This window comes from Streptomyces sp. NPDC050658 (assembly GCF_044457025.1).
Lineage (GTDB): Bacteria > Actinomycetota > Actinomycetes > Streptomycetales > Streptomycetaceae > Streptomyces.
This window is the reverse complement of the sequence record NZ_JBITGM010000003.1, coordinates 447479-502485: the sequence shown is the minus strand read 5'-3', so window position 1 is coordinate 502485 and position 55007 is coordinate 447479. Positions and strand designations below refer to the sequence as shown.

Here is a 55007-nt window from a genome sequence, read left to right as displayed (position 1 = left end):
CACGGACCTGGCCGAGCTTGAGGCCTGGCTGGAGGGACATCACGACGGCTCTTTGGGGGTCTGGGTGAAGCTCGCCAAAAAGGGCTCGGGCGTGCCCTCGGCGACGGCCGCGGAGGTCAACGACGCGGCACTGTGCTTCGGCTGGATCACCGGCCACCGCAAGTCGTACGACGACGTCTACTACCTGCAGAAGATCACGCCCCGCCGGCGCGGGAGCCTGTGGTCGAAGGTGAACGTCGACCGGGTGGCGGAGCTGTCCGACGCGGGCCGGATGCGTGAACCGGGCCTGGCCGAGGTGTCCTTGGCGAAGGCCGACGGGCGCTGGGAGGCGGCGTACGAGTCGCAGGCGACGGCGACGGTGCCGGATGATCTGGCGGCGGCGTTGGATGCGAGCCGGGTGGCCCGCGAGACCTTCGACGGCCTCACCAAGTCCGAGCGCTATGTGGTCCTGCACCGCCTGATGACGGCGAAGACGTCGGCGACGAGGGCTGCGCGGCTTGAACGGATGGTGGCGAAGCTGGGGTTGGGCGAGAAGGTCCGTTGAGGCAGGGGTCTCGTCAGCGCCTGCGGGTGCGTCGTGGCTAGTCGCGCAGTTCCCCGCACCCCTTTGGGGGCCCGAGGCGAGCGCCCCTTTAGGGGCGCGGGGAACCGCGCGAGAAACCACGGCGCACCCGCAGGAGAAGACGCACCCCACGATCCGCCAAAGCTGCGTACGCAAAAGAGCGCCGGGTAGGGGACCGTCCCTACCCGGCGCTCTGCCTATGGAGTTGTAGCCGTCCGACCGCGCGCGACTGGCGGAACATGCATACGCGCTGCCGGACGGAGTCATTGGTCCGCGGTGGCCGCGAATGGACCGGCGGGTCTCCTTCCCTCAGGTCGAGAAGGGAGCCGCCTGACCTTTACCACCGCACTGGCTCGCAGAGCCACCGCGGACTGCCCGCTTACCACGGGACCACCCCTCATCCGGGTCCGTGACGGTGCGGGCGTCGCACCAGGGAACTGACCTCCCGTCAATTCCCCGGTGCAGCTCGGGAGTTACTAGTCCTCGCGGAGCGCGCGGACCGCCTCCTCCACGCGCTTGCCGTAGTCGGCGTCGGCGGCGTGGAAGTGGGCCAGGTTCTTCTCGATGACGTCGTCGCGGGAGACCTGCGAGAGGCCACCGGCGATGTTCGCCACGAGACGGGACTTCTCCTCCTCCGACATCAGGCGGTACAGCTCGCCCGCCTGGAAGAAGTCGTCGTCCTTGGTGTGGGCCGGGGCGGCGTGCGTGCCCGTGTAGCCGTTGACGGCGAGCGGGGCGGACAGCGCCTGGCCCGTCTCGGCGGGACCGTCGTACGAGTTGGGCTCGTAGTTCTTGCGGTCACGGCCGTACGCGTTGGACGCCATCAGACCGTCGCGGCCGTAGTTGTCGGCCTTCGTCGCCTTCGGCGCGTTCACCGCGAGCTGGGTGTGGTTGACGCCCAGGCGGTAGCGGTGCGCGTCCGCGTAGGCGAACAGGCGGCCCTGGAGCATCTTGTCGGGGGAGGGGCCGATACCCGGAACGAAGTTGTTCGGGGAGAAGGCGGCCTGCTCGACCTCGGCGAAGACGTTGTCGGGGTTGCGGTCCAGGACCAGACGGCCCACGCGCTGCAGCGGGTAGTCCTTGTGCGGCCACACCTTGGTGAGGTCGAACGGGTTGAAGCGGTACTCGGCCGCCTCGGCCGCCGGCATGATCTGCACGTGCAGCGTCCAGGACGGGTTCACACCGCGCTCGATGGCCTGGAGGAGGTCCGTCTGGTGCGAGTTCGGGTCCTTGCCCGCGAGCTCGGCGCCCTGCTCGGCGGAGAGGCTGCGGATGCCCTGGTTCGTCTTGAAGTGGTACTTGACGAAGAAGGCCTCGCCCTGGGCGTTCGTCCACTGGTAGGTGTGCGAGCCGTAGCCGTTCATGTGGCGGTACGAGGCGGGGATGCCGCGGTCGCCCATGAGCCAGGTGATCTGGTGCGTCGCCTCGGGGGCGTGCGCCCAGAAGTCCCAGACGTTGTCCGCCTCCTGCTTGCCCGTGAAGGGGTCGCGCTTCTGGGAGTGGATGAAGTCGGGGAACTTGATCGGGTCCTTGATGAAGAACACCGGGGTGTTGTTGCCGACGAGGTCGTAGTTGCCCTCTTCGGTGTAGAACTTCAGCGCGAAGCCGCGCGGGTCACGGACCGCGTCCGCGCCACCGAGGTTGTCGGCCACGGTGGAGAAGCGCAGGAACGTCTCGGTGCGCTTGCCGACGGTGTTCAGGAAGTCGGCCGAGGTGTACGCGGTGACGTCGTCGGTCACCTCGAAGTAGCCGTACGCGCCGGAACCGCGGGCGTGCACCACGCGCTCCGGGATGCGCTCCCGGTTGAAGCGGGCGAGCTTCTCGAGCAGGTGCTGGTCCTGCAGGAGAATCGGGCCACCGACGCCGGCGGTGGCGGAGTTCTGGTTGTCGGCGACAGGAGCGCCGGACTCGGTCGTAAGCACGCGCTTCGACATGTGTCGGGAGGGCCTTCCGTACGGGAACTGCTGAGGTGACAACTGCTGAGGTGACGCGAGCGTAAGTACGCCTGAACAGCTACGTCAACAGTTTGTTGAAGTTGAGGTTATGGTTCCGGGCCGCGGCGACGCCTGGGCGCGACAGGACAGGTGTCAGCGCCGCCACGGCCCGGAAGCTTTGTGGGAGCCCCGGATCTCCGGAGAGGTGGGGCTTCTTAGAGCTGCGCGCCCGAGAGGCGCTCGACGGCACGCAGCAGGGCGGAGTGGTCGAGGCCGCCGTCGCCCTGGGCGCGCAGGGACGCGACCAGCTGGGCCACCACGGCGCCGACGGGCAGCGCGGCACCGACATTGCGGGCGGCGTCGGTGACGATGCCCATGTCCTTGTGGTGCAGGTCGATCCGGAAGCCGGGCTTGAAGTCCCGGTTCAGGAAGTTGTCCTTCTTGCGGGTCAGGACGGTCGAGCCCGCAAGCCCCCCGTTCAGGACGTCGAGCGCGGCGGTCAGGTCCACGCCCGACTTCTCCAGGAAGACCACGGCCTCGGCGCACGCCTGGATGTTCACGGCGACGATCAGCTGGTTGGCGGCCTTCACGGTCTGGCCCGAGCCGTGCGGACCGCACAGCACGATGGTCTTGCCGAGGGCGTCGAGAAGCGGCTTGGCCTCGTCGAAGTCGGCCTGCTCACCGCCGACCATGATCGACAGTACGGCCTCGATGGCACCGGCCTCGCCACCGGAGACCGGGGCGTCCAGGACGCGGATGCCCTTGTCCTTGGCGGCCTTGGCCAGGTCCACGGAGGTCTGCGGGGTGATCGACGACATGTCGACGATCAGCGCACCGGACTTGGCGTTCTCCAGGATGCCGTCAGGACCATACGCGATGGCCTCGACCTGCGGCGACGCGGGCACCATCGTGACCACGACGTCGGCGTCCTTGACGGCCTCGGCGATGGACGCGGCGGCGGTGCCGCCGGCCGCGGCGAGGCGGTCCAGCTTGTCCTGCTCAAGGGTGAAGCCGGTGACCGAGTAACCAGCCTTGATCAGGTTCTCGGACATGGGGGAGCCCATGATGCCGAGGCCGATCCACGCGATCTTGGGAAGGTTGCTCATGGTGTGAGCCTTTCTAAAAGCTTTACTGACGAATCGGGGTGCTGGGTACCGGGTGACTAGCCCGCGGCGGGCAGCCAGCCGAAGGCCTCGGAGCTGGGACGGTCGCCGGCCTTGTACTCCAGCCCGACATAGCCGTCGTAACCGGCCTTGCGAAGCTGGTCGAGCAGCTCCTCCAGCGGGAGCGAACCCGTACCCGGGGCGCCGCGGCCGGGGTTGTCCGCGATCTGCACGTGCCCCGTCTGGGCGACGTACTGCTCGATCACGGCGGGCAGGTCCTCGCCGTTCATGGACAGGTGGTACAGGTCCATCAGGAACTTCGCGTTCCCCAGCCCCGTCAGGGCGTTCACCTTGTCCACCACGGCGATGGCCGCCGGCGCGCTGACGATCGGGCACAGCGGCGACTCGGGCTTGTTCAGCGCCTCGATCAGCAGGATCGCACCGACGCGGTCGGCCTCACGCGCGGCCAGCGCCAGGTTCTCCAGGGCGAGTTCGTCCTGGACGGCGGGGTCCACGCCTTCCACCCGGTTGCCGTACAGCGCGTTCAGCGCCTTGCAGCCGAGCGACTCGGCGAAGTCCGCGGCCACCGAGAGGTTCGCACGGAACTTCTCGCTCTCCTCGCCCGGGATCGACAGCGCGCCCCGGTCGGGGCCGGGCAGCTGCCCGGCGTAGAAGTTCAGGCCCACCAGCTGGACACCGGCGTCGTTGATCGCCGCCCGCAGGGCGTCGAGCTCGGACTGCTCGGGGGTGGGGGCGTCGACCCAGGGCCACCACAGCTCGACCGCCGTGAAGCCCGCCGCGGCGGCGGCCGCGGGGCGCTCCAGGAGCGGGAGTTCCGTGAAGAGGATCGACAGGTTCACATTGAAGCGCTGGTCGGAGTATCCCATGGGGCTTCCGCGCTCCTTCCGTATTGCGGAAGTTAATTTCTGTCTGATGGAAGATTGCCGTCGGGGATCCGCCCTTGTCAAGAGGGGGCTCCCGGAAAATCCCTGCCCGGCAGTAGGTTGGCCGGGTGCGATTGCGAGTGGAGTTCACGACCGAACCGTTCGACCTGGACGAGGCCCCGCCCCACGCGGTGGTGGCCCGCGAGGTCATCCAGGGCGCCGATCTGGAGGCCGTGGACGTCGGCCCCTTCGGCAATACCGCCGAGGGAGGCGCCGATCAGGTCCTGACGGCCGTCGACGCGCTGCTGCGCAAGGCCCTGGCGGCGGGCGCCACCCGCGTCTCGCTCCAGGTGAACGTGCTCGGAGAGTCGGGGGAGGCCGTCGAATGACCGGACCCACGGACGACCACGACCCCTTCGTGGCCGCGGTCAAGCCGCTCGTGGACGCCATGGGCGGCGAGATGATGCCGCCCGAGCAGGCGGGCACCGATGACGTCGTCCTCGCCTGGGAGGGCCAGGACGTGATCGCCGTACGCCTTCCGCAGCTCGCGGACTCGCTGGACCACATCCTGCTCGCCCTGGAGCGCAAGCGCGGCATGCCGCTGTCGGAGCTGGACCGCAAGGCCAAGCAGGAGGTCGTGCGGATACTCGAGGCGCGTGGCGCCTTCGCCGTACGACACGGGGTGGAGACGGTCGCCGGCGCACTCGGCGTAAGTCGCTTCACCGTCTACAACTACTTGAACCGCTCGACCTGAGCCCCAGAGGTTCCAGGAACCCCAGGTCACCGCGCCGTCGGAGCCACTGACGAGGCCGCCGTCCGATATCCGGACGGCGGTTTTCTGTAACGCGAAGTTTTCAACAAAGTGTTGACGTGGTGTTTCAGCTGGCGTTAGCTATCCGCAGCCCGTCCAGCACAAGGCCACGGAGGCTCCCCGTGACTTCGAGTACGACACCGGGTCTCACCCGGTTCAACGCCTTGACGGAGAGCGCGGCCACCGCCGCCCTCCATGAGGTCTGTGCCTCTTCGGCCTGGGGAAGCACCCTGCTCTCCCAGCGCCCCTTCGCCACCGTCGAAGCCCTCTTCGCCGCCAGCGACGCCGCCATGGCGGAGCTGACGGAGAAGGACCTGGCCGAGGCGATGGCGGGGCACCCGCCGATCGGCCGCCCGAAGCCCGGCGACCCCACCTCGTCCCGCGAGCAGCGGGGCATGGCGGGAGCGTCCGAGGAGCTCAAGGCCGAGATGCTCGAACTGAACCTGGCCTACCAGGAGAAGTTCGGACATGTCTTTCTGATCTGCGCCACCGGGGCGACCGGTGAGCAGATGCGGGATGCGGTCAAGACCCGGATCGGCAACAGCGCCGAGCAGGAGCGCGAGATCGTGCGCACCGAACTCGGCAAGATCAACCGCATCCGGCTGACCCGCCTCGTCGAGGATTAGAGGAAGAGAACGCATGAGCACGGAAACCACCGCCTCGGTGTCCACGCACATCCTGGACACCAGCGTCGGACGCCCCGCAGAGGGCGTAGCCATCACGCTCACGGCCCGCAGCGGCCGCAACGCGGAATGGGTGACGCTCGGCGGCTCCGCGACCGACGCGGACGGGCGCTGCAAGGACCTGCCGGCCCTGCCGGAAGGCACGACACACGTACGACTCGACTTCGAGGTCGAGCAGTACTTCGACAAGAAGCAAGCCGAGGCGCAGCAGGACGCCCCCCGCGTAAGGGACAGCGGTGCGTTCTTCCCGGAGGTGGCGATCACGTTCGCCGTCACGCCGGGCGAGCACTACCACGTACCGCTGCTGCTCAACCCGTTCGGCTACTCCGTTTACCGAGGGAGCTAGCAGACATGCCCACGATTCTCGGCCAGAACCAGTACGGCAAAGCAGAGAACCGCGTCGTCAAGATCACGCGGGACGGCGACACCCACCACATCAAGGACCTGAACGTCTCCGTCGCCCTCTCCGGCGACCTGGACGACGTCCACTACAACGGCTCGAACGCCAACTGCCTTCCGACGGACACGACGAAGAACACCTGCTTCGCGTTCGCCAAGGAATACGGCATCGAGTCCGCCGAGCAGTACGGCATCCACCTCGCCCGGCACTTCGTGGACAGCCAGCCCTCGATCCACCGTGCGCGGATCCGGATCGAGGAGTACAGCTGGGAGCGCATCGGCGGCTCCGACAGCAACGCCAAGTTCATCGGCGCCGACGAGGTCAACCACTCCTTCGTCCGCAAGGGCCAGGAGACGCGGCTCGCCCAGATCACGTACGACGGCGAGAACTTCGAGGTCCTCTCGGGTCTGAAGGACCTGACCGTGATGAACTCCACGAACTCCGAGTTCTGGGGCTTCATCAAGGACAAGTACACGACGCTCCAGGAGGACTACGACCGCATCCTGGCCACGTCCCTCTCGACGTGGTGGCGGCACAACTGGACCAACGACGAGCAGCGCATGCCGAGTTGGGAGCGGTCCTACGAGCAGGCGAAGAAGCACATCCTGCACGCCTTCGTGGAGACCTACTCGCTCTCGCTCCAGCAGACGCTGTACCAGATGGGTTCGCGGGTCATCAACAACCGCAGCGAGATCGACGAGATCCGCTTCTCCGCGCCCAACAAGCACCACTTCCGTCAGGACCTCTCGTCCTTCGGCCTCGACAACGAGGCAAAGGACGGAGCGGTCTACTGGGCCGCCGACCGTCCCTACGGCCTGATCGAGGCCACGATCCTGCGGGACGGCGTCGAGCCGAAGATCCCGGTCGACATGACCAACCTCTGACGCGGGACGCGCGCCCCCACCTCACCGCAGTGGGCGGGGGCGCGCCACACCGGAGGGAACAGCAGCAATGGCACAGCCTGCAAAAGGGCCGGCAGACGGTCCATGTTCCACCCCATCGGACATAGCCGACGGCGAGTCAACCGCCGCCTGCCATCCGGTGGACGAGAAGCTCCACCCCTCGCGGCTCGTCCCCGCCGCGCTCCAGCACATCGCCGCCATGTACGCGGGCGTCGTCACTCCCCCGCTCATCATCGGTCAGGCCTGTGGTCTGGACACCGTGGCCCAGACGCGGCTCATCGCGGCAGGCCTGCTGATCGCCGGTCTCGCCACCATCCTGCAGACGCTAGGCGTCAAGGGATTCGTCGGCAACCGGCTCCCCTTCGTCAACGCCGCGTCCTCGGCGGGCATCGCGCCCATCCTCGCGATCGCCGAGACCAACGCCAAAGGCGACCAACTCCCGGCCATCTACGGCGCGGTGATGGTCGCGGGCGTCTTCTGCCTGGTCATCGGACCGTTCTTCGGAAAGCTGCTCCGCTTCTTCCCGCCACTGGTCACCGGCGTCGTCATCACACTCATCGGCGTCACGCTGATGCCCGTGCCCGTGAAGTGGGCGCAGGGCGGCGACGACACCGACCCGACGTTCGGCGACATGAAGTACCTGGCGCTCGCCGCCTTCACGCTCGTCGTGATCCTGCTCTTCCAGCGTTTCGGCCGCGGATTCCTCAAGCAAGTCGCCCTGCTGGCAGGCATGTTCATCGGAACGCTCGCCGCGATCCCGTTCGGGATGGCCGACTTCAGCTCCGTGCAGTCCGCGCCGCTCGCCGCGCTGCCCACCCCGTTCGCCGCGGGCGCGCCCACCTTCCAGCCCGCCGCGATCCTCTCGCTCTGCATCGTGATGCTGGTCCTGATGACCGAGTCGGCGGCCGGCATGCTCGCCCTCGGTGAGATCTGCGACCGCAAGACCGACGGAAAGACCATCACCCGCGGCCTGCGCACCGACGGCATCGCGACCCTGGTCGGCCCCGTCTTCGGCGGCTTCCCCACCTCGGCCTTCGCGCAGAACGTCGGCGTGGTCTCGCTGACCCGCGTCCGCAGCCGCTATGTCGTGGCCGTCGCCGGTGGCGCGCTCATCGTGCTCGGCGCCTTCCCGGTGCTCGGCGCGGTCGTCAACGTGGTCCCCATGCCGGTACTCGGCGGCGCCGGCATCGTCCTCTTCGGCTCCATCGCCGTCAGCGGCATCCGCACGCTCTCCGAGGCGGGCCTGGACGACAGCTCCAACATCATCCTGGTGGCCGTGTCGCTCGGAGCGGGCATCATCCCGCTCGCCGCGCCCACCTTCTACGCCGAATTCCCCGCCTGGGCGCAGACCGTGCTCGGCTCCGGCATCAGCGCGGGCGCGCTCGTCGCGGTCTCGCTCAATCTGTTCTTCCACCATCTCGGCACCCGTGGCTCCGACGCCGCGGCACTCAAATCTTCCTAGGGTCATGCCGTGCCCACCTCGCCACACACCCACAAAGGAAGCACCATGGCAGCATCGGCAACCCCCGACGGCGCCGTAGAGCGCATCGTCATCGAGAACGCCGCGATCGCGACGGTCGACGCCAGTGACACCGAGTACGCCTCGGGGTACGTCGTCGTCGCGGGCAACAAGATCGAGTCGATCGGCGCCGGGAAGGCCCCCGAGGGCCTGGAGAACGTCGTACGCCGTGTCGACGCGACCGGTCACCTGGTGACCCCCGGTCTGGTCAACACGCACCACCACTTCTACCAGTGGATCACCCGTGGTCTGGCCACCGACCACAACCTCTTCAACTGGCTGGTGGCGCTCTACCCGACCTGGGCGCGCATCGACGAGCAGATGACGTACGCCGCAGCCCAGGGCTCCCTCGGGATGATGGCCCGCGGTGGTGTCACCACCGCGATGGACCACCACTACGTCTTCCCGAAGGGCTCCGGCGACCTGTCGGGCTCGATCATCCGCGCCGCCTCCGAGATGGGCGTCCGCTTCACCCTCGCCCGCGGCTCCATGGACCGCAGCGTCAAGGACGGCGGCCTGCCGCCGGACTTCGCCGTCGAGACCCTCGAGGGCGCGCTCGCCGCCACCGAGGAGACCGTCAAGAAGCACCACGACGCCTCCTTCGACGCGATGACGCAGGTGGCCGTGGCCCCCTGCTCGCCGTTCTCCGTGTCGACCGAACTCATGAAGCAGGGCGCAGAGTTGGCGCGCCGCCTCGGGGTACGTCTGCACACCCACGGCAGCGAGACGGTCGAGGAGGAGAAGTTCTGCCACGAGCTCTTCGGCATGGGCCCCACCGACTACTTCGAGTCGACGGGCTGGCTCGGCGAGGACGTGTGGATGGCGCACTGCGTCCACATGAACGACTCCGACATCGCCGCGTTCGCCCGCACGGGCACGGGTGTGGCGCACTGCCCGTCGTCCAACGCCCGCCTGGCGGCCGGCATCGCCCGCGTACCCGACATGCTGAAGGCGGGCGTCCCAGTCGGCCTCGGCGTCGACGGCACCGCCTCCAACGAGTCCGGCGAGCTGCACACCGAACTGCGCAACGCGCTCCTGATCAACCGCCTCGGCGCGCACCGCGAGGCCGCCCTGAACGCGCGTCAGGCGCTGCGTCTTGGCACCTACGGCGGCGCCCAGGTCCTGGGCCGCGCCACGCAGATCGGCTCCCTGGAGGCGGGCAAGCTCGCCGACCTGGTCCTCTGGAAGATCGACGGCATCGGGCACTCCTCGATCGCCGACCCGGTGACCGCCATCGTCTTCGGCGCGGCGGCCCCGGTCACGCTCTCCCTCGTCAACGGCAAGCCGGTCGTCGAGAACGGCCGTCTGCTGCACGTCGACGAGGACGCCATCGCCCGCTCCACGCGGGACGAGGCGCAGCGCCTCGCGCGGATCTCCGCCGGGAGCTGACACCTGGAACTCCGGTCCGGGGGGACGGCCCCTGACCGGACTTGAGCAGCCGAGCGGGCTGCTCAAGTGCCGCCCCGGAACGCGGCCCAAAGCTTCGCGTTCCCGGGGCGGTCAGTACTACCTGGGCGCACTACCACCGGCCACGCCGGTACCTCTCAGCACCACCCACAACTTCATACCGAGCAAGTCCTTGCACCACGCACCACCTCCCTGAAGCGAAAAGTGCCGGCAGCCCCGCCGGCACCGGAAAACAACCGGAGGAGCCACAGTGGCCACTCAGCCCAGGTTCACCAAGCAAGGCACGACCCCAGAACCATCCGAAACCGACGGTGAGAGCCACATAGCGGCCGTTCATCCCGTCGACGAGAAGCTCCCCCCGCTCAAGATGGCGACCACCGGCCTTCAGCACGTGGCCGCCATGTACGCGGGTGTCGTCGCCCCGCCGCTGATCGTCGGCGCGGCGATCGGCCTCTCCGCGAAGGAACTCACCTTCCTGACCGGTGCCTGTCTCTTCACGGCGGGCCTCGCCACCTTCCTGCAGACGCTCGGCATCTGGAAGATCGGCGCCCGGCTGCCGTTCGTCAACGGCGTCACGTTCGCCGGTGTCGCGCCCATGCTCGCGGTCGTCGACTCGACCAAGGACAAGGACGACGCGCTGCCGATCATCTTCGGCGCGGTGATCGTCGCGGGTCTCCTCGGCTTCATCGCCGCCCCGTTCTTCTCGAAGATGGTCCGCTTCTTCCCGCCGGTCGTCACCGGCACCGTCATCACCCTCATCGGCATCTCGCTGATGCCGGTCGCCTTCGGCTGGGCGCAGGGTCCGGTGCCTGGCGCCGACGACTACGGCTCGATGAAGAACCTCGGCCTGGCGGGCATCACCCTGGTGATCGTGCTGCTGCTGCGCCGCTTCACGACCGGTTTCGTCAAGCAGATCGCGGTCCTGCTCGGTCTGGTCGTCGGCACGCTCGTCGCGATCCCGTTCGGCGTCACGGACTTCAGCCCGGTCGGTGAGGCGGACATCGTCGGCTTCCCGACGCCGTTCCACTTCGGTGCCCCGCAGTTCGCGGCGGCGGCGATCGTCTCCCTGTGTGTCGTGATGGTCGTCTCGATGACGGAGTCGACCGCCGACATGCTGGCGCTCGGCGAGATCGTGGACCGTCCGGCGGACGAGAAGACCATCGCGGCGGGTCTGCGCGCCGACACCCTCGGCTCGGCGATCAGCCCGCTCTTCAACGGCTTCATGTGCAGCGCGTTCGCGCAGAACATCGGCCTGGTCGCGATGACCAAGATCCGCAGCCGGTACGTCGTCGCCGCGGGCGGCGGCTTCCTGGTCCTGATGGGCCTGTGCCCGATGGCCGCCTCGCTCATCGCCGTCGTACCGCGCCCGGTGCTCGGCGGCGCCGGCGTCGTGCTCTTCGGCTCGGTCGCGGCGAGCGGCATCCAGACGCTGGTCAAGGCGAACCTGGAGCGCGACAACAACGTCCTGATCGTGGCCGTCTCGCTGGCCGTCGGCCTGATTCCGATCGCGGCGCCGGAGTTCTACCACGCCTTCCCGGAGACCGCGAAGATCATCCTCGACTCGGGCATCTCCACGGGCTGTGTCGCCGCCGTGCTCCTCAACCTGGTCTTCAACCACATCGGGGGCCGCAAGGAGGACGACGACGTGACGGCTCCGATGGAGGCCGGGGGAGAAATAGCTGAACAGCGGGTGCACGAAGGGTCTTCCGCAGCAGGGGGCCACTGACGTAACGTGCGTGACGCCGCCCGCATCGCGGAAGTTACTTTCCAGTCGGAGTTAAGGGTCGGCTCCGTCTCGTGCCTCGTGAACTCCCACGAGACGGGGCCGACTTCCGGCGTCACGCACACGGAAGAAGCGCCACCCATGAGTTCTCACCTTCCCCCCGCCGACAAGGCGGCCGCGGCCGACACCGTGGCCGACCCCGCGGCCGGGGTCCATCCCGTCGACGAGATCCTGCCGCCCGGCCGGATGCTCGTCGCGAGCCTCCAGCACGTCGCCTCCATGTACGCCGGCGCGGTCTCGGTCCCGCTCGTCGTGGCCGTCGCCGCGAAGATGTCGCCGGGGGACACGGCCGTACTCATGGGCGGAAGCCTGCTGATGGCGGGCATCGCGACGCTGCTCCAGACGCTCGGCATCGGCAACTTCATCGGCTCGAAGCTCCCCTTCGTCAACGGCGTCTCGTTCGCCGGCGTCGGCGTCATGCTGACGATCATCGCGACGCAGGGCGGCGTCGAGGCGGGCATGCCGGTCGTCTTCGGCGCGATCATCGTGTCGAGCGTCTTCGGCTTCCTGGTCAGCTCGTACTTCTCACGCCTGGTCCGATTCTTCCCGCCGGTCGTCACGGGCTCGGTCATCACCCTGATCGGCGTCTCCCTCATCCCCGTCGCCTACGACTGGATCGTCGACGACTCGCCGACGGGCACCCCCGAGCCGCGCAGCATCGGCCTCGCGGGCGCGACGATCCTCGTCATGCTGCTGCTCCAGCGCTTCACGCGCGGCTTCCTCAAGCAGATCAGCATGCTCTTCGCGATGATCTTCGGTACGTTGCTCGCGATCCCCCTGGGCCTCGCCGACTTCTCCAAGCTGGACGACGCGGCACTGGTCGGCATCCCCTCCCCAATGCACTTCGGCGCCCCGGAGTTCAACCTCCCCGCGATCATCTCCATGTGCGTCGTGATGCTGGTCATCCTCACCGAGTCGACCGCCGACATGATCGCCCTCGGCAAGATCGTCGACAAGGAAGTCGACGAGAAGACCATCGCCCGCGGCCTGCGCGCCGACGCGCTCGGCTCCGCCCTCAGCCCGCTCTTCAACGCCTTCCACGCCAGCGCGTTCGCACAGAACATCGGCCTCGTCGTCATCTCCAAGGTGCGCAGCCGCTTCGTCGTGGCACTCAGCGGCGCGATCCTGGTCCTGATCGGCCTCAGCCCCGCTGCCGCCGCCCTGATCTCGGTCGTCCCCATGCCGGTCCTCGCCGCCGTCAGCCTCTTCCTCTTCGGCTCGATCGCCGTGAGCGGCATCCAGACCCTCCTCCAGGCCGACCTGCACCGGGGCGACAACGCACTGATCGTCGTGGTCACCCTGGGCGCGGGCCTCGCCCCCGCCCTCTCCGACGGCTTCTACGCCGCGTTCCCCGACTGGGCCCAGATCGTCCTCGGCTCGGGCATCTCCACGGGCTGCCTGCTCGCGGTGGCGCTGAACCTGGTCTTCAACCACCTGGGGGCCAAGGACGCTCCGGCCGCCGCGGAACCCGAGGCCGCCGTGACGCACTGAGCCGTGCACGCCGACGACGAGGGGGCCTCTCCGGCCGGGGAGGCCCCCTCGTCGTCGACCGCGGCCGTCCGGGTCAGCCCACCTGCCAGCAGGTGGAACCCTCGTCGTGCACCACGACACTGCCGGCCTCGACATGCGTCTTGTTGTCCACGCAGCCGTGTACGTCGCTGCCGTGGGCGGCCGCCGGGGAGGCGGCGAGGAAACCGACCGCCATCAGACCGGCCAGAGCGATCGAGATGCGCCGAAGCATGCTGTTCTCCTTCGAGTGGGGTGGACGGGGTTCTCGCCTCGACTCTTCATCAGCGGCCGTCGCGCCGCACGTCGAGACGCGCGGCCGGGTGGCGCGGGCCCCCGGCCCGCACCACGACGTGGACGTCGCATTCGTGCCAGACCGGAGGAGGGGTGCCCTGCTGGACTCGGAGCATGCCCGCACCCCTTGATTCCTTGCAGCTCCCTGCCCGCACGGCGAACCGCGGCGGCTGGCCGGCCGTCCTCGCCGTCACGGCGGGGATCTTCTCCATCGTCACCACCGAGATCCTGCCCATCGGCCTGCTCACCCCCATCGGCGACACCTTCGCCGCGTCGGACGGGACGGCCGGGCTGATGATGACCCTTCCGGGGCTGCTCGCCGCCGTCGCCGCGCCGGTCGTCACGGTCGGCGCGCGGGGCGTCGACCGGCGGCGCATGCTCTGCCTGCTCATGGTCGTGCTCGCCCTCGCGGACTTCCTCGCCGCATGGGCACCCGCGTACTGGCTGATGATGGTCTCCCGTGTCCTCGTCGGCCTCGTCATCGGCGCCTTCTGGTCCATCGGCTCGGGACTCGCCGACCGGCTCGTGCCCCAGGCGCAGGCGGGCCGGGCGACCGCCGTCATCTTCTCCGCCGTCCCGCTCGGCTCGGTGCTCGGCGTCCCCGCCGGTACATTCCTCGGCCAACTCGCGGGCTGGCGTGCCGCGTTCACCGCCATGGGCGTGCTGACACTCCTCGTCCTCGCCGCCCTCCTGCGGACCCTGCCGCCGCTGCCCCCGCAGCGCGCCACCCGGCTCACCGTCCTGCGCGAGCTGCTCGGGACGGCCCGCGTCCGCGTCGGCCTCGCCGCGACCTTCCTGATCGTCACGGCGCACTTCGGGACGTACACCTACGTCACACCGTTCCTCGCGGACGTGACCGACGCGGGCCCCGGACTGATCACCGCCTTCCTTCTCGCGTACGGCGTCGCGGGCATCGCCGGCAACTTCCTCGCCGGGGCGTGGGCGCGGCGCGAGCCCCGGCGGACCTTCGCGGCAGCGGCCACGCTGCTCGCCGGGGCGACACTGCTGCTTCCGGTCATCGGCGCGAACCAGTACGCCGCGCTCGCCCTGCTCCTGCTCTGGGGCCTCGCCTACGGAGCCGTGCCGGTCTGCTCCCAGACGTGGTTCGTCGGCGCCGCGCCACAGGCCCCCGAGGCAGCATCCGTGCTGTTCACGTCCTCGTTCCAGGCCACGATGTCGCTGGGCGCGCTGGCTGGCGGCATCGTCGTGGACTCGGCGTCCACCCGGCTGGTCATGGCGCTCGGCGGGATCGCCGCGCTCCTCGCGGCGGCGACGGTCTCGGCCTCGCGCCTCAGGCCGCCCCGGCCCTGAGGCGACGTACCGCCTCGGGACCCGTGAAGACCGTGCCGCCCTCGGCCGTCTGCTGCTCCAGATCCGTCACCGACCGCTCGAAGTAGTCGGCGCTCACGCCCGCGTCCCGCGCCGCCTGCGCCATGTTGCGGGCTCCGGTGAGGATGACGTCGAGCCCCTGCCGCAGCACCGGCACGGCCCCCGGCTCCCGGTCGGCGTCGATGTCGGCGGCGAACGCGGGCAGCACCCGCGCCATGTTCGTCAGCCACGGCACAAGCAGCTCGGTGAACCCGGCCGCGTCGCCCTCCTTGTGGGACGTCGCCATCGCCACCGAGTGGAAGAAGCCGCCGAACATCATGTCCATCGCGCTGAGCAGCGCCAGATCGTAGAGCGAGGCGATCCCCGCGTCGCCGCCCAGGTACTTGGCCGCGCCCATCGCCTCCAGCGTCGTGCGGTGCGCGGCGAAGTGCCGCTCCTGGCCGCTGTAGAGCAGGAAGGCCTCGGGGGTCGCGACGGTCGCGGGGATGGCCATGATCCCGCCGTCCAGATAGTCCGCGCCGACCCCGTTCGCCCAGGCCTCGGTCTGCCGCGCCTGCTCGGGGGTGCCGTTGCTGAGCTGTACGAGGGTCCGGCCGCGCAGGGCTGCCGCCACGGGTTCGAGGAGTGTCTGCGAGGACGCGTAGTCGAGGAGACAGACGAGGGTCAACGGGCTTGCCAGGACGGCCTCTTCCACCGAACCGGCCCGCACCGCCCCGCGCGCCACGAGGGCGTCGGCCTTGGCCGCGGTGCGGTTCCACACGGTGACGTGATGCCCGGCGTCGAGCAGGGCGCCGGCGAGGGCGGCGCCCATCTCGCCGAGGCCGATGACGGTGACGCGGGCGGGAGCGGGAGCGGGGGCTTGGGCGGAGGCGGGCTCGGGGGACGAGGGCGTGGCTGCGGTGGTCAAGACGGCTCCAGTACGAGGGGGCGGGCGGGCGAATCGGTGCGCGCCCACCCACCTTCGAACGGTTCGCGACCAGCTACAAGTACCTACTTTTTAGTGGGTGGTTACCGTCTGGTGCGTACGTCCGATGCCTCCTCGGGAGGTCGGTCCGATGCCTCTCCGGGAGGCCTAGCAGCGCGCGTCGCGCTCCGGCAGCTGCCCCGTCGCCAGATACCGGGTGACCACCTCGTCGCCGCACGCGTTGCCGTTCTTCAGGTACGCGTCGTGCCCCGTCGCGTCGACCGTCACCAGCGTCGCCCGCTCGCCGAGCGCCGCCCGCATCTTCAGGGCGCCGGCCAGCGGGGTTGCGGGGTCACGCTCGTTCTGGACGAGGAGGACATCGGACGGGCCGTCGTCCGTGATGCGCACCGGCGGCTCCTGCGCGCGGTACGGCCACGCGGCGCACAGCATCGCGTTGCGCGGCATGCCCTTCATCAGCGGGTACTTGACCCGGCTCTCGGCGACCCCCTTCGCGTACACGGCGGGAGACTTCGGCCACTCGATGTCGTTGCAGAGCGTCCCGGCGCCGACGGCCACGGCGTTCTGCAGCATCTCCGCCGGCGGAGCCTGCGGCGCGGGCGGCGCCTTGCCTTCCTGGGCGTCACGGATCAGCCGCGCCAGCCCGGCGAAGCGGTCGGTGTCGTACATGGCCGTGAGCACCGACTGCCGCAGGACGTCACCGCTCAGCTCCGCGGGATTCGCGCCGGGCCACGGGATCGGCTCGCGGTCCAACCGCGCGGCAAGCCGCAGCACGAGGGCACGTACCTCGCCCGGAGTCTTGGCGAGCCGCACCGAACTGCCGGGATCCGACGCCCACTTGGCGAACTCGGGGAATGTGTCGTCCACGCCCTGCTCGTGCGCGGCGAGCCAGCCGCGGCCGACCATCGCCGGGTCGGGGTTGTCGACGCTGTCGAGGACGACCCGGTCGGTGCGGTGCGGGAACAGCTCGCGGTAGACGGCGGTGGCGTACGTCCCGTACGAGACCGCCCACACGGACAGCTTCCGCTCGCCGAGCGCGGCCCGGACCCGGTCGAGGTCACGCGCGTTGTTCCGGGTGCTGATGTGCCGCAGCAGCTCGCCGCCGTTGCGGGCGCAGGCCTCGGACATGCGGCGCGCGTCCGCCATGTTCTCCGTGACCGATCCGTCGGCGGCGGGCCACGGCCGCTGCTTCGACGCCCCGAGGTCGGCGAGGTCGAAGTCGCAGCTGATCGGCGTCGACCGGCCCATGCCGCGCGGGTCGATGCCGATCAGGTCGTACTGCTCACGGAGCTGCCGGGGGAGCGTCTGCCCCTTCCCGGAGGGGTTGGCGAGGCCGGATTCGCCGGGCCCGCCGGGCGCCAGGAGCAGCGCGCCCCTGCGGGCGGAGGGCTTCTCGGCGGGGATGCGGGAGACGGCGACGCCGATCTTCTTGCCGTCGGGGTCGCCGTAGTCCATGGGGACCTCGACCGTGGCGCACTCCTGACGCGGGTCGAGCCCGGCGCCCTCGCACTTCTTCCAGTCGAGGGACGCTCCGGACAAGGGAGTTGAGGGTGCCGCGTTGGCAGCGACCGGGGCGGTGAGGCCGCCGAGGACGGCGGCGGACGCGACGAGCAAGAGGGAGGCGTGGCGCTTGGTCTTCGTCATGCCGTAGATCGTCGCCCGCGCGTCCCGGCGGCCACATCCTGCCCACTGATGAGCGGAACCGGGGGAATTACACCAGGTGCAGGCCCTCGTACCCCTAGGGGTACGAGGGCCTGCCGCCGCTCCGTCAGTCGATGCGGTACGAGTCCCCGTACACCTTCCACGCCAGCGGAGTGTCCAGGTTCAGGTTGCCCTTCTGGAGGAACACCCGCTGGGCCGTGTCCACCCGGCTGGTGTCGCTGTGCGCCTCCTCCTGCTCCATCGCCCAGACGCGCGCGTCCAGGAACGCGTTGAGGTAGTCCGTCTCGTCGCCGCCTTCCGAAGGGGGCTGCGCCTGCTCCAGCGCGAGCCTGCGGATATTGCTGAAGCTGGTGTCGTCGCCGCCGTCGCCGTGCATGACGATCGCGTCGTAGTACGCGAACTGGCCGAGCACACCGAGGCCGTCGGCCTTGCCCCGCTTGACGGCGGGGTTGAAGTAGACGCGGTCCCGTTCGTCGTTCTGTGCCTTCTGGAACTCGGGGTCCTCGGCGGCCTTCTCCCAGTCCGGCTTGTACGTGGGGTCCAGGCCCTCGTGGGAGTCGGTGCCGTCGACCTCGCGCAGGGCGGGCAGATACTTGGCGAGGATGTTGTCCGGCTTGCGCTCGGTGTAGAGCTCGACGAGGTCGAGCATGTCGCCGGTGCCGGAGCAGAAGCCGATGATCCCGGCGGTGTAGCCGCGTCCGTCGCCGATGTCCTCGCAGTAGCGGTAGTACTCCTTCCAGTTGAGGTCCGAGTTCTCCGCGCTGCAGACGATCTTCATGGCGATCTCCTTCTTCGCCGGATCGTCGAGTCCGCCGGCCTTGGCGGTGGGCGCGGCGCCGGCCGTCTGCGAAGCGATGACGGGACCGGCCACGAGCGAGGCGCCGATGAAGGCGAGCAGCGTGCGGCGTGAGGTGTGTATGCGGTGCGCGGGGGCGCGGTGGGGGGTGGGCACGGGGCCTCCAAGATGGGGGGTGAGGGCACTTCCGCGTTCTGTTAGGAAGGTTTCCTACCAGAGAATGCGGGTGACGTATACCCGTCAAGACACGTCAAGGTCCCTCAGGAGATGGAGACTCCGCTTCCGCCGAATGGCCGGACATCGCCCTGGGCGCCGACCCCATTGGTCCGTACGATCCCCTCGCTCACGCAATCCGCTCCACGCACCACAGGCACTTCTCCAACCCCCCTCCTCAGCAATGGAACGGAGAATCATGGCTGGTGCACTGCTGCTGAGCGGCGCCGTCGCGGCGCTGCTCGGCTCGACAATCCCCGCGCAGAACACGACCGCGACGCTCGACCCGCCCCCGGACAAGATCGTGATCGAGGTCGCGACGGTGAACGGCTCCGGCTGCCCCCTGGGCTCCGCGGCGGTCGCCGTCTCCGAGGACAACACGGCGTTCACGGTCACCTACAGCGACTACCTCGCCCAGGCGGGCGGCGGCGCGGACCCCACCGCGTTCCGCAAGAACTGCCAGCTCAACCTGGTCGTGCATGTCCCGCACGGCTTCACGTACGCGATCGCCAGCGCCGACTACCGCGGCTACGCCTCGCTCCAGCCGGGCGCCAAGGGCATCGAGAAGGCGTCGTACTACTTCCAGGGCTCGCCGGACACGGCCTCGATCAGCCATGAGTTCCGGGGCGCGTACAACGACAACTGGCAGGCCAGCGACACGACGGAGTGGGGTCAGCTCGTCTGGGCACCCTGTGGCGTGCAGCGGAACTTCAACATCAACACCGAGCTGCGCATCGACGCGGGCACCTCGGACCCCACGAAGACCAGCTTCATGACGATGGACTCGACGGACGGGGACATCAGCACGATCTACCACATGGCGTGGAAGGAGTGCCCGCGCTCCTGACCGCACTCGGCCGTGCCTCCGACTCCCGCCGGGGGCACGGTCGTTGTGGCGGCGGGTGTGTCAGCGCTTGGTTGTCAGTCGGTCGCGCACCTCCAGGGCGATCGTGACGTGTCGCTGGTGGGAGGGGTGGCGAGTGGTCTTGGCGGGTGTCCTTTGGTGTGCGGCGGAAGGGTGCCTGCGGTCCTGACCGGACGTGGCCGTGCCTCCGGCTGCCGCCGGGGGGTGCGGTCGTTGCGACGGGGGAGTGTCAGCCCTTGGCTGTCGGCCGGTCGCGCTCCTCCAGGGTGATCGTGTGCGTGTCGCTGGTGGGAGGGGTGGCGAGTGGTCCGGATGGGCGCCCTGTGGCGTGCGGCGGAAGGGTGCCCCGCGCTCCTGACCGCACTCGGCCGTGCCTCCGACTCCCGCGGAGGGCACGGTCGTTGTGGCGGCGGGTGTGTCAGCGCTTGGTTGTCAGTCGGTCGCGCACCTCCACGGCAATCGTGTACGTATCGCCCGCCGGCCGACCCGCCAATGGTCCCGGATCGCGGATCCAGCCGTTCTCCACCGCGAACCAGTCGACCGGCTTCGGTTCGCGTCCCTCCGTCAGGGCTGCCCTCAGTTCCTTGAAGTACGTGGACCAGCGCAGCCGGTAGAGTCCGCCGACCAGCCCGGCCCACTCCCGGTTGGCGTAGTCGCGGAGGCCCGCGTCCGCGCCCGAGCGGGTGCCCCACACGGTGAGCAGTGACAGCTGGTCGTACGCGAGCCGGTCCCGCTCCGTGGCGTCCGCGCCCCACGCGCGCGCGTCTGCCACCCAGCGGCCGAGCAGGTGGCGGGAATCGGTGGCCACCAGCTTGTCCAGCAGGTCAAGGAGGCCCAGCCAGTCGCGGGTCAGGGCGTCGAAGCGCGCCGAGTCCTTGGCGTCGTACGCCTCCTTGATGCGGGGGAGCAGGGTCCGGCTGCGATTGGAGAGCGCCTGGCGTGCCACGTCCAGGAGGTCGCGGCGGTACGCGGTCGAGTCCCGCAACCCGCGCCGCACGCCGAGCAGTTCACCGAGCGCCGGCTCGAAGTCCTCCGGCTTGTAGCGCAGCGCCTGGGGCGACCAGGCCGCCGCCGACTTCGCCGACAGGGCGGGGCGCGCCCCGAAGAGTCCGTCCGCGCCCTCGGACCACTCGTCGGCGCGGGTCGTGCCGTACGCGGTGCGGCGCAGGATGTCCCAGGCGGCGGCCGCGTGCGCGTCGGGGGCGCCGTAACGGGCGACGGACCACTCCGCGAACCACTCCTCAAGGTCCAATTCGCCTGTACGCCACGCCAGTTCGGAGAACAGCTCGAACGCGGCCGGGTTGTTGTCGGCGGCCTCCGGCATCAGCGAGATGCCGCGCAGCATGCTGCCGTCCTTGGTGCGCCACTTCTCGAACAGCTCGGCCCAGTCCGGGGTGTTGGCGCCCAGCGTCGTGTGCCCGCCGAAGTTCCAGATCGAGCCGAACGTGTAGGGCGTACCGTTCCAGTCGGACTCCCGGTCGGTGATCTTGGGGAAGCGGTCGGAGAGCCCGTCGATCACCAGCATCCGGGACTTGTCGATCGCGTCGACGATGGCCTTCGGGGGATTGCTCTGCCAGCCGAGGATCACCCAGGTCGCGCCGGGGTGCGCGGCCTGGAGCGCCTTCTCGACCGCCTTCGCCGCCTCCCCGACGGGTACGTCACCCGGCTTGCCGCCCTCGTGCAGGAGATCCATCTTGTACATCGTCGACGGCCCGAACAGCTCGTCCTGGGCGCGGTAGAACGCGGCGGCGACCCGGCCGAACTCCGCCGTGCGCGGATCCAGCCAGTCCGGCCGCGTGAACCCGACCCAGTCGCCCTGCGGCACGGTCCTCGCGCCGGGGTTCCGCGCGGCGAATTCGGGCGGGACGGTCCCGAAGTAGCCGGGAAACACAGGGGTCATGCCCAGTTCTCGCACACGGTCGGCAATGCGGCGGCCCAACGCGGCCCGCTGGTCAAGGAGTTGGGCCGACACCGGGTACGGAAACGCGGACATGTTCTGCAGCAGCCACCACGGCTGGTGCGCCGGCGCCGGGATCCACTCCCGCAACTCCTGGTCGGAGTAGCCGAACCGCCGGAACACCCGGTGATAGAGCGCGTCGGCACCGACGTACACAAGAATCTCGTTGTAGCCGTGCAGTGCCAGCACATCCAGCTCGCGCTCCCAGTACGACCAGTCGTGGTACGCCCCCGTGTAGCCGTCGTTGGTGTCGTTCAGGACGAAGCGGTGCGGGGTGTTGGCCCGGCCGGTCAGCGGTCTCTCCAGGCCCGGCAGCCGGTCGGGGAGGTTCACCTGGTCGCCCGCCCACGTCAGGCCGGCGTGCGCCGCGTGCTTCAAATAGTGCCGCAGGCCGGTGAGTTGGACGGCCGGGGTGGGGCCGCTGACCGTGATGTGCCCGCGCCGCCCCGACACCCGGAAGGCGTCGGCGGGACCCGAGGTCGTGAAGCTGAGCTGCTCCCAGTGCCGGGGGAGCAGCCGCCGGGCGGCGTCGGCGGCGGGTGATTTGGCGGCAGGGGTGCTGTTGGCGGCGGCTCCGGAACAGGCGACCGTGGCGCCGGTCGCGCCGGCTGCGGCGGCGAGGAAGGTGCGGCGGGCCAGGGGCATGGTGGTGGGATACCCTCCCGGTTCGGCGGTGCGCGACGGGCACGGACGGCGCCACCATGAACGGGGCCGCGAGCCGGGTCAAGGTCCCGCGCCGAACCCCGCCTTCCGTCCATCGCTTCGAAACCCGAACCGCCGGTGATACCGTCGGCGGATGACCGCACCGCTGCCCGGCCGGCCGACCGCGTCCTCCACCACCGGGCGCCCGCTGATGGCCGCCCTCGATCTCTTCGGGCGCCGCTGGAGCCTGCGGATCGTCTGGGAGCTGCGCGCGGAGCCGCTGGGCTTCCGCGCCCTGCGGGAGCGCTGCGACGCCATGTCGTCCAGCGTCCTGCGCCAGCGCCTGACTGAACTGCTCGAAGCGCGGCTCGTGCAGCAACTCCCCGACAGTTCCTATACGTTGACGGCGCTCGGCCGCGAGGCACATCAGGCGCTGCGACCCCTGGACGACTGGGCGCGGCGCTGGGCGACGGAGGTCAGCGCCGACTCGGCAACGGATCGGCGCTGAGCGCCTCGCCCATCAGCGAGACGGCCGCCCGCAGTGCGTGGAGCGGCCGAATCAGCAAGGACGCCTCGACCAACTCACCCCGTTCGTCGACCTGTTGGACGAACACGCCGTAGGCGGACTCCTCGGCGACGGTTGCGCTGAACGTCGTCACGCCGTGCCGCCCGTCACCCCCGGTGAACTCCCGCGCGGGCTCGATCCCGGCCAGACACTGCCCGATCTTCGGGAACAGGTGAGCCACGTCGTCCCGCCCCCGGTAGTCGGCGACCGGGCTGTGGAAGACCACGTCCGGCGCGAGCGGGAGCGGGGCCTTGCCGGGCGCGCCGGGTGCGAGTACATCACGTACGTCGAGACTCATCGGTGTCGCTCCTCCTGAAGCCGCACTGCTTCCCTGGCCACTGCTTCGATTTCCGAAGCGTACGCCCGTGGGGACCTCCCCGGAAGTCCACTAGCTGCTTCCGGAAGTCCAGGCGCCTGGGACCGCCGCTGCCGCTTGGGCCTTTGTCCCGCCCCCATGGGCGATCCGCCCTGCCGCCATGGGCGATCCACCCTGCCCCGACGGGCGATCCGCCCCGCCTCTCCCGGCCGCAAGTCCCGACGTCAGCGGCGGTCCATGCCCATAGATGACCCCTCGGCCGCCGACCTACGTTCGATTGCGGCGGCTCCAGAAGAGCGCGCCCACCGAAATCCCGAGGAAGGCAGCAGATGAAGCGCGTGCACAGGACAGCGGTCAAGGCGGAGATCGTCCGCGAGCCCGGAGCGAAGGAGACCACCCACCGCAAGCTCATCGACACACCGGACGGCGCCGACCGCTTCGTCCTCACCGAGTTCGAGGTGGCGCCGAACGGCTCGACCCCGCCCCACTTCCACGAGTGGGAGCACGAGATCTACGTACTCGAGGGCTCGATGGGACTCGTCATGCCGGACCAGGGCAAGACCGAGGAGGTCGGCCCCGGCGACGCCATCTTCATCCCCCGCAACGAGCCGCACGGATTCGTCACGGGACCCGGCCAGACCTGCCGCTTCCTGGTGGTCGCGCCCTGCGAACGGCCCCCGGTGCGCAATGTGTTCCTCTCCGACGACCCGTACGAGTACACGCAGAACCCCGAGTACGTGAGCCTGGTGGAGGGCGGCTCCCGGTGACCGAGTCGACGACTACGGCCGGCAGCCGGGCCCTCGCGCCCTACGAGGACGCCCCGGACCCCGGCCCGCTGCTCGCCCTGAACTTCGGCTTCGCCCGGGCCAGGGTCCTGGACACCGCCCTGGAGCTCGGCGTGTTCACCGGCCTCGTCCGGGGCCCGCGCGCCACCGAAGGCCTCGCCGCCGAACTGGGCTGCGACACCGACGCGTTACGGGCGCTGCTCGCCGCCCTGGCGGAACTCGGCCTGGTCGCGGACGGCGCGCTCACCGGCGCCCAGGAGAGCTGGACGCTCACCGCGGCGTCCCGCGCCCATCTGGTCGCGGGCGGCCGGGGCTACCTCGGTGACCACTTCGCGGAGGTGCTCCAGGAGTGGGACCAGTGGAGCGGCCTCACAGAACTGGTCCGCAAGGGCGGGCACGGCGGCGGAGACCTCGGCGTCCCCGCGGCGCGCGGACGCTTCCCCGGCATGTTCGGCGGGATCTTCCCGGTCGCCGTACGCACCGCCTTCCGGGCGGTGCGCGAGCTGGAGCTGACCGAGGCGGGCCGCGTGCTCGACTTCGCGGCGGGCAGCGGCGAATGGGGCATCGCCCTCGCCGTCGCCGACCCGGAGGCGCGAGTGGTCGCCCACGACGCCGCCGGACTCCTCGGCACGGCGCGCGAACGGGCAACGGAGTTCGGCGTGGCGGACCGGTTCCGGTTCGTCCCGGCCGACTTCCACCGTGCGCCGTTCCCCGACGGCTGCTTCGACACCGTCGTCCTGGCCCACCTGAGCCGCTTCACCGGACCGGATGCGACGGAGCGTCAGATCAAGGAGTGCGCCCGGCTGTTGCGGCGCGGCGGCACCCTCCTGGTCGTCGACGTGATGCGCCAGGAACCGGGGCGGCCCGCCCTGCACCGCCCGATGATCGCGCTGAGCCTCCTGGTGAACACGGCAGAAGGCGCGGTCCAAGACGAATCCGCGCACCGCACGGTCATGGAGACCTACGGAATCACGGCCAAGGAGTCCGTGACGCCCGGCCTCATCACCGTCCTGACAGGAGAAAGGCGCTAGTGGTGCGAGAAGTAGTGGTCACCGGGCTCGGTGTGGTCAGCCCGGCGGGCATCGGAACGGAAGAGTTGTGGCGAACGGTCTCGGCAGGAAGGAGCGTCACCAAGTCCCTCTCGGACATCGCGAGTTCGGCCCTCTTCGGCGACTTCGACTTCCTGTCGGACTCGATCGCCGAGGTCGACGGATTCGAGGAGCGGATACCGGCACTGCCGCCGGAGGTGCAACGGCTCGACCGGTACACGCAGTTCGCCGTCGCGGCCGCGTACGAGGCCGTGCTCGACGCGGGCCTGGAGCAGGGAACGTACGACCCCGAGCGGGCCGGACTCTCGCTGTCCACCGCGATCTGCGGCACCCCGAGGATGGAGGAGGAGTTCCTCCGCGTCACCGACGATGGCCGCAAGCCCATCGACCCGGCCAAGGCGGGCCGCGACCTGTATCTCGCGTCCATGTCGAACACACCGGGGACGATGCTGTCCGCGCTGCTCGGCATGCGCGGGCCCTGCGTGACCCTGTCGACCGGCTGCATCGGCGGCGTCGACGCGGTCGGCCACGCCTACGAGACGATCCGGCACGGCGACGCGGACGTGATGATCGCCGGCGCCAGCGAGGCCCCGATCACCCCGGTGACCGTGGCGTCCTTCGAGATCATCAACTGTCTCTCGCGGTCGCGCGCCGACCGCCCCGAGGCCGCCTCACGTCCCTACGACGCGGACCGCGACGGCTTCGTGCTCGGCGAGGGCTGCGGCATCGTCGTCCTGGAGTCGCGCGAGCACGCCGAGCGGCGCGGAGCCACCGCGTACATGACGGTCGACGGCTTCTCGCACACCTCCAACGCCGTGCACATGACCGATCTCCTCTCCGACGGCGCGGACCTGACCCGCGCCATGACACAGGCCGTAGCGGAGGCCGGCCTGCGTCCCGAGGACATCGATCACGTCAACTCGCACGGCAGCTCGACCCCGCAGAACGACACCTGCGAGACCAGCGCGCTCAAGCTCGCCCTCGGCGAGCGGGCCCGCGAGATCCCGGTGAACTCGGCGAAGTCGATGGTCGGCCACGCACTGGCCGCCGCGAGCGCCATGGAGATCGTGCTCTGCGCCCTGGAGTGCAGGCACTCCTTCGTCCACCCCACCGCCAACTACGAGACACCCGACCCGACGTGCGACCTCGACTACGTCCCCGGCGCGGGACGCCCGTGGCACGGCGAGACCATCCTCAAGGGCGCCAGCGGCTTCGCGGGCCTGCACGCGGCACTCGTCACCCGCGCCGTACGGGGCGACGAGGTACGGGAAGGGGCCCGCCGATGAGCGTCGTCATCACCGGCATCGGCGCGGTCACCCCCGCCGGCACCGGCATGGACGTCTTCTGGGACAGCGCACGCGCCGGCACCCCGCTGGTCAACGCCATCGACCGGTTCGACGCGTCGGAGTACGCCTGTGACGCCGCGGGCCAGTCCTGCTTCGACGCCCGCTCCCAACTGCCGTCCCGCTTCGTCAAGCGCACCGACCGCTTCACGCACCTGTCCGTGCACGCCGTGCGCCAGGCCCTCGCCGACGCCCGGATCACCGTGGGCGGCGAGGTCGCCGCCGAGCGCACCGGCGTCATGGTCGGCAACGTCCTGGGCGGCTGGGAGTTCGCCGAGCGCGAGCTGCGCAACCTGTGGACCGGCGGCCCGCGCGCCGTCAGCCCCTACCAGGCCACCGCCTGGTTCCCCGCCGCGCCGCAGGGCAACATCTGCATCGACCAGGGGATCAAGGGCCCGGCCCGTACGTACGTCGCCGACCGGGCCAGCGGCGCGTACGCGCTGATCGGCGCGGCCGAGTCGCTGCTCAGGGACCGCGCGGACGTCGTGGTCGCGGGCGGCGTGGAGGCACCCCTCTCGCCGTACGGCTGGCTCTGCATGGAGACCAGCGGCCTCGGCGCGAAGTCCCGCGGCTCGCTCGCCCCGCACGAGCTGTACCGCCCCTTCGACGCGGGGCACGGCGGCAGCGTCTTCGGCGAGGGCGCCGTGTTCCTGGTCATGGAGCGCCGCGAGCACGCCGAGCGGCGCGGCGCCACCATCCTCGGCGAGCTGGCCGGCTGGGGCGTCACGACGGACGGCTACATGCCGTACTACACCGTCGAACCGACCGGACAGATCCTCGGCAAGGCGATGCGGCGGGCCACCGAGCGGGCCGGGATCACCGGCGCCGACCTCGGCGCGGTCTTCGCGCACGGCTCGGGCATCCCCTTCGAGGACGTCACGGAGGGGTACGCGCTGCACGAGGCGTTCGGCACGGACACGGTCCGCCAACTCCCGGTCACCGCACCGAAGTCGGGCTTCGGCCACCTGCTCGGCGCCGCGGCACCCGCCGACACGGCGCTGGCGCTGCGGGCGATGCGCGAGAACGTCGTACCGCCGACCGTCAATCTGGACCGCAGGGCGCCGGGCATCGACCTCGACCTGGTCGCGGGCCAGGCGCGCCCCGTGCCCGGACTCGACCACACCCTCGTGGTGTCCCGGGGCCTGGGAGGTGTCAACGCATGTCTGTTGCTGAGGCGTTGACGACGACAGGGCTCGTCCCCGCATCGCCCGGCATCCGCGCCGTCGGCATCGACGTCGTCGACGTCGAGCGGCTGCGCGGCATGGTCGAGCGGCGCGGACAGCGGCTCGTCGACCGGCTGCTCACCGTCCACGAACAGGCCCTGTGCGACGGCGGTTCGCCCCGCCACCGCGCCAACCGCATGGCGGGCCGCATCGCCGCCAAGGAGGCCGTGCGCAAGGCGCTCGGCGGCCACGGCGAGGGCTGCGGCTGGCTGGACGTCGAGATCGGCCGCGACGCCTCCGGACAGCCGGTGCCGCGCCTGACGGGCCGCGCCGACGAGGCCTTACGGCGCGCGGCGTTCGGCGGACTGCACGTGAGCATCTCGCACGAGGCGGGCGTGGCGATCGCGATCGCGGTCGCCGACTGACGGTGACCCAAGAACAGTAACTACCCAAAGGAGTAAGTGAGTTCCATGGATGTACGACAGAACGTGGTCACCGTCATGCGCGGTGCGGGCTTCCAGAGCGAGGAGCTGACGGACGATCAGCGCCTCGCCGAGGACCTGGACATCGACTCGACCGAACTGGTCGAGGTGATCGTCGCCCTGGAGCAGCACTTCGGCATCAGCGTCGACGCGGACGCCGAGGGCGGCTTCCACACCTTCCGCGATCTCGTCGACTGCGTGGAGCGCCTGCTGTCCGCGGGTGCCCCGGTGACGGTGGGGAGCTGAGATGCCCAGGATCGAGAACAGCGTCGTGATCGCGGCCGACGCCCAGCACGTCTTCGACGTCACCAACGACATCGGCCGCTGGCCCGACCTCTTCGACGAGTACAACAAGGCGGAAGTCGTCTCCGAGGAGCGCGAGGGCCGCTGGACCGAGATCCTCTTCGAGCTGACCAACCCCGAGGGAAGCACCTGGAGTTCCTGGCGGCTCCTCGACCACCGGGAGCTGACGGCGGTCGCCGAGCGGCGCGCCCCGCTCTACCCGTTCCGCTACATGCACCTGAAGTGGAGCTACCGGCAGGTGCCCGAGGGGACGCTCATGACCTGGGTCCAGGACTTCGAGGTCGACGACGCGTTCGATGTCCCGCTGCCGACCGTCGTGGAGCGCATGAACACGCACACCCGGCAGAACCAGGAGGGCATCAAGCGGAAGATCGAGTCCGGGGTCTGAGTGTCCCGTGCCCATCGCCGTCACGGGGGTCATCGCGATGGACCACCTCATCACCCTTCCGGGCCGCTTCACCGAGCGGCCGGCCACCGACGGCCGGCCGCACCTCGGCTCCCTGACGTTCCTCGCCGAACGCGTGGAGAGCCGCCGGGGCGGCACAGCCGCCAACACCGCCTATGGACTCGGCAGGCTCGGCCAGGACCCGGTCCTGGTCGGCGTCGCCGGTTCCGACTTCACCGACTACCAGCTGTGGCTCAAGCAGCACGGCGTCGACACCGACTCCGTGCGGGTCGTCCCCGGCGAGTCGACCGCGCGCCAAGTGCACGCGACCGACATCGACGGCCGCTCGATCAGCACCTTCCGGCCCGGGGCGGCACGGCACGCCCGCCCCCGCTCCCTGCGCTCGGTCGCCGAACGCACGGGCGGCATCGGCCTGGTGATGATCGCGCCGGACGATCCGCCGACGATGCTCCGGTACGCCCAGGAGTGCCGCTCGCTGGGGCTGCCGTTCGCGGTGCGTCCGGCGCGTCCGGAGCTCTCCGTCCTGGGGAGGGCGGAAGCCAAGTCCCTTGTGTCGGGGGCCCGTTGCCTCTTCACCTCCGGCGGCCACGAGTCCACGCTCCTGACGGAGACCACCGGCTGGACCGCGCGGCAGCTCCTCGGCCGGGTCGGCGTGTGGGTGACGGCTCTCGGCCCGGCGGGCGTTGTCGTCGAGCGGTCGGGACACCGCCCGACACTCGTCCCCGCGACCGAGCCGGTCACCGTGGTCGACCGGGCCGGGGCCGGGGACGCGCTGCGGGCCGGCTTCCTGGCGGGCCTGGCACGGGGTACGCCGCCGGAGCGCGCGGCCCAACTCGGCTGCGCACTCGCCTCGTTCGCCGTGGAGTGGCGGGGCCCGCAGCAGTACCCGATGGACGTACGCGTGCTCCTGAACCGGGTCAGGGCCGCCTACGGGCACACGGCGGCGGCATCGATCCGCCGGCTGCTGACGTACGCGAACTGAGCTGACGTACGCGAACTGACCAGACGTACGTGAACCGACCGGCATGAACTGAAGAACATGGAGAGGGAATGTACGTAGACCTGAGCATCCCCATCAGCCGCCGCGCCCCCGGCGTCGAGTTCGAGCAGTGGCTGCACCGCGACGGCATCCGCCATCTGTCCCGCAGGATCCGCGCGCTGCCCGGCGACAGCAGGAGGGACCGGTACCTCAACTACTGGCGCTGGCTCATCGGCGCCCGCCGCCTGCGTGAGCGCGATCTGCCCGACGGCTGCTTCCTCTCCAACGAGTTCTACCGGATGTCCGTGCACCAGGGCACGCACGTGGACGCACCCTTCCACTACGGCCCCGAGTGCGCGGGCGAGCCCGCGAAGAAGGTGATGGACCTGCCCCTGGAGTGGTTCAGCGGCCCCGGTGTCGTCATCGACGTACGCGGCAGGGGCGGCGGCAGGGTCACGGCAGCCGACGTCAAGGAGGCGCTGGGCGAGGCGGGTCCGACGGTCGGGCCGGGCACGGTGGCACTGTTCCGAACGGACTCCGATCTGCGGCTCGGCACCCCCGCGTACTACACGGAGTCCACCGCGATCACCCCCGAGGCGGTCGACCACCTGCTCGACCTCGGCGTGAAGGTGCTCGGCACGGACTGCTGGAGCTTCGACGGCCCGGCGCGCGCGATGGTGGAGTCCTACTACGGCACGCGCGACCCCGGCGCGCTCTGGCCGACGCATCTGCACGGCAGAAAGCGGGAGTTCATCCAGATCGAGGGTCTGGCGGGCCTGCGCGGACTGCCGCGGGGCCCCTTCACCTTCATGGCCTTCCCGATCGCCCTGGCGGACGCGGGCGCGGCGTGGTGCAGGGCGGTGGCACACGTACCGAAACAGTCCTGAATTGCTCAATTACTCAGGTATTCCACCCAACTTATGGATCGGTGGCGAGATCCCCTTGACGGCCGAGCGAGCGTTTCGCGTAGAGCACCGTCTGTACGCGATTGGGTGTGCCGAGCTTGGCGTAGATACGGCTGAGATAGTTGCGGACGGTCTTCGGCCGTATCCCGAGATGAGTGGCGATGCAATCCGTCTCGTGGTCGTCGGCGACCAGTGAAAGGATCTGCCGTTCGCGTTCGGTCAGCATCGCGAGGGGCGAGTCGTCACCGCAGCCGCGCCCCGCCATCAGCTGCAGGATGGGGCCCGCGGTGGCCGCCGTGAACGCGGCGCCGTCGCGGTGCACGGCGAGCAGCGTCGCGCGCAGCTCGCCCGCGTCGATGCTGCGGGAGAGATAGGCGTTGGCACCGGCCACGAAGGCTTCTCGCATGTAGACCGGCTGCTGGTTCGAGGAGAGGATGACGATCCGTACGTGGCCGGATTCGCGCCGGACCGCCCGGATCGCGTCCACACCGCCCGTGCCGGCCACGCCGAGCCCCATCACGACGATCTGCGGGCGGTGCCTGCGCAACTGTGCGACGGCGGATGCCGCGTCGTGCGTGATCGACACCACGGAGAATTCCGTAAAGCCGTCGAGAAGTTTTCGGAATCCTTCGAGCACGAGCTGCTCGCTGTCGACGAGCAGGACCCTGATCGATGACATTGATGATCCCCCTGGGTTCCGCAATCACGACTGTGAAAGATCAGAACATGAGGGCATCGGACATCGGGTGGCGCCATGTGTCGTACTCCCTGCCCCCGTTGGCTGATTTCCATCGTCGACGAATATCTGCCTGTTTCGATGCTACACCACCGGCGGATTCACTCTTCTGATTAAGACTCAATTAAAAATCGGTCATTTCGGAGTCACGGATTCCTTTCTCGATTGATCGAATTTCACGGCAATTTCACGGCCCTCGGTGGAGGCGCCGAGGGCCGGTGCCGCTCCTTCCTCCCCGCTGCCGCCAGTCATCGGATGGATGCCCCACACCCAGCCCAACATCGCACCCATGATGACCAGTTGGGCGCATTGACATCCGATGTATTCATCTCTACGTTCCCGAGCGACGCCTCAACCTCAGGAGCCGCCCCATGCGCAAGAGAGCCGCCGGAACAGCCCTGATCCTCGCCGCCTCGTTGGCGGCGACCGCCGCACCGATGGCGACCGCGATGCCGGATCGCGCGCCGACTCGGGACACGGCCACGGCCACGGACACGGCCGCAGGCCCCGGCACCGACCACGCGACGGACGACCCCTTCACCGCCGACCGCACCAGCTGGTTCCGCCAGGACCGCTTCGGCATGTTCATCCACTTCGGCGCGTACTCGAACCTGGAGGGCGAGTACAAGAAGGCCGACGGCACGGTCTGCCGGGACGCCGAGTGGATCCAGCGCCAGTGCGACATCCCCAAGGAGGAGTACGAGAAGCAGGCCGCGACGTTCAACCCCGCGGACTTCGACGCCAAGGCCGTGGTGAAGGCGGCCAAGGACGCGGGCATGCGCTACATCGTCATCACGTCAAAACACCACGAGGGCTACGCGATGTGGCCCACGAAGGTCAACGACTGGAACCTGCGCGACCACTCCTCCTTCGACAAGAACCGCGACATCCTCGCGGAGCTGAAGAAGGCATCCGACGACGCGGGCATCAAGCTCGGCTTCTACTACTCGATCTGGGACTGGCACGACAAGGACTTCCCCGACCCGGCCACGTTCCCCCAGTACGAGAAGCGGATGCGCGCGCAGCTGAAGGAGCTGGTGGACAACTACGACCCGGCGCTCCTGTGGTTCGACGGAGAGTGGGACACGGACAAACCCAACAACCCCTGGACGGCAAGGGACGGCGAGAAGCTGGAGGCCTACCTCCGTGACCTCGACCCCGACCTGATCATCAACAACCGCGTGGGCAAGCGCCGCGTGGTCGACGGCGACTACGGCACCCCCGAGCAGGAGATCCCCGGCGCCCCGGTGGACGGCCAACTCTGGGAATCCTGCATGACGTTGAACGGCCACTGGGGCTTCGCGCGCTACGACACCAACTGGAAGTCGTCGTCGACCCTGGTCCGCAACCTCCTCTCCACCACGTCCCGCAGCGGCAACTACCTCCTGAACGTCGGCCCCGACGCCCGAGGCCGCGTCCCGCAGCCCTCCGTCGACCGCCTGAAGCAGATGGGCGACTGGCTGCGTACGGCGGGCCAGGGCGAGGCGGTGTTCGGGGCGCGCTACGGCGGCCTAGTCGAGGAGCCGACATGGGGTTCGGTGAGCCGCAAGGGCAACAAGCTGTACGCGGCGGTCACACAGTGGCCGGCGGCCGGCTCGGCCCTGCACCTGAAGGCACGTACGGACTTCAAGGTCACATCGGCGCGGGTGCTCGGCAGCGACCAGAAGGTGACCGTCACCAAGTCCGGCGACGGCTACGACCTCAAGCCTTCGGGCGCCGCCACGAACGACACGGCCACGGTCATCGAGCTGAAGGTCGACCCCGGCCCGACGGCCCGCCCCGGCAAGGGCAAGGGCCTGAAGCAGGAGATCTTCGACAACGCGGAGCTTTCCGGCACCCCGAAGATCACCCGCACCGACCCGACGGTGAACCACGCCTGGAAGTACGAGGGTTCACCGGCGCCGAGCATCCCCTCCGACAAGTTCGGCATCCGCTGGACCGGCAAGCTGGAGCCGCGCCGCACGGAGACGTACACGCTGACGACCGTCTCGGACGACGTGGCCCGCGTCTGGATCGACGGCAAGCTGGTCATCGACTCCTGGACCCCTCATGAGCCGAAGATCGACAAGACCCAGGTGAGCCTGAAGGCGGGCACCCGTCACTCCATCAAGATCGAATACGCGGAGAACACGGGCGAGGCACACATGAAGCTGCTGTGGTCGAGCCCCGGCCAGGAGCAACAGGTCATTCCTGCTTCGCAGTTGTACCGGGGCTGAGGTCAGCGGGTCAGCCTTGCGCCTGGGCGTACGTCACGAAGTGCGTCCAGGCTGTGGGCTCCAGGGTGAGTTGGGGTCCAGCCGGGTCTTTGGAGTCGCGTACGTGGATGGTTGTGGGGGAGGGGGCGACTTCTACGCAGTCGCCGTCGCCTCCGCTGCTGTAGCTGCTCTTGAACCAGGCCAGTTCGGGGGTGCTCATGCTGCTCCTCGCATCCGCTCCAGCAGGCTCACCGAGTTCTCGAACGAGAGAGCCTGTGCGCGCATCCTGGCATACCGCATCTGGAGGACACTGATCTCTTTGGGGGCGGAGATGAGTTGGCCACTCCGCTGTCCCTCGGAGTAGCCGAACCACTGGTTCTCCGACGTCTCCAGCAACTGGACAGGGCCGTCCAGCCCCGCATGGCTGGCCCGCACCACCGGCATGACCTGCACCTCGATGTTCCGCCGCTCGGCGAGGCCGAGAACATGGTCGATGAGTTCCATGGTGACGTCATGCCCGCCCATGCCGCGCAGGAACAGGTGTTCCTCAAGGATGAAGCTGTACGCGGTGTTCGGCCGCTCCGTGAGCAGCAGTTGGCGCTGAACGCGGGCGGCCAACTGTGCCTCGATCTGCTCGTCGCCAAGCGGCGGAAGCTGATTGACGAAGAGCGTCCGCGCGTAGGCCTTGGTCTGCAACAGACCGGGGATCAACCGGCATTCGTACGTAGAGAGGGTGATCGCCTCCTGTTCGAGGGCCGCCCACCGCCGAAACCACGAAGCCAATCCCCGCTGCCGCGAGATCTGATTCACCGCCAGCCGCAACGTGCCGAACGCGTCCAGTGCCGCCTCGCACTGGTCGATGAACCGGGTCGGAGGGAAACGGCGCCCCTGCTCGATCGAGGCGAGGAAGTGGGTCGAGTAGCCGATCTCCGGGGCCAGGGACTCCTGGGTGTAGCCGGCGCGCTTGCGGAAGCTCTTCAGGACGGCCCCGAAGGTCTTGAGTCCATCGGTCGGTTCGGGCTCGGTGCTGCCCGGTGTACTTGACGACATCACGGGTATCCCCTGACGCTCGCTTACCATTCCCCGCCAACTCGCCCATGGTCACGATCAGTTACCCGCACTGTCTACCTTTCGTACTCGTACAATTACGCAGCGTACGAGTTTTGCGTCTGGTCGCCCCGTCGGCGTACGGCCACGGTTGGGCCATGCCGACCCAAGCCCAACCCGCACCCCCCGTAAGGCAATTCGCCCAGCGCCTGAGCGCCACACCCCGAGGCGCACGCCTCGCAAGACGGCTGGCCAGGTATCACCTGGACGGCTGGGGCATCATGTACGACAGCGAACTCAACGCCACCGCCGAGGCCATCGTCGCCGAGCTGGCGGCGAACGCCGTGACGCACGGTCGCGTACCCGGCAGGGACTTCGAGCTGCGGCTCACCCTCCACCCGCACACGCTCCGTATCGAGATCTCGGACACGCTGACCGAGCGCAGACCTCCGCAGGAGCTTGAACTCCCGTATCCGGAGGGGGAGTCAGGTCGAGGCCTGGTGATCGTCGCGGCACTGGCCAAGGAGTGGGGCGTGGTCGGGCGGAACGTCGGAAAAACGGTGTGGGCCGAGGTCACGCCTCCGGGGTGCTGAGGTGAACGCCTGGATCTGCACAGGCACATGCAACCACCCGGAGTGGGGCTGCTTCGGTGCCATCGCCCGGCAGGGACAGAGGCTCGGAGTGTGCGGGGCGCAGGGGCGGTGGTTTCAGGTCGGCCGGTGGCGTTGATGGACGCCGGGGGAGGCGCTTTGCGCGCCGGGGCGGCGTCTCTTCGACGGCCCGGCGGTGCATCGTCACCGGGGCCGCCCGGTTCTGCGGAGTGTGGCGGTTCCGGCGTGCCTGTAAAGGGCGCTCCCTTCGGTCGCGTCGGCTTCGCCGATTCCGCTTGCGCTCCACCCTTGACAGGCCCACCTCCACCGCGGTGACCCTTTTTGACCGGGCGGCCCAGGGGGTGGGGCTCACGGGGAGGTCCGGTAGGGCATCCGGTCGTCGTGCCGGGTGCGGACTGGTTCGGTGCGGGCGCCGCCAGTTGGGAGGAGCGGGGGTGCGCGGCCGGTCCGGAGATGGCTCCCGGCTTCGTCAAGCGTCTGCCGACCGGATTCTTTCGGGGCGGACGTCACACGGAGAGGGTGCCGCCCGACAGTGCGGCTCCGCTCCGGTGGCAGTGGCGGGTGTCGTGCCGTCTATCGACCGGCCCATTCGGTGCTCGGTAGGGGCGGCGGCTTGGGGTGGCCCGGTGCCTTCGATGGTTGCCGGGGCCGCCCGGCTTCTGCGGAGTGTGGCGGTTCCGGCGTGCCTGTAAAGGGCGCTCCCTTCGGTCGCGTCGGCTTCGCCGATTCCGCTTGCGCTCCACCCTTGACAGGCCCGCCTCCACCGCAGAGACCCTTTTGACCGGGCGGCCAGGGGAGGGGACTCACGGGAGGGACCGGCAGGCGGTTCGGTCTTCATGCCGGGTGCGGACTGGTTCGGTGCAGCTCGCCCACTGGGTGAAGTCGGGGCCCGACAGGCCGGCTCCGCTCCGGTGCCTGGGCCGGTCGTCGTGCCGTCTGCGGACTAGTCCGTTGCAGGTACCGCTAGTTGGGAGCGGTGGGGGTGTGCGTCCGGTCCGGGGGTGGGCCCCGGCTTCGTCAAGTGTCTCCTTCTGCCGACTGGATCTTCCAAAAGGGCGGCTGGAGAGGCTTGTTGGCAGGAAAATCCCACGACACGCCGCTGTCAGGGGTCATTCCGTGGGACTTTCTCGGATTCCGCCCTCAACGAGCCGTCCTGGCGCCCGAGATGACCGGTATGTTGTGGTTTTGGGAGGGCTGCGAGATCTCGCGAGTCACACGTGCCACGGCCGCCTCCCCTTCCTCGCAGCGTGCCTGCCCGGCTCCCGCCACCCGCTGCCGGGCCTTCGCCCCGTGCCGCCCGGCACCCGGATCGGTCGCTGCTGGTCCGCCCGGGCTGAAGGGACGGCCGCTGGCCAATCCTCGCCCCGGCGGCCCCGCCCGCCCGAGAATCCTGCGCCTACGCCGTGCGCCGCCCTTGCGGTCTCCGTGAGAAGAACCCGTCCGCACACGGCACCACGACCCGGAACCGCCGCCCAAGCTTCCCCGCCCGCCCGGAAGACCCGGTGGGCAGCCGCTTTTGAAGCCGGGACTCATCCCCGGACCGGCCGCACTCCCGCTGCTCCCATCTGGCGGCGCCTGCACCGAACCAGTCCGCAGACGGCACGACGACCGGTTCTGGCACCGGGGCGGACCCGGCCTGTCGGGCCGCGCCTTCTCCGAGTGGGCGAGCTGCACCGAACCAGTCCGCAGACGGTACGACGACCCGGCACCGCCACCGGGGCGGAGCCGGCCTGGCGGGTCCCGCCCTTCTGTGTGACCGAGACTGAAACGAACCAGTCCGCAGACGGCATGAAGACCGGGCACACGATGGGTCCTCCCCGTGAGTCCCCTCCCCTGGCCGCCCGGTCAAAAGGGTCTCTGCGGTGGAGGTGGGCCTGTCAAGGGTGGAGCGTAAGCGGAATCGGCGAAGCCGACGCGTAGCGCAGCGGAGCGCCCTTTACAGGGGCGCCGGAACCGCCATACTCCGGAGCACCGGGCGGCACCGGCCACCATCAGCGACACCGGGTCACCCCAAGCAGCCGCCCCCACCGAGCATTACCCGGTGACCGAGCCCCGAAAGAAGCAGTCCGCAGACGGCAAGACGACCGTCACCACCACCGGAGCGGACCCGGTTTGTCGTGCGGCGCCCTCTCCCAGCTAGCGGTGCCTTGCGCCAACTAGTCCCCAGACGGCATGAAAGCCGAACCGCCTACCGGCCCCTCCCCGTTAGCCCCCGGCCCCGGCCCCGGTCGCGATCGAAGGCGCCGGGTCACTCGAAGCAGCCGTTCCTGCGCCCGCGCTGGTGGGCGTTCGCCCCTGCCAGGGACGGCAGTTCACGTTCAGTGGGGGCGGGTGGGCGGGGAGGCGCCGGGGGCGGCTGAGTGCCAGGGATGGCAGCGCCGGGGCGGTGTGTAGAGCGGCGGCCTACGGGGGTGCGGGGGATCCGGAGGCCCAGGGCGGGTGGGGCGCTGTGGGTGGTTGAGGTAGCCCCTCGTCCCTCACCTCTCGTCCCTCGCTTTCGGTGGCCGTCAACTCGCAGTCTCTGCCCCGGTCTCGACGTCCCCTCCCGGCGAGTTCAGAATGCTGGCGTGGGGGACGAGGGTGGGCAGCGGCAGGTGGATGCGGTTGCGTTTCGGGTTCGGGTCGTGGAAGTTGCTCGGCTGCTTGGGATCCAGGATGACTGGGAAGGGGCGGACCAAGCAGGGGCGCGGCGGCTTGCCGGGCAGGTGCGGAGGCCGTTGCGGGAGAGTGCGGGGCTGGGTGAGGAGTTCTTCGGTCCCCTCCTCGCAGCCGCCGTTTACGATCCCGACCCCAGCTTCTGTGGCTGGTTCATCTCCCCGGCGCTCTACTCCTTCGGGCGCCGTCGCGTGCGGGCCGCGCTCGACGAGTACGAGAGGTCTGGGAACGACGCCGAGCGCGCCGGCGCCCGGCGCGCCCGGTACTGGTCGGACATGCCTCTGGACCCGGACTCACCGGCGTACGCACCGGACGGGATCCGCGACCCCGCCCTGGACTCCGACCCATAGGGGAAGGGGAGGGGAGGGGGGAGGGGAGGGGGGAGGCTGCCCGGTCGGGCCATCGGGTTCGTTTAGTGGATCGGGTGTGATGTTCTGCCCGATGCCTCGTCGATCTCGTCGTGGGCCTTTGTCAGCAACTGCATCGCCAGTTCGTTCAGGGCGCGGGCTCCCGCTATCTCCTCGCCCACCCTTGCCTGCCTCGTGTCCGAGGGGTGGCGGCTGGCGTATCCGTGGGCCCGGCATTCCTTGCCGTCCGGGAGTCGTAGCAGCGCTGCCGCGCGCGTGCGGTGGTCGTCCTCCTCGAATTCCAGCTCGACGTGCCAGCCCACCGTGGTCTCCATCATCACAATCACCTCCGGAGCTGCTCATTCCAGAGTGCGCCCGACCGCCCGCGGCGGTCCAGCGGGCGGCCGGGCGGTATGGGGGAGGGGGGAGGGGGGAGACACGGGGGTGGTGTAGGGGCCGTCACTGGCTGTGGGCGCCCCTACACCCTGTCCCCGCTACCTCAGACGCCCGCCAGCCCCGCGAGTACCCCGAAGCCGAGCGGCAGCAGGAAGGCGATGCGGCCGTACTCGGGCCGTGCCCGCTCGCCCCGGCGCAGGAACGCCGCGAAGCCCGCCGTGACGATGCCGAAGGTCGCCGCGTACAGCACGACGTCCGTGCTGGAGACGTAGTCCCAGCCGTCGGACAGCAGCGCCGTCAGCGTCATCGTGCCGCCGAACAGCGCGGCTGCGGCCAGTGCGTCACCGCCGGTGAAGACCAGCGGTGAGGTGCCGCCGTGCCGTTCCTTGCGCCAGATCTGGAAGACCAGGACGGCCACCAGGACGACCTCGGCGGCCACGGCGACCATGAACGATGCCTTGAATACGGTCTCCATGGGTCACCTCCTCCTCTCGTGTCGCCAGTCGCCTCAGCCGCAGGCGGTGGCGACGGTGGAGATGCCGGTGACCTCGCCGAAGATGGCGATGAGCAGCTTGATGCGCTCCTCCTTGTTACCGGCCTGCACGATCAGCTTCGCACCCTTGAGCACGCCGCCGAACTTGGTGGCCTTCGTGACGAGCAGCGCGTTGCCCGCGATGAACGCGCCGATCGCGCCCACGCACTTGGTCACCTTCCACGCGGTGTCCCAGCCGCTGCGCAGCTGGACGCCCTGCGGCTCCAGCTTGGCCAGGGCCGCCGACTGGGCCGCCGTGTCGCCCGGGTACATCGCCTCGACGAGCTGCTGCGTCGACGGGTTCTGCGGAAGCGCCCCCAGTCGCTCCTCCAGGCCCTCCTCGACGATCTGCGGAGCGCCCGAGTCCTCGGTGACGGCCACCAGTGCTCCCGCGGCGGCCTCCCGCTCGGCGGCACGGGCGTTGGCCGCCTCGGTGGCGGAGGCGATGGGTCCGGCGGCGGCGAGGGCGAGGGCAGCGGTGACGGACACCGCGGCGGTGCGCAGGACGGTTCTCGATATGGACATGTGTGTTCCCCTTTTTGTTCATCGCGTCGCGATGAGCCCACGCCGGATGGATCCGCCCTGGTCAGGGGCAGTGAGGCGGCGGGCTTGGGAGGGATACTGGTGCCCAACGCTCAAGGGCGACAAGACTTTTGAGGATCTTCAGAGCATTACCGTCCGGTTGCCTGCAAGGGGTCACGCAATTCCCGCGAGTCGCAGCAGCGCGGTCGTCGCCGCCGCGCCGATCACGACGACCGCGAACGGAGCCTTGCGCCAGGCGAGTACGCCGCCGACGAGTACGCCGAGGGGGCGGGCCCAGCCCGCGGCCCCGTGCCCCTCGGTGAGGGCGCCGGTCGCGAGCAGCGCGACCAGCAGGACGGTCGCTCCGACGGTCAGCAACTCCTGTATCCGGGGCGGGAGTTCGACCCTGCCGTGCAGCAGCGGGCCCGCCAGGCGGAAGACGTACGTTCCGGCTGCGAGGGCGAGGACGCAGGCCAGTTGGGCGTTCATGCGGCGCTCCTCGGGGTGCGGGTGCGGGTGCGGGTCCGGGTCTTGGTTCGGATGCGGGTGCGGGTGCGAGTCCCGGCGCCGGTGGGGCCGCCCAGTCCCCGGCGCGCAGCCAGCAGGCCCAGCAGGGCCAGCAGTACCGGTACGCCGGCGGGCAGCAGGGGCGTGGCGGCCACGGCGATCACCGCGCCGGCGCCGGCGGCCCTGCGTGTCATGCTGTCGGCCCGCAGCGCGGGCAGCACCAGCGCGAGGAGCACCGCCGGGAACGCGGCGTCCAGCCCGAAGCGGGCCGTGTCGCCGATCGCGGAACCGGCGAGCGCGCCGCCGAGGACGCTGACGTTCCATACGGCGAACAGGCCGACCCCGGATATCCAGAACGCGGCCTTGCGGCGCTTCTGGTCGGGCTGGGCGAGTACGAAGGCGGCGGTCTCGTCGGTGATGAGGTGCGCGCCGAGGAGCCTCGCGGTCCAGGACTTCCCGAGGCTGTCGGCCACGGCCAGACTGAAGGCCGCCGTACGGGAGTTGAGCAGCAGGCCGGTCGCCGCGGCCGCCACCGGGCCGCCGCCCGCCGCGAGGATGCCGACCGCGCTGAACTGGGCGGAGCCGGCGTACACGAGCAGGGACATCAGGACCGGCACCCAGACGGGAAGCCCGCCCGCGACGGCGATCGCGCCGAAGGAGACGCCGACGACGGCATCGGCGAGCCAGACGAGGGCGATGTCGCGCAGGACGCCTCGGGGCAGGTGGGAGAGCCGGATGAAACCGCCGTCCGTTCGTTCTGGCGGGCTGTCTGTTCGGTGTGGCGAACGCATACGTCGTAGGATGGGCGGAGTGGGAAGCGTTCGTCAAGCCGAACGATCTGTTCCCTGTGGTGAACGTTTCAGGGGCTCAGGGGCTCAGGGGCTCAGGGGCTCAGGGGCTCAGGGGCTCAAGGGCGCAGGGGCTCGGAGGCACCGTGATGGATGAAGGAGCGGTACGGCATGACTGACGGCAAGGGCGGCACCGCCGCCGCCCGATCCGGCCTGCCCCGCGAGTGGGTCGCCGCCGCACTGCGCCGCGAGCGGACGAAGGCGGGCCTCTCCCTCTCCGAGCTGGCCAAGCGCGCCGGCATCGCGAAGTCGACGCTGTCCCAGCTGGAGGCGGCCACGGGTAACCCCGGCATCGAGACGCTCTGGGCTCTCGCCGTGGCCCTGGGTGTCCCCTTCAGTGTCCTCGTGGAGTCACCCGCGCCGGAAGTGACGGTGATCCGCGCCGGGCAGGGCCCGACGATGCACGCCGAGCGCGCCTCGTACGCGGGCACGCTGCTCTCGCCGGGCCCGGCGGGCGTACGGCGCGACATCTACCACGGCGCGATGGAGCCGGGCTCCGCGCGGGAATCCGACGCGCACATCCCCGGCTCGGTGGAGCACCTGGTCGTCAGCACGGGGCGGCTCCTGGCGGGCCCGCGAGAAGAGACGGTGGAGCTGGCCGCGGGGGACTACATGTCGTACCGAGGGGACGTCCCCCACCTCTACGAGGCGCTGGAGCCGGGGACGACGTTCGTGCTGATCATGCAGCACGTGTAACGCGTCCGCGGGCGACCAGCCCCCCCCGCAGAGCCGCGGAAGAAGAGTCGGCCTAACTCCCCTTCCGAGGCCTGGGCGCCAGCAACTGCTCCCGCAGGGCCGTCAGTTGATGGGAAGTGTCGACCGCCCGAGCCTCGTCCAGTGTGGCCAGCGCCAGCAGCAACGCGTCCGCCACGACAAGAGCGGTCAGCGCCTCCGTGGTGATGCCGGTCGGCGTGTGCGGCGCCGTCAGCACCGCGTCCACCCGCGCCCCGTACCGCTCCGCCAGCTCATCCGTCACCAGCACGACCCGCGCCCCCACCGCCCGCGCCCGCTCGATCAGCACCGTCAGTTCCGTCAGCGCGCGCCCCGGCTGGAAGATCACCACCGCGTCGCCCTGCCGTACGGCGAGCAGCTGGTCGGCGAGGGTGAAGCCGGTGTCGCCGAAGTAGCGTGCCCGGCGGCCGATCCTGCCCAGGGCCAACGCCAGGTGCCGCGCGGCGAGTTCGGACGCCGCGACGCCGTAGCAGTGGATCTCTGGGGCCGCCGCGAGGAAGCCCACCGCGTCCCGCAGCGCCTCGCCCGGCGTCAGCCGCCGCGCGTGCTCGATGCGTTCCTGCGCCTCGTCGAAGACCTCGCCCCAGATGTCGTCCAGGTTCCGGCCCACGTGCTCGATGCGCTTGCGCAGGCGTACCTCCGGCGCCACCGTCGAGGTGAAGTCCGTCGTCAGCTCGCGCTTGAGCGCGGGCAGGCCCGCGTAACCGAGCCGCTGCAGCGCCCGCACCACCGTCGCGTTGCTGGTGCCGCTCGCCGCCCCCAGCTCCTGCGCGCTCGCGAAGAGCACCGACTCGGCGGGGGCGCTTGCCAGGTACTGCGCGACGGCCCGCTCGGACGCCGAGAGGTTCTCCCACTGGTCGCGCACGGCAGCCCGCAGTCGCGCGAGCCCGGCACCATCGGCCGCCTCGGCCCCGGCTCCGGTCCCAGCCTCGGCCCCGGCCCCACCCTCAGTCCCGCCCTCTGAAATTTCCATTACAGCTATTGACTCTCGTGTGATGGACGTTACTCTCCTGGGCAACGCATTCCAAAAGGAGAGCTACTCGTAACGAACGTTACAACAGCTCCCCGCCGCGAGGAGAACAATGGCACTGCCCCTCATCGAGATATCCGGCACCCCGGTCGAACGCGGTCGGCAGTACGGCGAAGCCGTCCGCCCCCGACTGCACGCCGCCCTCGCCTATTACGAGGCCGCGTTCGGCCAGTCGTCCGGCCTCACCTGGACCCAGGTCACCACCCGCGCCGCCCGCTGGCTCGGGCCGGTCCGCGACTACGCCCCGCACCTCGTCGAGGAGATGCGCGGCATCGCCGACGGCGCCGGCGTCGGACTCACCGACGTCCTCGCGCTCAATGCCCGAGGCGAGGTCATCTACGACCGTTCGTTCGCGGACATGGAGGCCAAGGAGCCCACGGACGAGGAACTCGGCGACGAGGAGCCGGCCGAAGGCTGCACCTCCTTCGCCGCGTACGGGGACGCCAGCGGGGACGGCCGCGTCTGGGCGGGCCAGAACTGGGACTGGCGCGCCGGCGTCGCCGACACCGTCGTCATGCTGCGCGTCGTCCAGCCCCCGCACCCGACCCTGATCATGCAGGTCGAGGCGGGCCAGATCGGCCGCCAGGGCGCCAACTCGGCGGGCATCGCCCTCAACGCGAACGGCCTCGGCGGACGGTTCAGCGACGCCATCGGGCTGCCCCAGACCGTCGTACGCCGCAGTGTCCTCGACCAGCACAGCATCACCGACGCCCTGGACGTGCTCTGCCGCACCCGCGCCCACATCGCGTCCAACGCCCTGCTGACCTGCCGCGAGGGCTTCGCCGTCGACCTGGAGACGACACCCGCGGGGCACGGCTGGATGTACCCGACGGACGGGCTCCTCGTGCACGGCAACCACTACCAGGCGGGCGTCCCGGCCGCGATCGCCGCCAACTACCGCCCCATGTCGTCGGATTCGCTCGTCCGTGTGCCCCGCGCCGAGCAGGGGCTGAGGGCGCTGCGCGGCTCCACCGGCCCGGACGAGTCCCGGAAGCTGATCAAGCAGGCCATGTCCGACCACCTCGGCCACCCCGAGTCGCTCTGCACCCACCCCGACCCGCGCAAGCCCGGGATCAAGCACTGGACCACGCTCGTCTCCTCCTGCGTGGACCTGACCGGCGGCGACTACCACGTCACCGCTGGCACCCCCTGCGACCGCGACTACCAGCACATGCCCTGGAACCTCTACGACGGCCCGTACGGAGACAACGGACAGAGCCGAGAGACCGGAGACAGCAGATGACGACGGCCCGGACCCTCAGCCGCCCCCTGGTCGCGGCCCTCGCCGCCACCACCCTCCTCACCGTCGCCGGATGCAGCGGCGCCGACACCTCCGCCTCCGGCGGCGCACCCGCCGACGCCGCCAAGCTGAAGCTGACCGCGACCACCCCGGACGCCAAGGGGCAGCTGAACAAGGCCAATTGGCTGCTTGAGGACGAGCCGGACTCGCTCGACCTCGACACCCAGGGAACAAGCGCGGGCCGCGTCGTCCTCACCAACGTCTGCGAGCGGCTCTACCAGCTCCAGCCCGACATGACGACGAAGCCCTTCCTCGCCGAGAAGGCCGAGGCACCCGACGACAAGACCCTGGTCCTCTCCGTCCGGGACGGCGTCACCTTCCACGACGGATCGAAGCTCACCGCCGACGACGTGCTCTGGTCCCTGAAGCGGCACGCGGACCCGGACATGGAGCAGGCCGACGAGTTCGGCAACGTCAAGTCCATGAAGAAGACCGGCGACCGCGAGATCACCGTCCGCTTCAAGTCCCCCGACGCGCTCTTCACCAAGGCGCTCGCCGGAGACGCGGGCATCGTCTGGGACAAGGAGCAGGTGACCGCGGCCGGAAAGGACTTCGGCACGCCGGGACAGGGCGACGCCTGCAGCGGCCCCTACACCCTCAAGGGCTGGAAGTCCGGCGACTCCATCACCATCGAGGCGTACGACAAGTACTGGGGCGAGCAGCCGCTGACCCGGCAGGTCGTCTTCCGCTGGGCCGCCGACAGCGCCCTGGTCAACGCCCTGAAGACGGGCGCAGCCGACGGAACGTACGCGGAATCCCCCAACACCGCGTCCGCCCTCCGCGCGGCCAAGGGCCTCGACCAGCACTACGGCCCCTCCACCGCGTCCCTCGTCCTCATCCCGACCGCACGCGGCGGCCTGAAGGACCCGCAGATCCGCCGGGCGCTCTCCCTCGCGCTCGACCGGTCGGGCATCGCCAAGTCCGGCTACGGCGGCCTCGTCCAGCCGTGGGCCACCCCGGTCGGCTCCGGAGCGTGGGGGTACGAGAAGGCCGAATTCGCCGCAGCACAGGAGGAGTTGGCGGCAACCGCGCCCGCGACCCCCTCCGCCGCCGACCTGGCGAAGGCCAAGGAGCTGGTCAAGGAGGCGGGCGCCCCGGGCGACCCCATCGTCATCGGCACCGACAGCAGCCAGGGCCGCACCGTCGTCGCCAACGCCGTCCGCTCCGCGCTCCAGCGCGTCGGTCTCAAGGGGCAGATCAAGACCGTCCCGACCGCCCAGTTCGAGGAGTTCTACAGCGATCCGGCCGCCCGCGCCGACATCGACGTACTCGTCGGCGACTGGTACATCTCCAAGGCCGACCCCATGGGCTTCTACGACAACGGCCTCTCCGACTCCTCCAACAACTGGGTCGGCTTCAAGGACGCCGCGTACGACAAGAAGGTGCGCGAGGCGCTCAGCACGCTGGACGACACGAAGCGGGCGGCGCTCGCGATCGACGTACAGAAGCGCTTCGTGGACGCGGGCGTCTGGATCCCCGTCGCCCAGGTGCCCACCGCCCTCGTCATCGACGACAGGCTGACGGGACCGCCCGCCTCGCAGGCCTACCTCTACTACCCGTGGGCGGCCCGACTGGGCGCGAAGAAGGGCTAGGTGAGCCGCACCATGCTTGTGTCCCGACTCCTGCGGCGCCTCGCGGGCCTGCTCGCCACACTCTTCGCCGCCTCGTTCGTCATCTTCGCCGCCGTGTACGCGGCACCGGGCGACCCCGCGGTGTTCCTGGCGGGCGGCCGCGACAAGCTCACCCCGGAGCGGCTCGCGCAGGTCCGCTCGCAGTACCACCTGGACGAGCCGCTGGTCGTCCAGTACGGCCGCTGGCTGTGGGACTGCGTCCACTTCGACCTGGGCCGCTCCTTCAAGTACAGCGACGAGGTCGCCGACCTGATCACGTCGCGCTTCCCGACCACCCTCCAACTGGTCCTGTACGCCACGGTTTTGTTCGTGGTGCTCGGTGTCGGCGCGGGCATCCTCGCGGCGGTCAAGCGCTCCACGTGGGTCGACTCGGCGGTGGTGGGCGGCACGACGCTCGCCGCCTCGGTCCCGTCGTTCGTGGCCGCGATCGCGCTCGTCTCGCTCTTCGGCGTACAGCTGGGCTGGTTCCCGGTGACGGGATCGGGCGAGGGATTCACCGGCACGCTCCACCATCTGACCCTGCCCGCCCTGTCGTTGGCGCTCGGGGCGCTCGCCATCATCAGCCGGGTCACCCGGCAGGCGATGGCGGACGCGGCGGCGTCCGACCATGTCGAGGCGGCGCGGGCATCGGGCGTACCCGAGCGCGACATCATCCGCCGGCACGTCCTGCGCAACGCGCTCGGCCCGATCATCACCATGTGCGGCCTCGTCATGGCCGGAATGCTGGCGGGCACGGTCGTGGTCGAGACGGCCTTCGGCATCAGCGGCATCGGCTCGCTGCTCGTGGGCGCGATCAATACGCACGACTTCCCGGTGGCGCAGGCGGTCCTGCTGCTCATGGTCACCGGCTACATCGTGGTGACGACGCTGGTGGACGTGGTCCACCCGCTGCTCGACCCGCGCGTCAAGGAGGCGAGGGCCTGATGGCTGCCGCAGTGGGGCTCACGCCCTTGGTCGTACGCCGAAGGCGCCCCGTCGGCGTGATGGTGGCCGCCGGGCTGCTCGGCCTCGTCGTCCTGGCGGCGGTGTTCGCACCGCTCCTCGCCCCCTACGCGCCGGACGCCATCGACCTCTCCGCATCCCTGGTCGGCACCTCCGGGGACCACCTCCTCGGCACGGACTCCTCGGGCCAGGACCTGCTGTCCCGCGCGCTGTACGGGGCCCGCACCAGCCTGATCGCCCCGATCCTGCTCCTGGCGGTGGCGGCGGTCCTCGGCGTCACCCTCGGGGTGCTCGCGGCGTGGCGCGGCGGCTGGGTGGACGCGCTCGTCTCCCGTCTGACGGACGTCATGTACGCGTTCCCCGGCCTGCTGTTCACGGTCCTGATCATCGCGGTGTTCGGCGCGGGCATGACGACGTCGGTCCTGGCCCTGGGCCTCGCCTTCACCCCGACCATCGCCAAGTACGTACGCTCGCTCGCCCTCTCGGAGGCCCGCAAGCCGTACGTCGACGCCTACCGGGTGCAGGGCATGGGCGGCGCCCGGATCTGCGTGGCGCACCTGGTCCCGAACCTGGGCCGGGCGATCCTCGGCTACCTGGTCGTCCTCTTCGGCGAGGCGCTGATGTCCCTGGCGACCCTCTCCTACCTCGGCTTCGGGGCCCAACCCCCGTCCTCCGACTGGGGCCTGATGGTGCAGGAGGGCCAGGCCGCGGTGGTCCAGGGCGCGCTCCTGCCGGCCCTCGTCCCCGGCACGGCCATCGCGCTGGTCGTCGTGTCCTTCAACGTGGTCGGGGTCTGGGCCGCCGACCGGCTAGGGAGGCAGTGAGATGACGCTGCTTGAGATCGAAGACCTGACCCTGCGCGTCCCGGGCGCCGCCCGCCCGCTGCTCGACTCGGTGTCGCTCACCGTCGAGCCCGGCGAAGTCGTGGGCCTGGTGGGCGAGTCGGGCTCGGGCAAGTCGACCACGGCGAAGGCGGCGGTGGGGCTGCTGCCTCCGGGCGCGGTCACATCGGGTTCCGTGCACGTGAACGGCACGGATGTCCTCGCCCTCACCGGCGAGGCCCTGCGCGGCCACCGGGCGCGCACGGTCGCGATGGTCCACCAGGACCCGCGGGCCGCGCTGAACCCGGTCCGCAGGATCGGCGACTTCCTCGTCGAGAGGGGCGCCTCGCGCGAGCGCGCGGTGGAACTCCTGGCCACGGTGGGCCTGTCGGAGCCGTCCCGCCGGGTACGCCAGCGCCCGCACGAACTCTCCGGCGGAATGCTGCAACGCGTCGTGATCGCGGGTGCGCTGGCGGCGGAACCGAGCCTGCTCCTCGCCGACGAGGCGACGAGCGCGCTGGACGTCACGACCCAGGCGGAGATCCTGGCCCTGCTGCGGGACTTGCGGGCCAGCCGCGACCTGGGCCTGCTCTTCATCACGCATGACCTGCACCTGGCGGCGGCCTACTGCGACAGGGTGTACGTCATGTACGCGGGGCAGGTCGTCGAACAGCGCGCCGCCGAGGCCCTGTTCAGCACCCCGTCCCACCCGTATACGCGGGGCCTGCTGTCGTGCTCCCCGACCCTGGGCGAGACGACGCGCACCCTGACCCCCATCCCGGGCCGCCCCCCGTCCCTCTCGGACACGTTCGACGGCTGCCCGTTCGTGTCGCGGTGCGGGGACGCGGAGGAGGGGTGCGAGACGTGGCGGCCGGAGCAGATCCGGCTCCCGGAGGGCGGAACGGCCGCCTGCGCCGTGACTACGACCGAGGTGAACGCCTGATGCCCGCGGAACTGCTGGAAGTGTCCGGCCTCAGCAAGTGCTACCCCCTGCCGGGCGGCGGCAGCCACCAGGCGGCGGAGAACGTGACGTTCACGGTGCCGGCCGGAGGCTCCATCGGCATCGTCGGGGAATCCGGCTCGGGCAAGACGACCGTGGCCCGCATGCTGGTGGGCCTGGTCCGCCAGGACACCGGCACGGTGAAGGTGGAAGGACGGCTCCGGGACCCCCGCACCCCGCGCCGCAGGGAGGCCCGTCTCTCCAGGGCGAGGGAGATCCAGATGGTCTTCCAGGACCCGTACCTCTCCCTGGACCCCCGGCTGACCTCCGCCCAGTGCCTCCGTACGGCACTGACCCTGCACGGCAGGGACGAGACGCAGGCGTCCGCCCTCCTCGACCAGGTGGGCCTGGGCACGAGGGAGGCCGCCGCCCGCCCCCGCGAACTCTCCGGCGGCCAGCGTCAGCGCCTGGCGATCGCGCGGGCGCTGGCGGTGGACCCGAGGGTCCTGGTCCTCGACGAGGCGGTGGCGGCACTGGACGTGTCGATCCAGGCCCAGATCCTCCAGCTGCTCGCGGAGATCCGTCGGGACACGGGCGTGGCGCTGGTCTTCGTCAGCCATGACCTGGCGGTGGTCCAGCACATCACGGACGAGGTGGTGGTGATGTGCAGGGGCAGGGCCGTCGAACAGGGCCCGACCCCGCAGGTCCTCACCTCACCGGAGGCTCCGTACACCCGCCGCCTCCTGGCGTCGGTGCCCAGGGAGGGCTGGAACCCGAAGGACGTGTTGTCGGGCCCCGAAGGGGCGCGGGGGACTGCGCGAGCAAGCACAACGCACCCGCAGAAGGAAACGCACTCCCACCGCTAAAGGCGCCCCGCCAGAAAAAGGCAGGGGCCCCGCCTACATCGCTCGCGCGATGAGGCAGGGCCCCTTGGGTACTGCTATCCATGTCCGGATCAAGTCACCGGAACTGTCACACGCCCCATTCACATGGGGCGCCCCATTACATGGGGGTGACGTTCTCCGCCTGCGGACCCTTCGGGCCCTGCGTGACGTCGAAGCTCACGGCCTGGTTCTCCTCAAGGGAGCGGAAGCCGTTCGCGTTGATCGCGGAGTAGTGGACGAAGACGTCGGGGCCTCCGCCTTCCTGGGCGATGAATCCAAAGCCCTTTTCGGCGTTGAACCACTTCACGGTTCCGGTAGCCATAAGCCCTCCTTGGGCCAAAGGGTTGCCCTGCTCCAGAACCTGCGATTGTTGAAACAACTGCATAAGTCTGAAAACGACGAGAGCCCGCGGGTCACATGCTCCGCAGGCTCTGTACTGCAAGGGAAACCAAACTGCAACTTGCGGCGAGCTTAGCACGCAGGCAGCCGAAAGCAATAGGGGGCAAGATCACGTCACCCGGAGGTTTGACGGACCCCCCAGAGGGGTTGACGGACCGGGTCCGAAGGGGTTGACAAGGGCGCGTTCGGGCCCCGCTTCCTGCACCGTACAGCAAGGGGGCTAGCCTCCCCGATGTGGACAATTCTCCCGTTGACACCCTCGCGGGGGCGGGCGCCGATCAGCTGCCCAGCCCCCGCCGCACGCCCCGGCCGCGCGTCGGCCACATCCAGTTCCTGAACTGCATGCCCCTGTACTGGGGGCTCGCGCGGACCGGAACGCTCCTCGACTTCGAGCTGACGAAGGACACCCCGGAAAAGCTCAGCGAGCAGCTGGTGCGGGGCGATCTGGACATCGCGCCCGTCACCCTCGTCGAGTTCCTGCGGAACGCCGACGACCTGGTCGCCTTCCCCGATCTCGCGGTCGGCTGCGACGGCCCCGTGATGTCCTGCGTGATCGTCTCGCAGGTGCCGCTCGACCAGCTGGACGGCGCCCGCGTCGCGCTCGGCTCGACCTCGCGCACGTCCGTGCGCCTGGCGCAGCTGCTGCTGGCCGAGCGCTACGGCGTACGCCCCGACTACTACACGTGTCCGCCCGACCTCGGCCTGATGATGCAGGAGGCGGACGCCGCCGTGCTCATCGGGGACGCGGCGCTGCGGGCGAACCTGATCGACGGGCCGCGGCTCGGTCTGGACGTGTACGACCTCGGTCAGATGTGGAAGGACTGGACGGGGCTGCCGTTCGTCTTCGCGGTCTGGGCGGCCCGGAAGGACTACGCGGCGCGCGAGCCGGCCGTGGTGCGCGAGGTGCACAAGGCGTTCCTGGCCTCGCGGGATCTCTCCCTGGAGGAGGTCGGCAAGGTCGCCGAGCAGGCGGCGCGCTGGGAGGCCTTCGACGCGGCGGTCCTGGAGCAGTACTTCACGACGCTGGACTTCCGGTTCGGCGGCGACCAGTTGAAGGGCGTGGCGGAGTTCGCGCGCCGGGTCGGGGAGACGACGGGCTTCCCGGCGGACGTCCAGGTGGAGCTGCTGGCTCCCCAATAGAGGGGGGGCGGCAGGCGCGCTCCCGCCCGCGGGCCGGACGCGGACTACCCTGAGCCGCAGACAATGTCCGCGGCCCGGTGGCCGCGTGCGTGCGGTGCGTCTGGGGGAGGCTTTCGTCATGCACCCGCTCGATCCCGACGAGCCGACCGTCATCGGGCCCTACCGGCTGCTGGGCCGCCTCGGCTCGGGCGGTATGGGCCGGGTCTATCTGGGGCGCAGTTCGGGCGGCCGTACGGTCGCGGTGAAGGTCGTCCATCCGCACTTCGCGCTCGACGAGGAGTTCCGCGCGCGCTTCCGGCGTGAGGTGGAGGCGGCGCGGCGGGTGGGCGGCGACTGGACGGCGCCGGTCCTGGACGCCGATCCGGAGGCGGCCGTTCCGTGGGTGGCCACGGGGTATGCGGCCGGGCCTTCGCTGGCGGATGCGGTACGCGACCTCTCTCCGCTGCCCGCCCACTCCGTACGCGTGCTGGTGGCGGGCCTGGCCGAGGCGCTGACGCACGTACACGGCCTCGGTCTTGTCCACCGCGACGTGAAGCCGTCGAACGTCCTGCTCACGATGGACGGACCGCGTCTGATCGACTTCGGCATCGCGCGGGCGACGGACGGCACGGCGTCCCTCACCTCGACCGGCGTCTCGATCGGCTCGCCCGGCTATATGTCGCCGGAGCAGATCCTGGGCAAGGGCGTCACGGGCGCGGCGGACGTGTTCTCCCTGGGAGCCGTCCTTGTGTACGCCGCGACGGGCGCCGCCCCTTTCCCGGGCGACTCATCGGCGTCCCTCCTCTACAAGGTCGTACACGAGGAACCGGAACTGGGCGGCCTTGACGGCGACTTGCTCGCGGTCGCCCGTGAGTGCCTGTCCAAGGAGCCGGGTTCGCGCCCCGCTCCCGCGGAGATCGCGCGGCGCCTCGCGCCCTCGGGTGCGGACGGGCTGGTGGCGGCGGGCTGGCTGCCGGGGCCGCTGGTGGAGCGGGTCAGCAGGAGTGCGGTGCGGCTGCTCGACCTGGACACGGACGGGGCGGGGGTGCCGGAGCAGAAGTCGGGGCCTGTGCCGTTCGAGAGTTCGGTGGCGGTGGGGGCGGCCGGCGGGGTCTTCGGGCCGCCGGATCCTTCGTACGCGGTTCTTCCGGAGCCGCCGAGCGTGGCACCGCAGCAGCAGCCGCCGTCCGCACCGCAGCCGCCCGCGCCGAAGCCGGGCAGGGTGACGGTGTCCGTGGCGGCGACGTCGGACCCCGGCGGCCCCGGCGGGGGTGGCCGCAAGGTGAGTTGCACGCTGGTCCTGGGCGTGGCGGCGGCGCTGGCCGCGGTGACGATCGGCTCGGTCTTCGTCTTCGACCTGCTTCCGGGCGGCGACGGAGGGGCGAGCAGCGACGCGGGAAGCCAGCAGCCGCCGGCCGCCACGGAGAGCGCGGCGCCGGGCAAGGGGGCCGTCCCGAAGGCGTACATCGGTACGTGGGAGGGGCAGGCGGTGGCGGCCAACGGGGCGGTGCCGATGGGGACGTTCCGGCTGGACGTCGAGCAGGCGAAGGTGGGCAAGCGGTTTGCCGTCATGACGCAGACGGATCAGCTGGGCGGGATCTGCAAGGTGGATCTGGTGCTGAAGTCGGCGTCCGCGAAGGAGGTCGTGGCCACGGGCAAGGGGCAGGCGTCCAGTGCGGCGCAGTGCACCAAGAACTCCCATACGGTGCGGCTCCGCCCGGCGGGCGATGACCTGCGTTACCTCTCGGAGAACGAGAAGTCCGGTAACCCGGAGGCTCGGATGTCCCGGGTCGACTAGCCCCTCGGCCCCGTGGAATCGCTCACCGGCGCTGAGGGCTGTGCCCACCCGTTCCGCCCTGCGGAACGGGTGGGCACAGCGGAGGCGAGGGCGTGTGGGCCGCCCCCGCATCGCCTCACATCGGCGTCGTCACCGTCACCGGCTCCCCGCTGCCGACGTACAGCAGACCCTTGCCCGGGGCGATGGGTCCGCCCACCATGCTTCGGGTCGTGCGGATGCCGATCAGTTCGCCGCTGGAGGAGTCCTGGGGGGACAGGAGGATTCCCCTGCGGCCCTTCTTCGCCTCGACCTGCCAGCCGGAGAAGCCGCCGCAGACCTCCTCCTCGTCGCCGCCGATGACCAGGCCGAGGCCCCGCTCGCTGCCCCGCTGCACGAGTCGCTTGAACTCGCGTTCCGCGTCGCAGTCCTCCAGGACCTCGCCGTCGTCGACGATCCAGATGATCGGGTCCTCCGGGGTCGCCGACTCCACGACCTCCTTGAAGTCGTCGCTCTCGATGTCGTCGTCCGTGAAGACCTTCAACACGCCTTCCTGGCCGTCCAGTTCGCGCAGGGGCGAGGGGCGCGGGGCCGCGATGACCAGTCGTACGCCCTGAGTCAGGTACGAGCGGGCGATGTTCATCAGGGTCGTACTGCGGCCCGACTTGGCGGGGCCGGCCACGACGAACGTGGGAACGCCCTGCGCGAGGTCGGGACCGAAGCCCATGATGTCGTCGCCGCCGATGCCCACGAGCGCCCACAGCTTGGAGCGGGACGCCTCGGGGTCCCGCATCTCCCAGGCGTCGGCGAAGCCGATCCGGCTCGGGAGGCTGTCGACACGGAACGGCTTGCGGGAACGCGGGACATCCGCGTCGCGGGCCGCCGCCGCCTCGCCGATCGCGGTGAGCGCCGCCGCCTGGCCCTGGCCCGTCGCGTCCTCGGCGAGCAGCGCGAACTGCGTCTCCGTGCCGTGCTCGTTCTTGAAGCCGCGGCCCGGCGGAATCTCCTCCGGCACCTTGCGCGCGTTCATGCCGAGCAGCGAGAAGTCGGAGCGGTCGGCGAGCCGCAGACCGTACTTGTCCTCGGTGAGCGAGGCCATGCGGCCGATGAGGACCTGCCGGTCACCGGCGATGATCAGGTGGATGCCGACGCTGGCGCCCTCGCGCATCATCGCCTGGAGCTCGTCCGTCAGCTCTCCGTGGTCGTACTCGCCGAGGGTCGGCAGCCAGCCCTCCCACCGGTCGAGGAGGACGACGATGTGCGCGAGCCGCTCCTCCTCCGGGACCGCCGCCCGCTGCTCGCCGATGTCGGCGAAGCCCTTGTCGGCCAACAGGTCCTGGCGGCGCGTCACTTCACCCTTGAGGCGGGTGATGAGCCGCACCGCGCGCTCGGTCTGGTTACGGGCGACGACCGCACCGCAGTGCGGAAGCCGGGCCAGCGCGTTGAGTGCGCCGTTGCCGCAGTCGATGCCGTAGAGGTGCACGTCGGCGGACGAGTGCGTGCGGGCGATGGAGCCCGCGATCGTCCGCAGGATCTGCGAGCGACCGCTGCGCGGGGCGCCGCCGATGAGCAGATGCCCGAACGACGCGAAGTCCACCGCGACCGCGCGGCGCGCCTGGTCGGAGGGGATGTCCTCCAGGCCGAACGGCGCGGGTGCGAGCGCGCCCGGCTTGTCGCCTGCCGCCGGCACCGGGATCTCGTCCAGTTGCAGCGTCTCGGAGAGCGCCGGCAGCCACGGGCTGTGCTGGGCGGGGATGCCCATCGTGGTGTTGGCGTCGCGCACGGCGTCGACGAGGACCTTGAGGTCGGTGATCTCCTCCTCCTGCCGCGCCTCGGCCTTGGGCTTGACCAGCGCGGCACGGCCCAGGTCCTCCCAGCCGAGCGAGCCCGCCCAGGGCGCGAGCAGCGCCGGGTCGGTGGCGCCGGGCCTGCGGCCACCGACACGCCCCGACTGGAAGGGGACGAGGGAGGCGTGACCGAGGCGTACGTAGGCGCGTCCGGGGGTGCTCTTGGCGATGTGTCCTGCCGCCGGGTCGTCGATGACGTCGGCGGACTCGGCCCCGTCCGTCACACGCAGCGCGATACGGAGGTTGGTGTTGGCGCGGATCTCGGGGGAGACGACACCGGAGGGACGCTGCGTGGCGAGCAGCAGGTGGATGCCGAGCGAACGGCCTCGCTGGGCGATGTTGACCAGGCCCGTCACGAAGTCGGGCAGGTCGCGCACCATGGAGGCGAACTCGTCGATGACGATGAGGAGTCGGGGCACGGGCGCGTGCGAGGGATCGCGGCGCACCAGGTCCTGGTAGTCCTCGATGTCCTTGGCGTCGGCGGCGGCGAGGATGTGCTCGCGGCGCTTCAGCTCGGCGCCGAGGGACTCCAGGGCGCGCTCGACGAGGTGTGCGTCGAGGTCGGTGACCATGCCGACGGTGTGCGGCAGCTTCACACAGTCCTTGAAGGCGGAGCCACCCTTGTAGTCGACGAGCACGAACGTCATGTTCTCGGGGGTGTTGGCCACCGCGAGGGCCGCCACGATCGTCTGCAGCAGCTCCGACTTACCGGAACCGGTGGT

At 70.2% G+C, this 55007-nt stretch carries 55 protein-coding genes (2 of these 55 running past the window's edge); 34 read left to right on the top strand and 21 right to left on the bottom strand.

Annotation, left to right across the window (positions count from 1 at the left end):
• A protein-coding gene (locus ACIBKX_RS13885) for a YdeI/OmpD-associated family protein (protein WP_363275794.1) crosses the window boundary here: on the top strand, positions 1–544 show its 3' portion. 35 nt of this gene lie to the left of the window's left edge; only the last 544 of its 579 coding nucleotides appear in the window; its start codon lies off the left edge, out of view; it ends in the stop codon at positions 542–544.
• Positions 545–1038: 494 nt separating this feature from the next.
• Here ACIBKX_RS13885 and ACIBKX_RS13880 read toward each other — a convergent pair whose 3' ends face one another.
• From ACIBKX_RS13880 to ACIBKX_RS13870, 3 genes are all read right to left on the bottom strand, one after another.
• Positions 1039–2496, bottom strand: coding sequence for a catalase (locus ACIBKX_RS13880; protein WP_363275795.1), 1458 nt, complete (start codon positions 2494–2496; stop codon positions 1039–1041).
• A 215-nt stretch (positions 2497–2711) separates the two neighbouring features.
• A complete protein-coding gene (locus ACIBKX_RS13875) occupies positions 2712–3602 on the bottom strand; it encodes a 2-hydroxy-3-oxopropionate reductase (protein WP_363275796.1) in 891 nt (296 codons plus the stop codon).
• A 56-nt stretch (positions 3603–3658) separates the two neighbouring features.
• The gene (locus ACIBKX_RS13870; protein ID WP_363275797.1) at positions 3659–4486 is read right to left on the bottom strand and encodes a TIM barrel protein; all 828 of its coding nucleotides are present in this window, start codon (positions 4484–4486) and stop codon (positions 3659–3661) included.
• 125 nt (positions 4487–4611) lie between these two features.
• Here ACIBKX_RS13870 and ACIBKX_RS13865 point away from each other — a divergent pair, with 125 nt between their 5' ends.
• From ACIBKX_RS13865 to ACIBKX_RS13825, 9 genes are all read left to right on the top strand, one after another.
• A complete protein-coding gene (locus ACIBKX_RS13865) occupies positions 4612–4872 on the top strand; it encodes a hypothetical protein (RefSeq protein WP_363275798.1) in 261 nt (86 codons plus the stop codon).
• Entirely contained in the window at positions 4869–5237 is a 369-nt protein-coding gene (locus tag ACIBKX_RS13860) for a helix-turn-helix domain-containing protein (RefSeq protein ID WP_363275799.1), read from the top strand. Before ACIBKX_RS13865 ends, ACIBKX_RS13860 begins: the two co-directional genes overlap by 4 nt.
• Before the next feature lie 179 nt (positions 5238–5416).
• On the top strand, positions 5417–5920 hold the full coding sequence (gene uraD, locus ACIBKX_RS13855; RefSeq protein ID WP_363275800.1) for a 2-oxo-4-hydroxy-4-carboxy-5-ureidoimidazoline decarboxylase: 504 nt from the start codon (positions 5417–5419) through the stop codon (positions 5918–5920).
• 13 nt (positions 5921–5933) lie between these two features.
• A complete protein-coding gene (gene uraH, locus ACIBKX_RS13850; protein WP_363275801.1) occupies positions 5934–6323 on the top strand; it encodes a hydroxyisourate hydrolase in 390 nt (129 codons plus the stop codon).
• A 5-nt stretch (positions 6324–6328) separates the two neighbouring features.
• The gene (gene pucL, locus ACIBKX_RS13845; RefSeq protein WP_363275802.1) at positions 6329–7261 is read left to right on the top strand and encodes a factor-independent urate hydroxylase; all 933 of its coding nucleotides are present in this window, start codon (positions 6329–6331) and stop codon (positions 7259–7261) included.
• 67 nt (positions 7262–7328) lie between these two features.
• Positions 7329–8741, top strand: coding sequence for a nucleobase:cation symporter-2 family protein (locus ACIBKX_RS13840; protein ID WP_363275803.1), 1413 nt, complete (start codon positions 7329–7331; stop codon positions 8739–8741).
• 45 nt (positions 8742–8786) lie between these two features.
• Positions 8787–10187: an 8-oxoguanine deaminase gene (locus ACIBKX_RS13835; RefSeq protein WP_363275804.1), complete on the top strand. Its 1401-nt coding sequence runs from the start codon at positions 8787–8789 to the stop codon at positions 10185–10187.
• 385 nt (positions 10188–10572) lie between these two features.
• Complete coding sequence (locus ACIBKX_RS13830) at positions 10573–11931, top strand: nucleobase:cation symporter-2 family protein (protein WP_363275832.1); 1359 nt, start codon at positions 10573–10575, stop codon at positions 11929–11931.
• A 138-nt stretch (positions 11932–12069) separates the two neighbouring features.
• Positions 12070–13479, top strand: coding sequence for a nucleobase:cation symporter-2 family protein (locus tag ACIBKX_RS13825; RefSeq protein WP_363275805.1), 1410 nt, complete (start codon positions 12070–12072; stop codon positions 13477–13479).
• 73 nt (positions 13480–13552) lie between these two features.
• Here ACIBKX_RS13825 and ACIBKX_RS13820 read toward each other — a convergent pair whose 3' ends face one another.
• A complete protein-coding gene (locus ACIBKX_RS13820) occupies positions 13553–13729 on the bottom strand; it encodes a hypothetical protein (RefSeq protein ID WP_363275806.1) in 177 nt (58 codons plus the stop codon).
• Positions 13730–13778: 49 nt separating this feature from the next.
• Positions 13779–13904, bottom strand: a complete 126-nt coding sequence (locus tag ACIBKX_RS13815; RefSeq protein ID WP_363275807.1) for a hypothetical protein — start codon at positions 13902–13904, stop codon at positions 13779–13781.
• Here ACIBKX_RS13815 and ACIBKX_RS13810 point away from each other — a divergent pair.
• Positions 13903–15099: an MFS transporter gene (locus ACIBKX_RS13810; protein WP_363275808.1), complete on the top strand. Its 1197-nt coding sequence runs from the start codon at positions 13903–13905 to the stop codon at positions 15097–15099. The two genes, ACIBKX_RS13815 and ACIBKX_RS13810, sit on opposite strands and share 2 nt — an antisense overlap.
• Here the strand turns inward: ACIBKX_RS13810 and ACIBKX_RS13805 are convergent.
• The 3 genes from ACIBKX_RS13805 to ACIBKX_RS13795 all read right to left on the bottom strand — a co-directional run bounded on the left by ACIBKX_RS13805 (position 15080) and on the right by ACIBKX_RS13795 (position 18653).
• A complete protein-coding gene (locus ACIBKX_RS13805) occupies positions 15080–16024 on the bottom strand; it encodes an NAD(P)-binding domain-containing protein (RefSeq protein ID WP_363275809.1) in 945 nt (314 codons plus the stop codon). The genes ACIBKX_RS13810 and ACIBKX_RS13805 overlap by 20 nt on opposite strands.
• A gap of 165 nt (positions 16025–16189) precedes the next feature.
• Positions 16190–17683: an alpha/beta fold hydrolase gene (locus ACIBKX_RS13800; protein WP_363275810.1), complete on the bottom strand. Its 1494-nt coding sequence runs from the start codon at positions 17681–17683 to the stop codon at positions 16190–16192.
• 124 nt (positions 17684–17807) lie between these two features.
• Positions 17808–18653, bottom strand: coding sequence for a chitosanase (locus tag ACIBKX_RS13795; protein ID WP_363275811.1), 846 nt, complete (start codon positions 18651–18653; stop codon positions 17808–17810).
• A gap of 256 nt (positions 18654–18909) precedes the next feature.
• On the opposite strand from ACIBKX_RS13795, the gene ACIBKX_RS13790 reads away from it, so the two are divergent.
• On the top strand, positions 18910–19557 hold the full coding sequence (locus ACIBKX_RS13790; protein ID WP_363275812.1) for a DUF4360 domain-containing protein: 648 nt from the start codon (positions 18910–18912) through the stop codon (positions 19555–19557).
• A gap of 436 nt (positions 19558–19993) precedes the next feature.
• Here ACIBKX_RS13790 and ACIBKX_RS13785 read toward each other — a convergent pair whose 3' ends face one another.
• Positions 19994–22177 (bottom strand): alpha-N-acetylglucosaminidase, encoded by a 2184-nt coding sequence (locus ACIBKX_RS13785; RefSeq protein WP_363275813.1) that lies wholly within the window; start codon positions 22175–22177, stop codon positions 19994–19996.
• A gap of 151 nt (positions 22178–22328) precedes the next feature.
• On the opposite strand from ACIBKX_RS13785, the gene ACIBKX_RS13780 reads away from it, so the two are divergent.
• A complete protein-coding gene (locus ACIBKX_RS13780; RefSeq protein WP_363275814.1) occupies positions 22329–22682 on the top strand; it encodes a helix-turn-helix domain-containing protein in 354 nt (117 codons plus the stop codon).
• Here ACIBKX_RS13780 and ACIBKX_RS13775 read toward each other — a convergent pair.
• Positions 22651–23037, bottom strand: a complete 387-nt coding sequence (locus ACIBKX_RS13775) for a hypothetical protein (protein WP_363275815.1) — start codon at positions 23035–23037, stop codon at positions 22651–22653. The two genes, ACIBKX_RS13780 and ACIBKX_RS13775, sit on opposite strands and share 32 nt — an antisense overlap.
• A gap of 347 nt (positions 23038–23384) precedes the next feature.
• Between ACIBKX_RS13775 and ACIBKX_RS13770 the strand changes: the two genes are divergently transcribed.
• The 9 genes from ACIBKX_RS13770 to ACIBKX_RS13730 all read left to right on the top strand — a co-directional run bounded on the left by ACIBKX_RS13770 (position 23385) and on the right by ACIBKX_RS13730 (position 30452).
• Positions 23385–23822 carry a cupin domain-containing protein gene (locus ACIBKX_RS13770; protein WP_363275816.1) on the top strand — a complete coding sequence of 146 codons (438 nt, stop codon included), beginning with the start codon at positions 23385–23387 and terminating at the stop codon, positions 23820–23822.
• A complete protein-coding gene (locus ACIBKX_RS13765; protein WP_399375753.1) occupies positions 23819–24871 on the top strand; it encodes a methyltransferase domain-containing protein in 1053 nt (350 codons plus the stop codon). Before ACIBKX_RS13770 ends, ACIBKX_RS13765 begins: the two co-directional genes overlap by 4 nt.
• Positions 24871–26175 (top strand): beta-ketoacyl-[acyl-carrier-protein] synthase family protein, encoded by a 1305-nt coding sequence (locus ACIBKX_RS13760; RefSeq protein WP_399375752.1) that lies wholly within the window; start codon positions 24871–24873, stop codon positions 26173–26175. The genes ACIBKX_RS13765 and ACIBKX_RS13760 overlap by 1 nt, the downstream gene beginning before the upstream one ends.
• Complete coding sequence (locus tag ACIBKX_RS13755) at positions 26172–27413, top strand: beta-ketoacyl-[acyl-carrier-protein] synthase family protein (RefSeq protein WP_363275819.1); 1242 nt, start codon at positions 26172–26174, stop codon at positions 27411–27413. Before ACIBKX_RS13760 ends, ACIBKX_RS13755 begins: the two co-directional genes overlap by 4 nt.
• Complete coding sequence (acpS, locus tag ACIBKX_RS13750) at positions 27392–27820, top strand: holo-ACP synthase (RefSeq protein ID WP_363275820.1); 429 nt, start codon at positions 27392–27394, stop codon at positions 27818–27820. Before ACIBKX_RS13755 ends, acpS begins: the two co-directional genes overlap by 22 nt.
• A gap of 45 nt (positions 27821–27865) precedes the next feature.
• Positions 27866–28123, top strand: a complete 258-nt coding sequence (locus ACIBKX_RS13745; protein ID WP_363275821.1) for an acyl carrier protein — start codon at positions 27866–27868, stop codon at positions 28121–28123.
• 1 nt (position 28124) lies between these two features.
• Positions 28125–28568: an SRPBCC family protein gene (locus ACIBKX_RS13740; protein WP_363275822.1), complete on the top strand. Its 444-nt coding sequence runs from the start codon at positions 28125–28127 to the stop codon at positions 28566–28568.
• A 7-nt stretch (positions 28569–28575) separates the two neighbouring features.
• Positions 28576–29568 carry a PfkB family carbohydrate kinase gene (locus tag ACIBKX_RS13735; protein WP_363275823.1) on the top strand — a complete coding sequence of 331 codons (993 nt, stop codon included), beginning with the start codon at positions 28576–28578 and terminating at the stop codon, positions 29566–29568.
• Between the two features lie 68 nt (positions 29569–29636).
• A complete protein-coding gene (locus ACIBKX_RS13730; RefSeq protein WP_363275824.1) occupies positions 29637–30452 on the top strand; it encodes a cyclase family protein in 816 nt (271 codons plus the stop codon).
• Positions 30453–30483: 31 nt separating this feature from the next.
• Here the strand turns inward: ACIBKX_RS13730 and ACIBKX_RS13725 are convergent, their stop codons facing one another.
• A complete protein-coding gene (locus ACIBKX_RS13725; RefSeq protein WP_363275825.1) occupies positions 30484–31149 on the bottom strand; it encodes a response regulator transcription factor in 666 nt (221 codons plus the stop codon).
• Between the two features lie 428 nt (positions 31150–31577).
• On the opposite strand from ACIBKX_RS13725, the gene ACIBKX_RS13720 reads away from it, so the two are divergent.
• Positions 31578–33422, top strand: coding sequence for an alpha-L-fucosidase (locus ACIBKX_RS13720; protein ID WP_363275826.1), 1845 nt, complete (start codon positions 31578–31580; stop codon positions 33420–33422).
• 10 nt (positions 33423–33432) lie between these two features.
• Here the strand turns inward: ACIBKX_RS13720 and ACIBKX_RS13715 are convergent, their stop codons facing one another.
• Positions 33433–33621: a DUF397 domain-containing protein gene (locus ACIBKX_RS13715; RefSeq protein WP_363275827.1), complete on the bottom strand. Its 189-nt coding sequence runs from the start codon at positions 33619–33621 to the stop codon at positions 33433–33435.
• Positions 33618–34451, bottom strand: coding sequence for a helix-turn-helix transcriptional regulator (locus ACIBKX_RS13710; protein WP_363275828.1), 834 nt, complete (start codon positions 34449–34451; stop codon positions 33618–33620). Before ACIBKX_RS13710 ends, ACIBKX_RS13715 begins: the two co-directional genes overlap by 4 nt.
• A gap of 47 nt (positions 34452–34498) precedes the next feature.
• On the opposite strand from ACIBKX_RS13710, the gene ACIBKX_RS13705 reads away from it, so the two are divergent.
• On the top strand, positions 34499–35041 hold the full coding sequence (locus tag ACIBKX_RS13705) for an ATP-binding protein (protein WP_399375751.1): 543 nt from the start codon (positions 34499–34501) through the stop codon (positions 35039–35041).
• 2735 nt (positions 35042–37776) lie between these two features.
• Positions 37777–38064 carry a hypothetical protein gene (locus tag ACIBKX_RS13700; protein WP_363276797.1) on the top strand — a complete coding sequence of 96 codons (288 nt, stop codon included), beginning with the start codon at positions 37777–37779 and terminating at the stop codon, positions 38062–38064.
• 62 nt (positions 38065–38126) lie between these two features.
• Here the strand turns inward: ACIBKX_RS13700 and ACIBKX_RS13695 are convergent, their stop codons facing one another.
• From ACIBKX_RS13695 to ACIBKX_RS13675, 5 genes are all read right to left on the bottom strand, one after another.
• Positions 38127–38399 (bottom strand): DUF1876 domain-containing protein, encoded by a 273-nt coding sequence (locus tag ACIBKX_RS13695; RefSeq protein WP_363276798.1) that lies wholly within the window; start codon positions 38397–38399, stop codon positions 38127–38129.
• A gap of 161 nt (positions 38400–38560) precedes the next feature.
• The gene (locus tag ACIBKX_RS13690; protein WP_363276799.1) at positions 38561–38932 is read right to left on the bottom strand and encodes a hypothetical protein; all 372 of its coding nucleotides are present in this window, start codon (positions 38930–38932) and stop codon (positions 38561–38563) included.
• 33 nt (positions 38933–38965) lie between these two features.
• Positions 38966–39514, bottom strand: coding sequence for a hypothetical protein (locus ACIBKX_RS13685; RefSeq protein ID WP_363276800.1), 549 nt, complete (start codon positions 39512–39514; stop codon positions 38966–38968).
• Between the two features lie 171 nt (positions 39515–39685).
• The gene (locus tag ACIBKX_RS13680) at positions 39686–40000 is read right to left on the bottom strand and encodes an AzlD domain-containing protein (RefSeq protein WP_363276801.1); all 315 of its coding nucleotides are present in this window, start codon (positions 39998–40000) and stop codon (positions 39686–39688) included.
• A complete protein-coding gene (locus ACIBKX_RS13675) occupies positions 39997–40809 on the bottom strand; it encodes an AzlC family ABC transporter permease (RefSeq protein WP_363276802.1) in 813 nt (270 codons plus the stop codon). Before ACIBKX_RS13675 ends, ACIBKX_RS13680 begins: the two co-directional genes overlap by 4 nt.
• Positions 40810–40977: 168 nt before the next feature.
• Here ACIBKX_RS13675 and ACIBKX_RS13670 point away from each other — a divergent pair, with 168 nt between their 5' ends.
• Positions 40978–41562, top strand: a complete 585-nt coding sequence (locus tag ACIBKX_RS13670; protein WP_363276803.1) for an XRE family transcriptional regulator — start codon at positions 40978–40980, stop codon at positions 41560–41562.
• Between the two features lie 52 nt (positions 41563–41614).
• Here the strand turns inward: ACIBKX_RS13670 and ACIBKX_RS13665 are convergent, their stop codons facing one another.
• Complete coding sequence (locus ACIBKX_RS13665; RefSeq protein WP_363276804.1) at positions 41615–42571, bottom strand: MurR/RpiR family transcriptional regulator; 957 nt, start codon at positions 42569–42571, stop codon at positions 41615–41617.
• A 109-nt stretch (positions 42572–42680) separates the two neighbouring features.
• Between ACIBKX_RS13665 and ACIBKX_RS13660 the strand changes: the two genes are divergently transcribed.
• The 6 genes from ACIBKX_RS13660 to ACIBKX_RS13635 are packed head-to-tail and all read left to right on the top strand — an operon-like array spanning position 42681 to position 49128.
• Positions 42681–43871 (top strand): C45 family peptidase, encoded by a 1191-nt coding sequence (locus ACIBKX_RS13660; protein ID WP_363276805.1) that lies wholly within the window; start codon positions 42681–42683, stop codon positions 43869–43871.
• On the top strand, positions 43868–45520 hold the full coding sequence (locus tag ACIBKX_RS13655; protein ID WP_363276806.1) for an ABC transporter substrate-binding protein: 1653 nt from the start codon (positions 43868–43870) through the stop codon (positions 45518–45520). The genes ACIBKX_RS13660 and ACIBKX_RS13655 overlap by 4 nt, the downstream gene beginning before the upstream one ends.
• Positions 45521–45532: 12 nt before the next feature.
• Positions 45533–46483 carry an ABC transporter permease gene (locus ACIBKX_RS13650; RefSeq protein ID WP_363276851.1) on the top strand — a complete coding sequence of 317 codons (951 nt, stop codon included), beginning with the start codon at positions 45533–45535 and terminating at the stop codon, positions 46481–46483.
• 59 nt (positions 46484–46542) lie between these two features.
• Positions 46543–47325: an ABC transporter permease gene (locus tag ACIBKX_RS13645; protein ID WP_399375788.1), complete on the top strand. Its 783-nt coding sequence runs from the start codon at positions 46543–46545 to the stop codon at positions 47323–47325.
• Between the two features lies 1 nt (position 47326).
• A complete protein-coding gene (locus ACIBKX_RS13640) occupies positions 47327–48265 on the top strand; it encodes an ABC transporter ATP-binding protein (RefSeq protein ID WP_363276808.1) in 939 nt (312 codons plus the stop codon).
• Positions 48265–49128, top strand: a complete 864-nt coding sequence (locus ACIBKX_RS13635) for an ABC transporter ATP-binding protein (RefSeq protein WP_363276809.1) — start codon at positions 48265–48267, stop codon at positions 49126–49128. Before ACIBKX_RS13640 ends, ACIBKX_RS13635 begins: the two co-directional genes overlap by 1 nt.
• A 136-nt stretch (positions 49129–49264) precedes the next feature.
• On the opposite strand, the gene ACIBKX_RS13630 is transcribed toward ACIBKX_RS13635, so the two are convergent.
• Positions 49265–49468: a cold-shock protein gene (locus ACIBKX_RS13630; RefSeq protein WP_006138897.1), complete on the bottom strand. Its 204-nt coding sequence runs from the start codon at positions 49466–49468 to the stop codon at positions 49265–49267.
• A 359-nt stretch (positions 49469–49827) separates the two neighbouring features.
• Here ACIBKX_RS13630 and ACIBKX_RS13625 point away from each other — a divergent pair, with 359 nt between their 5' ends.
• Both ACIBKX_RS13625 and ACIBKX_RS13620 read left to right on the top strand, forming a co-directional pair.
• Positions 49828–50685: a menaquinone biosynthetic enzyme MqnA/MqnD family protein gene (locus ACIBKX_RS13625; protein WP_399375787.1), complete on the top strand. Its 858-nt coding sequence runs from the start codon at positions 49828–49830 to the stop codon at positions 50683–50685.
• A gap of 118 nt (positions 50686–50803) precedes the next feature.
• On the top strand, positions 50804–52462 hold the full coding sequence (locus tag ACIBKX_RS13620; protein ID WP_363276810.1) for a serine/threonine-protein kinase: 1659 nt from the start codon (positions 50804–50806) through the stop codon (positions 52460–52462).
• Positions 52463–52577: 115 nt separating this feature from the next.
• Here ACIBKX_RS13620 and ACIBKX_RS13615 read toward each other — a convergent pair whose 3' ends face one another.
• Positions 52578–55007 carry the 3' portion of an FtsK/SpoIIIE domain-containing protein gene (locus tag ACIBKX_RS13615; protein WP_363276811.1) on the bottom strand. The gene runs 2283 nt beyond the window's last position, so 2430 of the gene's 4713 nt are visible here — the last part of the coding sequence; the start codon falls outside the window, past its right edge — the gene reads right to left on this strand; it ends in the stop codon at positions 52578–52580.

Bases quoted from the DNA above. Each gene is read 5' to 3' on its own strand.
- ACIBKX_RS13880 (WP_363275795.1), bottom strand. From the start codon at position 2,496: ATGTCGAAGCGCGTGCTTACGACCGAGTCCGGCGCTCCTGTCGCCGAC.
- ACIBKX_RS13875 (WP_363275796.1), bottom strand. From the start codon at position 3,602: ATGAGCAACCTTCCCAAGATCGCGTGGATCGGCCTCGGCATCATGGGC.
- ACIBKX_RS13870 (WP_363275797.1), bottom strand. From the start codon at position 4,486: ATGGGATACTCCGACCAGCGCTTCAATGTGAACCTGTCGATCCTCTTC.
- ACIBKX_RS13860 (WP_363275799.1), top strand. From the start codon at position 4,869: ATGACCGGACCCACGGACGACCACGACCCCTTCGTGGCCGCGGTCAAG.
- uraH (WP_363275801.1), top strand. From the start codon at position 5,934: ATGAGCACGGAAACCACCGCCTCGGTGTCCACGCACATCCTGGACACC.
- pucL (WP_363275802.1), top strand. From the start codon at position 6,329: ATGCCCACGATTCTCGGCCAGAACCAGTACGGCAAAGCAGAGAACCGC.
- ACIBKX_RS13840 (WP_363275803.1), top strand. From the start codon at position 7,329: ATGGCACAGCCTGCAAAAGGGCCGGCAGACGGTCCATGTTCCACCCCA.
- ACIBKX_RS13835 (WP_363275804.1), top strand. From the start codon at position 8,787: ATGGCAGCATCGGCAACCCCCGACGGCGCCGTAGAGCGCATCGTCATC.
- ACIBKX_RS13830 (WP_363275832.1), top strand. From the start codon at position 10,573: ATGGCGACCACCGGCCTTCAGCACGTGGCCGCCATGTACGCGGGTGTC.
- ACIBKX_RS13825 (WP_363275805.1), top strand. From the start codon at position 12,070: ATGAGTTCTCACCTTCCCCCCGCCGACAAGGCGGCCGCGGCCGACACC.
- ACIBKX_RS13820 (WP_363275806.1), bottom strand. From the start codon at position 13,729: ATGCTTCGGCGCATCTCGATCGCTCTGGCCGGTCTGATGGCGGTCGGT.
- ACIBKX_RS13810 (WP_363275808.1), top strand. From the start codon at position 13,903: ATGCCCGCACCCCTTGATTCCTTGCAGCTCCCTGCCCGCACGGCGAAC.
- ACIBKX_RS13815 (WP_363275807.1), bottom strand. From the start codon at position 13,904: ATGCTCCGAGTCCAGCAGGGCACCCCTCCTCCGGTCTGGCACGAATGC.
- ACIBKX_RS13800 (WP_363275810.1), bottom strand. From the start codon at position 17,683: ATGACGAAGACCAAGCGCCACGCCTCCCTCTTGCTCGTCGCGTCCGCC.
- ACIBKX_RS13790 (WP_363275812.1), top strand. From the start codon at position 18,910: ATGGCTGGTGCACTGCTGCTGAGCGGCGCCGTCGCGGCGCTGCTCGGC.
- ACIBKX_RS13785 (WP_363275813.1), bottom strand. From the start codon at position 22,177: ATGCCCCTGGCCCGCCGCACCTTCCTCGCCGCCGCAGCCGGCGCGACC.
- ACIBKX_RS13780 (WP_363275814.1), top strand. From the start codon at position 22,329: ATGACCGCACCGCTGCCCGGCCGGCCGACCGCGTCCTCCACCACCGGG.
- ACIBKX_RS13775 (WP_363275815.1), bottom strand. From the start codon at position 23,037: ATGAGTCTCGACGTACGTGATGTACTCGCACCCGGCGCGCCCGGCAAG.
- ACIBKX_RS13770 (WP_363275816.1), top strand. From the start codon at position 23,385: ATGAAGCGCGTGCACAGGACAGCGGTCAAGGCGGAGATCGTCCGCGAG.
- ACIBKX_RS13755 (WP_363275819.1), top strand. From the start codon at position 26,172: ATGAGCGTCGTCATCACCGGCATCGGCGCGGTCACCCCCGCCGGCACC.
- acpS (WP_363275820.1), top strand. From the start codon at position 27,392: ATGTCTGTTGCTGAGGCGTTGACGACGACAGGGCTCGTCCCCGCATCG.
- ACIBKX_RS13745 (WP_363275821.1), top strand. From the start codon at position 27,866: ATGGATGTACGACAGAACGTGGTCACCGTCATGCGCGGTGCGGGCTTC.
- ACIBKX_RS13740 (WP_363275822.1), top strand. From the start codon at position 28,125: ATGCCCAGGATCGAGAACAGCGTCGTGATCGCGGCCGACGCCCAGCAC.
- ACIBKX_RS13730 (WP_363275824.1), top strand. From the start codon at position 29,637: ATGTACGTAGACCTGAGCATCCCCATCAGCCGCCGCGCCCCCGGCGTC.
- ACIBKX_RS13725 (WP_363275825.1), bottom strand. From the start codon at position 31,149: ATGTCATCGATCAGGGTCCTGCTCGTCGACAGCGAGCAGCTCGTGCTC.
- ACIBKX_RS13720 (WP_363275826.1), top strand. From the start codon at position 31,578: ATGCGCAAGAGAGCCGCCGGAACAGCCCTGATCCTCGCCGCCTCGTTG.
- ACIBKX_RS13715 (WP_363275827.1), bottom strand. From the start codon at position 33,621: ATGAGCACCCCCGAACTGGCCTGGTTCAAGAGCAGCTACAGCAGCGGA.
- ACIBKX_RS13710 (WP_363275828.1), bottom strand. From the start codon at position 34,451: ATGTCGTCAAGTACACCGGGCAGCACCGAGCCCGAACCGACCGATGGA.
- ACIBKX_RS13705 (WP_399375751.1), top strand. From the start codon at position 34,499: ATGGTCACGATCAGTTACCCGCACTGTCTACCTTTCGTACTCGTACAA.
- ACIBKX_RS13695 (WP_363276798.1), bottom strand. From the start codon at position 38,399: ATGATGGAGACCACGGTGGGCTGGCACGTCGAGCTGGAATTCGAGGAG.
- ACIBKX_RS13690 (WP_363276799.1), bottom strand. From the start codon at position 38,932: ATGGAGACCGTATTCAAGGCATCGTTCATGGTCGCCGTGGCCGCCGAG.
- ACIBKX_RS13685 (WP_363276800.1), bottom strand. From the start codon at position 39,514: ATGTCCATATCGAGAACCGTCCTGCGCACCGCCGCGGTGTCCGTCACC.
- ACIBKX_RS13680 (WP_363276801.1), bottom strand. From the start codon at position 40,000: ATGAACGCCCAACTGGCCTGCGTCCTCGCCCTCGCAGCCGGAACGTAC.
- ACIBKX_RS13675 (WP_363276802.1), bottom strand. From the start codon at position 40,809: ATGCGTTCGCCACACCGAACAGACAGCCCGCCAGAACGAACGGACGGC.
- ACIBKX_RS13670 (WP_363276803.1), top strand. From the start codon at position 40,978: ATGACTGACGGCAAGGGCGGCACCGCCGCCGCCCGATCCGGCCTGCCC.
- ACIBKX_RS13665 (WP_363276804.1), bottom strand. From the start codon at position 42,571: ATGGAAATTTCAGAGGGCGGGACTGAGGGTGGGGCCGGGGCCGAGGCT.
- ACIBKX_RS13660 (WP_363276805.1), top strand. From the start codon at position 42,681: ATGGCACTGCCCCTCATCGAGATATCCGGCACCCCGGTCGAACGCGGT.
- ACIBKX_RS13655 (WP_363276806.1), top strand. From the start codon at position 43,868: ATGACGACGGCCCGGACCCTCAGCCGCCCCCTGGTCGCGGCCCTCGCC.
- ACIBKX_RS13650 (WP_363276851.1), top strand. From the start codon at position 45,533: ATGCTTGTGTCCCGACTCCTGCGGCGCCTCGCGGGCCTGCTCGCCACA.
- ACIBKX_RS13645 (WP_399375788.1), top strand. From the start codon at position 46,543: ATGGTGGCCGCCGGGCTGCTCGGCCTCGTCGTCCTGGCGGCGGTGTTC.
- ACIBKX_RS13640 (WP_363276808.1), top strand. From the start codon at position 47,327: ATGACGCTGCTTGAGATCGAAGACCTGACCCTGCGCGTCCCGGGCGCC.
- ACIBKX_RS13635 (WP_363276809.1), top strand. From the start codon at position 48,265: ATGCCCGCGGAACTGCTGGAAGTGTCCGGCCTCAGCAAGTGCTACCCC.
- ACIBKX_RS13630 (WP_006138897.1), bottom strand. From the start codon at position 49,468: ATGGCTACCGGAACCGTGAAGTGGTTCAACGCCGAAAAGGGCTTTGGA.
- ACIBKX_RS13620 (WP_363276810.1), top strand. From the start codon at position 50,804: ATGCACCCGCTCGATCCCGACGAGCCGACCGTCATCGGGCCCTACCGG.